The sequence below is a fragment of the uncultured Psychroserpens sp. genome (assembly GCF_947494225.1).
Classification (GTDB): domain Bacteria; phylum Bacteroidota; class Bacteroidia; order Flavobacteriales; family Flavobacteriaceae; genus Psychroserpens.
This window is the reverse complement of the sequence record NZ_CANLUG010000001.1, coordinates 576713-634383: the sequence shown is the minus strand read 5'-3', so window position 1 is coordinate 634383 and position 57671 is coordinate 576713. Positions and strand designations below refer to the sequence as shown.

Annotated in this window: 61 protein-coding genes (2 of these 61 running past the window's edge); 8 read left to right on the top strand and 53 right to left on the bottom strand. The window is 32.8% G+C overall.

Features of this window, described 5'->3' with window-relative positions:
- Positions 1–111, bottom strand: partial view of a DNA-processing protein DprA gene (gene dprA / locus Q0893_RS02865; RefSeq protein WP_299272332.1) — the beginning only. Its footprint begins 993 nt before the window's first position; 111 of the gene's 1104 nt are visible here — the first part of the coding sequence; its start codon is at positions 109–111; its stop codon lies beyond the left edge, outside the window.
- A gap of 100 nt (positions 112–211) precedes the next feature.
- On the opposite strand from dprA, the gene Q0893_RS02860 reads away from it, so the two are divergent.
- The 3 genes from Q0893_RS02860 to Q0893_RS02850 all read left to right on the top strand — a co-directional run bounded on the left by Q0893_RS02860 (position 212) and on the right by Q0893_RS02850 (position 2067).
- A complete protein-coding gene (locus tag Q0893_RS02860) occupies positions 212–1150 on the top strand; it encodes an SPOR domain-containing protein (RefSeq protein ID WP_298901052.1) in 939 nt (312 codons plus the stop codon).
- Between the two features lie 141 nt (positions 1151–1291).
- Positions 1292–1801, top strand: coding sequence for an acyl-CoA thioesterase (locus Q0893_RS02855; protein WP_298901053.1), 510 nt, complete (start codon positions 1292–1294; stop codon positions 1799–1801).
- Between the two features lie 53 nt (positions 1802–1854).
- Positions 1855–2067 (top strand): DUF6515 family protein, encoded by a 213-nt coding sequence (locus tag Q0893_RS02850; RefSeq protein WP_298901054.1) that lies wholly within the window; start codon positions 1855–1857, stop codon positions 2065–2067.
- A gap of 207 nt (positions 2068–2274) precedes the next feature.
- On the opposite strand, the gene Q0893_RS02845 is transcribed toward Q0893_RS02850, so the two are convergent.
- The 24 genes from Q0893_RS02845 to Q0893_RS02730 form a co-directional block, all read right to left on the bottom strand.
- Positions 2275–3492 carry a peptidoglycan DD-metalloendopeptidase family protein gene (locus Q0893_RS02845; protein WP_298901055.1) on the bottom strand — a complete coding sequence of 406 codons (1218 nt, stop codon included), beginning with the start codon at positions 3490–3492 and terminating at the stop codon, positions 2275–2277.
- Positions 3482–4264 carry a DUF4292 domain-containing protein gene (locus Q0893_RS02840; RefSeq protein WP_298901056.1) on the bottom strand — a complete coding sequence of 261 codons (783 nt, stop codon included), beginning with the start codon at positions 4262–4264 and terminating at the stop codon, positions 3482–3484. The genes Q0893_RS02845 and Q0893_RS02840 overlap by 11 nt, the downstream gene beginning before the upstream one ends.
- Before the next feature lie 3 nt (positions 4265–4267).
- Positions 4268–5629: a tetratricopeptide repeat protein gene (locus tag Q0893_RS02835; protein ID WP_298901057.1), complete on the bottom strand. Its 1362-nt coding sequence runs from the start codon at positions 5627–5629 to the stop codon at positions 4268–4270.
- Positions 5630–5668: 39 nt separating this feature from the next.
- The gene (locus Q0893_RS02830; RefSeq protein WP_298901058.1) at positions 5669–6688 is read right to left on the bottom strand and encodes a sugar phosphate nucleotidyltransferase; all 1020 of its coding nucleotides are present in this window, start codon (positions 6686–6688) and stop codon (positions 5669–5671) included.
- A gap of 45 nt (positions 6689–6733) precedes the next feature.
- Positions 6734–7168: a dUTP diphosphatase gene (gene dut / locus Q0893_RS02825; RefSeq protein WP_298901059.1), complete on the bottom strand. Its 435-nt coding sequence runs from the start codon at positions 7166–7168 to the stop codon at positions 6734–6736.
- A gap of 29 nt (positions 7169–7197) precedes the next feature.
- Positions 7198–8628: an oligosaccharide flippase family protein gene (locus tag Q0893_RS02820; protein WP_299272315.1), complete on the bottom strand. Its 1431-nt coding sequence runs from the start codon at positions 8626–8628 to the stop codon at positions 7198–7200.
- Between the two features lie 56 nt (positions 8629–8684).
- Entirely contained in the window at positions 8685–9194 is a 510-nt protein-coding gene (locus tag Q0893_RS02815; RefSeq protein ID WP_299272313.1) for a hypothetical protein, read from the bottom strand.
- A gap of 101 nt (positions 9195–9295) precedes the next feature.
- Positions 9296–9823, bottom strand: coding sequence for a hypothetical protein (locus Q0893_RS02810; protein WP_298901062.1), 528 nt, complete (start codon positions 9821–9823; stop codon positions 9296–9298).
- A 155-nt stretch (positions 9824–9978) separates the two neighbouring features.
- Complete coding sequence (locus Q0893_RS02805; RefSeq protein WP_298901063.1) at positions 9979–10533, bottom strand: hypothetical protein; 555 nt, start codon at positions 10531–10533, stop codon at positions 9979–9981.
- Complete coding sequence (locus Q0893_RS02800) at positions 10520–11017, bottom strand: RNA polymerase sigma factor (protein ID WP_299272310.1); 498 nt, start codon at positions 11015–11017, stop codon at positions 10520–10522. Before Q0893_RS02800 ends, Q0893_RS02805 begins: the two co-directional genes overlap by 14 nt.
- Positions 11018–11020: 3 nt before the next feature.
- Positions 11021–11863 (bottom strand): alpha/beta hydrolase, encoded by an 843-nt coding sequence (locus Q0893_RS02795; protein WP_299272308.1) that lies wholly within the window; start codon positions 11861–11863, stop codon positions 11021–11023.
- Between the two features lie 153 nt (positions 11864–12016).
- Positions 12017–12877 (bottom strand): ATP synthase F1 subunit gamma, encoded by an 861-nt coding sequence (atpG, locus tag Q0893_RS02790; RefSeq protein WP_298901066.1) that lies wholly within the window; start codon positions 12875–12877, stop codon positions 12017–12019.
- Between the two features lie 51 nt (positions 12878–12928).
- Positions 12929–14509 carry a F0F1 ATP synthase subunit alpha gene (gene atpA, locus Q0893_RS02785; RefSeq protein ID WP_298901067.1) on the bottom strand — a complete coding sequence of 527 codons (1581 nt, stop codon included), beginning with the start codon at positions 14507–14509 and terminating at the stop codon, positions 12929–12931.
- A gap of 39 nt (positions 14510–14548) precedes the next feature.
- Positions 14549–15088 carry an ATP synthase F1 subunit delta gene (atpH, locus tag Q0893_RS02780; RefSeq protein WP_298901068.1) on the bottom strand — a complete coding sequence of 180 codons (540 nt, stop codon included), beginning with the start codon at positions 15086–15088 and terminating at the stop codon, positions 14549–14551.
- Positions 15089–15092: 4 nt separating this feature from the next.
- On the bottom strand, positions 15093–15593 hold the full coding sequence (locus tag Q0893_RS02775) for a F0F1 ATP synthase subunit B (RefSeq protein WP_298901523.1): 501 nt from the start codon (positions 15591–15593) through the stop codon (positions 15093–15095).
- Positions 15594–15673: 80 nt separating this feature from the next.
- Complete coding sequence (gene atpE, locus Q0893_RS02770) at positions 15674–15865, bottom strand: ATP synthase F0 subunit C (RefSeq protein ID WP_033959615.1); 192 nt, start codon at positions 15863–15865, stop codon at positions 15674–15676.
- 42 nt (positions 15866–15907) lie between these two features.
- The gene (atpB, locus tag Q0893_RS02765) at positions 15908–17026 is read right to left on the bottom strand and encodes a F0F1 ATP synthase subunit A (RefSeq protein WP_298901071.1); all 1119 of its coding nucleotides are present in this window, start codon (positions 17024–17026) and stop codon (positions 15908–15910) included.
- 116 nt (positions 17027–17142) lie between these two features.
- On the bottom strand, positions 17143–17529 hold the full coding sequence (locus Q0893_RS02760) for a DUF6168 family protein (protein WP_298901072.1): 387 nt from the start codon (positions 17527–17529) through the stop codon (positions 17143–17145).
- On the bottom strand, positions 17530–17709 hold the full coding sequence (locus tag Q0893_RS02755) for an AtpZ/AtpI family protein (RefSeq protein WP_298901073.1): 180 nt from the start codon (positions 17707–17709) through the stop codon (positions 17530–17532).
- 10 nt (positions 17710–17719) lie between these two features.
- Positions 17720–18166 (bottom strand): polymer-forming cytoskeletal protein, encoded by a 447-nt coding sequence (locus Q0893_RS02750; protein WP_298901074.1) that lies wholly within the window; start codon positions 18164–18166, stop codon positions 17720–17722.
- A 10-nt stretch (positions 18167–18176) separates the two neighbouring features.
- Complete coding sequence (locus Q0893_RS02745; RefSeq protein ID WP_298901076.1) at positions 18177–20747, bottom strand: tetratricopeptide repeat protein; 2571 nt, start codon at positions 20745–20747, stop codon at positions 18177–18179.
- A gap of 125 nt (positions 20748–20872) precedes the next feature.
- Positions 20873–21580, bottom strand: coding sequence for an ABC transporter ATP-binding protein (locus Q0893_RS02740; protein ID WP_299272303.1), 708 nt, complete (start codon positions 21578–21580; stop codon positions 20873–20875).
- Between the two features lie 15 nt (positions 21581–21595).
- Positions 21596–23077 carry a DUF5687 family protein gene (locus Q0893_RS02735; RefSeq protein WP_298901078.1) on the bottom strand — a complete coding sequence of 494 codons (1482 nt, stop codon included), beginning with the start codon at positions 23075–23077 and terminating at the stop codon, positions 21596–21598.
- Between the two features lie 25 nt (positions 23078–23102).
- Positions 23103–23507 (bottom strand): DUF2059 domain-containing protein, encoded by a 405-nt coding sequence (locus Q0893_RS02730; RefSeq protein ID WP_298901079.1) that lies wholly within the window; start codon positions 23505–23507, stop codon positions 23103–23105.
- A gap of 112 nt (positions 23508–23619) precedes the next feature.
- On the opposite strand from Q0893_RS02730, the gene Q0893_RS02725 reads away from it, so the two are divergent.
- On the top strand, positions 23620–24675 hold the full coding sequence (locus Q0893_RS02725; RefSeq protein WP_299272300.1) for a ferredoxin--NADP reductase: 1056 nt from the start codon (positions 23620–23622) through the stop codon (positions 24673–24675).
- 189 nt (positions 24676–24864) lie between these two features.
- Here the strand turns inward: Q0893_RS02725 and Q0893_RS02720 are convergent, their stop codons facing one another.
- Entirely contained in the window at positions 24865–25884 is a 1020-nt protein-coding gene (locus Q0893_RS02720; protein ID WP_299272298.1) for a glycosyltransferase family 9 protein, read from the bottom strand.
- A 96-nt stretch (positions 25885–25980) separates the two neighbouring features.
- Positions 25981–26589, bottom strand: a complete 609-nt coding sequence (locus tag Q0893_RS02715) for a DUF4254 domain-containing protein (protein ID WP_298901082.1) — start codon at positions 26587–26589, stop codon at positions 25981–25983.
- Positions 26590–26660: 71 nt separating this feature from the next.
- Here Q0893_RS02715 and upp point away from each other — a divergent pair, with 71 nt between their 5' ends.
- Positions 26661–27320 carry a uracil phosphoribosyltransferase gene (gene upp / locus Q0893_RS02710; protein WP_298901083.1) on the top strand — a complete coding sequence of 220 codons (660 nt, stop codon included), beginning with the start codon at positions 26661–26663 and terminating at the stop codon, positions 27318–27320.
- On the opposite strand, the gene Q0893_RS02705 is transcribed toward upp, so the two are convergent.
- Positions 27309–28232 carry a DUF6427 family protein gene (locus Q0893_RS02705; protein WP_298901084.1) on the bottom strand — a complete coding sequence of 308 codons (924 nt, stop codon included), beginning with the start codon at positions 28230–28232 and terminating at the stop codon, positions 27309–27311. The genes upp and Q0893_RS02705 overlap by 12 nt on opposite strands.
- 97 nt (positions 28233–28329) lie before the next feature.
- Here Q0893_RS02705 and Q0893_RS02700 point away from each other — a divergent pair, with 97 nt between their 5' ends.
- Positions 28330–28557 (top strand): uracil phosphoribosyltransferase, encoded by a 228-nt coding sequence (locus tag Q0893_RS02700; protein ID WP_298901085.1) that lies wholly within the window; start codon positions 28330–28332, stop codon positions 28555–28557.
- Position 28558: 1 nt separating this feature from the next.
- Here the strand turns inward: Q0893_RS02700 and purD are convergent, their stop codons facing one another.
- A complete protein-coding gene (purD, locus tag Q0893_RS02695; RefSeq protein WP_298901086.1) occupies positions 28559–29830 on the bottom strand; it encodes a phosphoribosylamine--glycine ligase in 1272 nt (423 codons plus the stop codon).
- A gap of 103 nt (positions 29831–29933) precedes the next feature.
- Here purD and Q0893_RS02690 point away from each other — a divergent pair, with 103 nt between their 5' ends.
- Both Q0893_RS02690 and Q0893_RS02685 read left to right on the top strand, forming a co-directional pair.
- The gene (locus tag Q0893_RS02690) at positions 29934–31253 is read left to right on the top strand and encodes a phenylacetate--CoA ligase family protein (protein WP_299272294.1); all 1320 of its coding nucleotides are present in this window, start codon (positions 29934–29936) and stop codon (positions 31251–31253) included.
- Complete coding sequence (locus Q0893_RS02685) at positions 31250–32407, top strand: glycosyltransferase family 4 protein (RefSeq protein ID WP_299272292.1); 1158 nt, start codon at positions 31250–31252, stop codon at positions 32405–32407. Before Q0893_RS02690 ends, Q0893_RS02685 begins: the two co-directional genes overlap by 4 nt.
- Here the strand turns inward: Q0893_RS02685 and Q0893_RS02680 are convergent.
- The 24 genes from Q0893_RS02680 to rfbA all read right to left on the bottom strand — a co-directional run.
- Positions 32404–33759, bottom strand: coding sequence for an undecaprenyl-phosphate glucose phosphotransferase (locus tag Q0893_RS02680; RefSeq protein WP_298901089.1), 1356 nt, complete (start codon positions 33757–33759; stop codon positions 32404–32406). The genes Q0893_RS02685 and Q0893_RS02680 overlap by 4 nt on opposite strands.
- A gap of 1 nt (position 33760) precedes the next feature.
- Positions 33761–34747 carry a UDP-glucuronic acid decarboxylase family protein gene (locus tag Q0893_RS02675; protein WP_299272289.1) on the bottom strand — a complete coding sequence of 329 codons (987 nt, stop codon included), beginning with the start codon at positions 34745–34747 and terminating at the stop codon, positions 33761–33763.
- Positions 34747–36057, bottom strand: a complete 1311-nt coding sequence (locus Q0893_RS02670; protein WP_298901091.1) for a UDP-glucose/GDP-mannose dehydrogenase family protein — start codon at positions 36055–36057, stop codon at positions 34747–34749. Before Q0893_RS02670 ends, Q0893_RS02675 begins: the two co-directional genes overlap by 1 nt.
- Before the next feature lie 73 nt (positions 36058–36130).
- The gene (locus tag Q0893_RS02665; RefSeq protein WP_299272287.1) at positions 36131–37345 is read right to left on the bottom strand and encodes a WcaI family glycosyltransferase; all 1215 of its coding nucleotides are present in this window, start codon (positions 37343–37345) and stop codon (positions 36131–36133) included.
- A gap of 1 nt (position 37346) precedes the next feature.
- Positions 37347–37895, bottom strand: coding sequence for a putative colanic acid biosynthesis acetyltransferase (locus tag Q0893_RS02660; protein WP_299272285.1), 549 nt, complete (start codon positions 37893–37895; stop codon positions 37347–37349).
- An 8-nt stretch (positions 37896–37903) separates the two neighbouring features.
- Positions 37904–38995 carry a glycosyltransferase family 4 protein gene (locus Q0893_RS02655; RefSeq protein ID WP_298901094.1) on the bottom strand — a complete coding sequence of 364 codons (1092 nt, stop codon included), beginning with the start codon at positions 38993–38995 and terminating at the stop codon, positions 37904–37906.
- A complete protein-coding gene (locus Q0893_RS02650; RefSeq protein WP_299272283.1) occupies positions 38992–40230 on the bottom strand; it encodes an O-antigen ligase family protein in 1239 nt (412 codons plus the stop codon). Before Q0893_RS02650 ends, Q0893_RS02655 begins: the two co-directional genes overlap by 4 nt.
- Positions 40227–41438: an O-antigen polysaccharide polymerase Wzy gene (gene wzy, locus Q0893_RS02645; RefSeq protein WP_298901096.1), complete on the bottom strand. Its 1212-nt coding sequence runs from the start codon at positions 41436–41438 to the stop codon at positions 40227–40229. Before wzy ends, Q0893_RS02650 begins: the two co-directional genes overlap by 4 nt.
- Positions 41439–41678: 240 nt before the next feature.
- On the bottom strand, positions 41679–42998 hold the full coding sequence (locus Q0893_RS02640) for a polysaccharide biosynthesis C-terminal domain-containing protein (RefSeq protein WP_298901097.1): 1320 nt from the start codon (positions 42996–42998) through the stop codon (positions 41679–41681).
- Between the two features lie 19 nt (positions 42999–43017).
- On the bottom strand, positions 43018–43842 hold the full coding sequence (locus tag Q0893_RS02635) for a sulfotransferase domain-containing protein (protein ID WP_298901098.1): 825 nt from the start codon (positions 43840–43842) through the stop codon (positions 43018–43020).
- 7 nt (positions 43843–43849) lie between these two features.
- The gene (locus Q0893_RS02630) at positions 43850–44764 is read right to left on the bottom strand and encodes a DUF4296 domain-containing protein (protein ID WP_298901099.1); all 915 of its coding nucleotides are present in this window, start codon (positions 44762–44764) and stop codon (positions 43850–43852) included.
- Between the two features lie 23 nt (positions 44765–44787).
- Positions 44788–46041: a sulfate adenylyltransferase subunit CysN gene (gene cysN / locus Q0893_RS02625; protein ID WP_298901100.1), complete on the bottom strand. Its 1254-nt coding sequence runs from the start codon at positions 46039–46041 to the stop codon at positions 44788–44790.
- Between the two features lie 15 nt (positions 46042–46056).
- On the bottom strand, positions 46057–46962 hold the full coding sequence (gene cysD, locus Q0893_RS02620) for a sulfate adenylyltransferase subunit CysD (protein ID WP_298901101.1): 906 nt from the start codon (positions 46960–46962) through the stop codon (positions 46057–46059).
- The gene (cysC, locus tag Q0893_RS02615) at positions 46955–47557 is read right to left on the bottom strand and encodes an adenylyl-sulfate kinase (protein ID WP_298901102.1); all 603 of its coding nucleotides are present in this window, start codon (positions 47555–47557) and stop codon (positions 46955–46957) included. The genes cysD and cysC overlap by 8 nt, the downstream gene beginning before the upstream one ends.
- Position 47558: 1 nt before the next feature.
- Positions 47559–48014 carry a DUF2061 domain-containing protein gene (locus tag Q0893_RS02610; RefSeq protein WP_298901103.1) on the bottom strand — a complete coding sequence of 152 codons (456 nt, stop codon included), beginning with the start codon at positions 48012–48014 and terminating at the stop codon, positions 47559–47561.
- 10 nt (positions 48015–48024) lie between these two features.
- On the bottom strand, positions 48025–48837 hold the full coding sequence (cysQ, locus tag Q0893_RS02605; RefSeq protein ID WP_298901104.1) for a 3'(2'),5'-bisphosphate nucleotidase CysQ: 813 nt from the start codon (positions 48835–48837) through the stop codon (positions 48025–48027).
- Positions 48815–49861 (bottom strand): GDP-L-fucose synthase, encoded by a 1047-nt coding sequence (locus Q0893_RS02600; protein ID WP_298901105.1) that lies wholly within the window; start codon positions 49859–49861, stop codon positions 48815–48817. Before Q0893_RS02600 ends, cysQ begins: the two co-directional genes overlap by 23 nt.
- Positions 49854–51434 carry a hypothetical protein gene (locus Q0893_RS02595; protein WP_298901106.1) on the bottom strand — a complete coding sequence of 527 codons (1581 nt, stop codon included), beginning with the start codon at positions 51432–51434 and terminating at the stop codon, positions 49854–49856. The genes Q0893_RS02600 and Q0893_RS02595 overlap by 8 nt, the downstream gene beginning before the upstream one ends.
- 12 nt (positions 51435–51446) lie before the next feature.
- Positions 51447–52916 (bottom strand): MBOAT family O-acyltransferase, encoded by a 1470-nt coding sequence (locus Q0893_RS02590; RefSeq protein ID WP_299272276.1) that lies wholly within the window; start codon positions 52914–52916, stop codon positions 51447–51449.
- A gap of 2 nt (positions 52917–52918) precedes the next feature.
- Positions 52919–54307: a hypothetical protein gene (locus tag Q0893_RS02585; RefSeq protein WP_299272274.1), complete on the bottom strand. Its 1389-nt coding sequence runs from the start codon at positions 54305–54307 to the stop codon at positions 52919–52921.
- Positions 54308–55426: a GDP-mannose 4,6-dehydratase gene (gene gmd, locus Q0893_RS02580; protein ID WP_298901109.1), complete on the bottom strand. Its 1119-nt coding sequence runs from the start codon at positions 55424–55426 to the stop codon at positions 54308–54310.
- Positions 55427–55526: 100 nt separating this feature from the next.
- Complete coding sequence (rfbD, locus tag Q0893_RS02575) at positions 55527–56387, bottom strand: dTDP-4-dehydrorhamnose reductase (protein ID WP_298901110.1); 861 nt, start codon at positions 56385–56387, stop codon at positions 55527–55529.
- On the bottom strand, positions 56377–56928 hold the full coding sequence (gene rfbC / locus Q0893_RS02570) for a dTDP-4-dehydrorhamnose 3,5-epimerase (protein WP_299272271.1): 552 nt from the start codon (positions 56926–56928) through the stop codon (positions 56377–56379). Before rfbC ends, rfbD begins: the two co-directional genes overlap by 11 nt.
- 5 nt (positions 56929–56933) lie before the next feature.
- Positions 56934–57671 carry the 3' portion of a glucose-1-phosphate thymidylyltransferase RfbA gene (rfbA, locus tag Q0893_RS02565; RefSeq protein WP_298901112.1) on the bottom strand. It continues 117 nt past the right edge of the window, so only the last 738 of its 855 coding nucleotides appear in the window; its start codon lies off the right edge, out of view; it ends in the stop codon at positions 56934–56936.

Here is a 57671-nt window from a genome sequence, read left to right as displayed (position 1 = left end):
TAAAACGGCTTCAGCAGAACCACAATGACTTATCAGTTTTTTGGCAGTTACATCTCCAATTTTAGGAACATGTTGCAAGGCAAGTATATATATCAAATCTTGATTTGTCATGTATAGTATATTTTCTATATGCAAGAAACAAAATTTTACTTGTTAATAAATACTTATTCGGAAGTTTTATTCGCATTTAAAAATTTTTAACTTTGTTTTTATGCAATTAGAGACTTACATCAGCGATTTATTATATAGATATGATTGTGTTATAGTACCACAATTTGGTGCGTTTTTAACACATCGTGTTTCGGCAAAAGTACACGAAACAACCAACGCCTTTTATCCACCTAAAAAAGCATTATCGTTTAACGAACAGTTGCAAAATAACGATGGGCTATTGGCTAATTATATTGCTGAAATTGAAAAGATTCCTTATGCGGTTGCTGTAGAAAAAGTAGTTAAACAGGTAAAAGCAATCAAGTCATATTTAGTTGAGGGAGAAACTATTGCCTTACATAATATTGGAGACCTCGTTTTAAACACTGAAGGAAAAATTAATTTTGAACCTTCACTTCATATTAATTATCTCACTGACGCTTTTGGATTATCTCAATTTACAGCTTCAGACATTACAAGAGAAGTCTATAAAGAGCATGTTGAAGAACTTGAAGAGGCTATACCATTAACCATAACTCCAGAAACTCGTAAAACCAGACCATATCTTAAATATGCTGCAGTAGCGTTAATTGCCTTAACCTTTGGAGGTTTTACGGCTTCCAACTATTATGTAAATCAGATTGATGAACATAACCAAATGGCTCAGGAAGAGGCCAATCAACAGATGGACATTAGAGTACAAGAGGGTACGTTTATCATTGATAGCCCTTTGCCTGCTGCAACACTTAATGTAGAGAAGCCTTCTGGAAACTATCATATTGTTGCTGGAGCGTTTCGGGTTGAAGCCAATTCTGATAAAAAAGTACAGCAACTTAGAGACAAAGGGTTTAAAGCTCGTAAAATTGGGGTAAACCGTTACGGACTTCATGAAGTTGTATATTCTAGTTTTACCGATAGAATTGAAGCCTTAAAAGCCTTGAGAACCATTAAGCGCACGCACAATAGTGATGCGTGGTTATTAGTAAAAGCATTAGACTAATTCACCAATAAAAGCCCATTATAATTGGTTACCTAAACAACGTTTTAGGTAACACTTTTATATTTCCTTATAATTTCATAAAATCACTTAGTTAAGATTTAAATTCATCTTACCTTTGCAGGAAATTAAACGTTTATTTTAATGGAGCCAAGAACAGCTTTTCAGTCTAAAACCATCATGACCGATTTGGTACTTCCAAGTGAAACCAATCCTATAAATAATCTTTTTGGAGGTGAACTTTTAGCACGTATGGATCGTGCTGCTAGTATTGCTGCTCGTCGTCATAGTAGACGTATTGTGGTTACTGCATCTGTAAATCATGTTGCTTTTAACAGGTCTATTCCTTTAGGGAGCGTCGTTACTATTGAAGCTAAGGTCTCTAGAGCATTCACAAGCTCTATGGAAGTGTATCTTGATGTATGGATTGAAGATAGAGAATCTGGTGAATGCATTAAAGCTAATGAAGCTATTTACACTTTTGTAGCTGTTGACGAGACGGGCAGACCAGTAAAAGTACCTCAACTTATTGCCGAAACTAAGCTAGAAAAAGAACGCTATGATGCTGCTTTGCGTCGTAAACAATTAAGTCTAGTGGTTGCCGGAAAAATGAAACCTAGTGATGCTACAGAACTAAAAGCTCTGTTTGTGTAATTAAACCTTTAACTCTTGTATAGGTCTTATAGTAGAATCAAATCTTAAATACTATGAGAACTTTAGTCCTTATTTTTTCGGTTGCCTGCCTTTTAAGTTTATCATCTTGTGCCACACGCGTTGTAGCTAAACCTGCAACAGTAACGGTTGTAAAAACTCCGCCAAAACACTATAAAATAGTAAGAGTTAAAGGAAAACGATACTACTTCTGGAATGGTAAACACTACAAAAAAACGAGAAGAGGTTATGTTATTGTAAGAGTATAAATCGTATTACTGAAACATTAAACACGTTTAGAATGACTTCTAAATTACATTTTGTAAATCCTAAAAGTTATGTTTCAAAATGCGGCTACATTTTGTAAATCCTAAAAGTTATGTTTCAAAATGCGGCTACATTTTGTAAATCCTAAAGTTATGTTTCAAAATGTGACTACATTTTGTAAATCCTAAAAGTTATGTTTCAAAATGCGGCTACATTTTGTAAATCCAATGCGCTGGATTTTGAGGTTTTGAGTCTTTAAAAATGGCAAAACTTAATACTGTTTCTCCTTCAGCATTTGTAAATACTTCTCCTATGACTTGGTTTGTAGTTACCTTTTCTCCCTTCTTAACATATATCTTTGATAGGTTTCTATAAATAGTAATGTAATTACCATGTCTAAGCATAATAATAGGGTTTCCGTTTTTAACCACAATAATTCTTGACACCTCACCATTAAAAACTGCTTTTACTTGAGCATTTCGTCCAGTGGCAATCCTAACACCAGTACTTTTAATTTCTATTGTGGGATCTATGGGAGAGCGTTGTGTTCCATATTTCAAATTCACGACACCTCTTTCTACAGGCCATGGCAATTTCCCTTTGTTTGATGCAAAGTTTTTAGCAATAAGCTTGGCTTCTGGTGTTAAAGCAAATCCTTTTGATGATGATGATTTTCCAGCTTTTCTATTCGACTTAGCGATTTCCTCTCTAATAATGCGGTTAATCTCTCTATCTATTTCATTAATTTCCTGTTGTTTCCTCTTAATTTTAGTGGTATAAGAACTCATGCTTTTGCGAATAGTCGACATAAGTTTTTCCTGTTCTTTTAACTCTTTTTCAAGTTCTTTTTTAGCAAGCCTGTTTTCAGCAACGAGTTGATCTTTATCCTTTTTTTGACGTAATAAATCGGTATTTAATTCTTGTAATTTTTGGGTTTTTGCTTTTATTAGGTCGCCTTGTTCTTTTTGATAATCTGCATATTGTTTTATATACTGTAAACGTTTGTAGGCTTGTCTAAAATTTTCAGAAGACAACAAAAACATCACCCTACTCTGTTCCGATTTGTTTTTGTATGATTTTACAATCATATCGGCATACTCCTTTTTCAATGTTGTTAATTGATCTCTTAAACTAGAAATTTCATTCTGATTGGCATTAATTTCTCGCGTTAATAAATTAGCCTGATCATTAGTAACTTTAATCAAATTTCGTCTAACACTAACTTTATGATTTAAATCTTCAACTAAAGAAATCACAGATTTTTCCTCTTTCTTGTTCGAAAACAATAAAGCATTTAGTTGTTTTAATTCATTCTGAAATTTAACACGTTTAGCTTCTAAGGCTTTTTGCTTGTCACTCTGAGCTGCTACAAAAAAACAATTGAGTAGTAAACAAACAACACATATGTATAATGATTTATTTCGCATTTTCTAATACAATTTCATCAAAACCTGAAGGGATTTTGAATGGAAACCTCACCTCTTCGTTTACCGAAACCGATTTATATTCCATGACGATATTCAATTCTTCAGTATCTTCAACAGCTATTATCTTCATATTTTGAGGCAGGATTTCTTTGTCTACTTCCTGATACCCTAAATAGTCAATTTGCAAAAAACGTTTTTTTGATGGTTGCAATAGTTGTTGAGAATCCATTTTAAAATGAGAGGGGTTAAACAACAAAAACAACTCTAAAAATAGGTCTTGATTTTTTGGCTGTAATATATACGATGCTTCATTGGTAGAGATGATATACTTATCATCATTTAAATCGTACAGTGGTTCTCCTATCAATAAACTTTGAACTTTATCGTAGTTGAGTTCTATACCTAAAAGATTGCTTAACAACTCATAATCTCCATCAAAATATTGATTGTTTATTTTATCATAAAACTTCACATTATTAGGTGTAATCATTGCTCTTGCTAAGCCTAAGGTGGCGCTTATCCAAATGGTTTTATCTTTTTCCATTCTAAGATTCACTGTATAAGAAGACTCTTTAAGGTCTTGAATAATATCAATTTTAACCTTAGCTTGAAGCGTTTTAAATCTAGCGTCACGCTTTCCATTTTCTTTAATAAGTTGTTTTGCAGATAGATTAGAATCTACTTTTCCAGATGCTACAACACTCCGTGTCGATTTACAAGAGGTTCCAAACGTTACAAATAAACAAAGTAAACTGATTTTTAATATCTTCATATATTATTGATCTTTCAATAAGGCTGCAGCCTTTTTAGCAAACGTCTCAGATTGGGTAATATTATTAATCTGTTTATACGCTTCACTTAATTGTTTGTAGAAATCGGCTTCCATTTTTGGGTTTTCTACAACGTAGTCAATTCCCATTTCTAAGCTTTCAATTGCCTTTTCTGGTTTGTTAATTTTGTTATTAGCGACACCATTAATTAAATATAGGACAGGTTGTGCCGGAAATATATCAAGGGCTTCCATGCTTTTTTTTGCGGCTTCGGCATTTTTATTTAAATCCACCTGAAGCAGTAATACATCTCTAATAATTTTAAAATCATTAGGTTCCTGTTTCAATGCTTCTAAGTAATAACCTAGCGCCTTTTCTTTATCGTTAGACTTTAGATAATATGCTCCAAGCTCTAAAAGAGTTTTCACGCTTTTATCTTCGCTTACAAGTGTGGTGATTTCAACCAAATCTGATTCATATTCGGGGTTTTGACCTACAAATTTCACAAAATCGTTAAGCACTTTTGTTTTAGCATCAGCCTTTATATCTGGACTTGTTAAAACAACTTTAATAGAGTTTATAGCGCTAGTAGTATCACCTTCATCTAAGTAGAATTTATATAAGGCTAAGTGCACTAATTGTGATTCAGGATTAATGTTTTGCAAACGTTTTGCTGCATCAAATGCTTTTTTTGTTTCACCCGTTTCGCTATATCTAAAAATGAGTCTTAAGTAATTTGATTCGTCTTCAGGATTACTCTTTACTCGTTCTTCTAAGTTTTCAATCCGATCTTCATCATTTCCTGTGATGTTATAAATTTGATTTCGGAGGTAATCTCTATCTTGACTATAACCCAATTGCTCGTCCATTTCGTCGAGCAATTTTAAAGCATCTTTATATTTTTTAACGCGAATATAGAGTGACGCCAAGTCTTGCTTATAATCTGGATGAAATCTCACTAATTGCTTTACAGTTTTTAAAGCTTTGTTCATTTCATTTTGTTGGATATAAACGTCATATAATTCGTCTAAAAACCATTCGTTATCGGGAGATTTAGACACTGCTTTTTTTAAGGCATCTTCTGCTGCTCCAAAATTCTTAAGGGCTTTGTAGTTTTTTCCTAATTCGAAATATAATACAGGGTCGCTATCTTTAAGTTCGATACATTTAAGAAGAGCATCTGCCGATTTTTGATAGTTCTCAATTCCCTTTTGTTTTAGAGCTTCAAAGAAATATTCTTGAAACTTATCTTCTACATTTCCTAAATCATCGTCAGGACGCTTGTTGAAATCAACTTGCGCAAGTGTAATCCTTGGAAATAGGAACATTCCGAAGACTAGAAGCAGGATATATAATTTAGTTTTCATTTTAAAGGGTATTCGCTATGGTTGACTAGTATTCAACAATTATTCCAAAATAGAATAATCTCCAATACTAATGGCCTTAAAGCCACCATCATAGACAACATGATTTCCAATCATAGCATTGTCTAAATTAGCGTTTTTAATACTAGTATGGTTTTGAATTAAGCTATTTTTAACGCTTGAATCAGAAATCACGCAATTGTTACCAATAGATACATTAGGTCCAACCGTTGCATTATCTAATACTACATTCTCACCAATATAACAAGGCTCAATTATGTTTGAGTTATTATTTTTAACAGAGTTAGCAATCATTTGTTCTTCACCATCGGTCTTTAAAAAGCCTAGCATTTTAGCATTGGTTTCTAGAGTTACCGTCTTATTTCCACAATCCATCCATTCGTCAACGGTTCCTGTTTTAAAAACTCTTCCATCTGCCATCATACGCTTTATACCATCGTTTATTTGGTATTCGCCTCCATTCATAACGTTTTCATCAAGAACTTCTTGTAATTTATCTTTTAAAACTTCAACATCTTTGAAATAGTATATCCCTATAACGGCTTGGTCGCTAACAAAAGTTTCAGGTTTTTCAACGAGTTCAATAATCTCTTCATTGGTATTAAGTTTAACTACCCCATATGCTTCTGGGTTGGCTACTTTTTTAGTCCAAATCACACTATCTGCACTTGGATCTAAGTCAAATTCGGCACGAATAAGTGTATCTGCGTAAGCCACTACTGCAGGACCAGACAGTGATGGTTTTGCACACATAATGGCATGGCCTGTTCCCAAAGGTTGGTCTTGGCGGTAAATAGATGGTCTTGCTCCCAAACTTGTTGCAAGTTCTTTTAAACTATCAACAACATCATCACCAAACCAAGCCGGGTCTCCTAATACAAAAGCAATTTCTTCAATAGGTTGTTTTAGAACTTTCGCAATGTCTTTAACTAAACGATGAACTATTGGCTGACCTGCAACAGGGATAAGTGGTTTTGGTACTGTTAAACTATGTGGTCTTAGTCGAGAGCCTCGACCTGCCATTGGTACTATTATTTTCATATTATTATGCCTTTTTAGGCCATCTATTTTTTAATTGATTGTTTTTTACTTTACTCCAGTGCTTCCAAATCCGCCTTCGCCTCTAGAGGTTTCTGAAAGCTCATCAACTTCTATCCAATCTGCTCTTTCGTGCTTAGCGATTACTAGTTGCGCGATACGTTCTCCATTGTTTATAACAAAATCTTCACTAGATAAATTTACCAAGATTACCCCTATTTCACCTCTATAATCTGCATCAACTGTTCCAGGTGCATTAAGAACAGTTATTCCCTTTTTAGCCGCTAAACCACTTCTAGGTCTTACCTGAGCTTCATAACCAATTGGGAGCTCAATAAATAACCCTGTACCAACGACACTTCGCTCTAAAGGTTTTAATATCCTAGGTTCAGATAGATTGGCGCGCAAGTCCATTCCGGCCGATGCAATAGTTTCGTAATGTGGTAAATCGTGATTAGATTTATTAATAATCTTTATGTGCATGCTTTCAAATATTTCAGATGTAAAAAATTCTAGCTTCTTTTAAGTAATAACTTTAACTCCTTTCTCTCTAAAAAGACGATTAAGGCTAAGTAAAGTAACAAAAATACAGTTCCTAGTAAAATATCTCTATCAAAATAGTAATAAGTTATAAAACTTAATCCAGCACTTATTATGAGGTAAATACCTATGCGGCTAATGTCATATGGAACAGGGTAATACTTTCTACCCAATAGGTAAGATATTAGCATCATCAATCCGTAGGCCATAAGTGTTGCATAAGCACTGGCCATAAAACCAATTTTAGGAATAAATATTAGATTAAATGCTATAGTAATCGCCGCTCCAATCAACGAAATATACATTCCAAAACGGGTTCTATCTGTTAGTTTGTACCAAATGGAAAGGTTGTGATAAATCCCTAAACAAAGGTTTGCGAGTAATACAATGGGCACAATATCTAATGCTAATAAATAGCTTTCTTTTTTTATGAAAATTGGTCGCAATAGGTCGATATACACCACTACAATCATTAAACCAATGGCGCCAACAATAGTAAAATACTTCAATATTGTGGCGTAGGTCTGTTGAGCATTTTCTTTATCCGCATGATTAAAGAAAAAAGGTTCAGCTCCCATTCTAAATGCCTGAATAAAGAGTGTCATAAACACGGCTAGTTTATAACAAGCACTATAAGCCCCATTTATAAATTCTCCTTCTAATTCTGGTAACAACCATTTATCTAAATTTTCGTTGATTACAAATGCTAGACCTGCAACCATTATTGGCCAACCATAATTGAGCAATTGTTTTAATATACTAGTGTCAAATTGAAACTTTGTTTTAAAGAAATAAGGCGATACTAAAATTAAAACTACAGCACTAGCAATAAGGTTTGCAATAAAAATATATTCTACATCATTATTTACATTAAATACGTTTTTTAGACCTTTTAATCCGAAAGATTTGGATAGTAAAAGCACATTTAGTGCTACAATTATAAGCACGTTAATTAACTTAATTAAGGCAAACCTAATTGGTCTACCAGTAACTCTCAAGTAAGCAAACGGAATCACAATTAAGGTGTCAATGAGTGTAATTCCAACAAGTAAAGTATAAAAATCAGTATTGATTCTTAAGGTTTCTGAAATTGGTATTCGAAACAAAAACAAGAGGATTCCAAAAAACAAAGTACTCAAGACAATCGTAATCATTGCCGTTGATAACACTTTGTTTTTATCCTTGTTCCTACTAAAAAATCTAAAAAAAGAAGTTTCCATGCCGTAGGTTAGAATGACATTGAAAAAAGCAGCAACTACATAAAACTCTGTGTTTTCAGAATAGTCTTCATTAGGCAATACGTCTGTATGTAATCGTACTAATAAGAAGTTAATGAGTCGTGGCAACACAATTGCCAAACCATAGATAACAGTATCTTTTAAAAAAGTTTTTAGTACGTTCAAAAGTTTTAATTTGTTCTGCTAAAAATACGTTTTTAGCAAACGTGAACCAAGGATAGTTATTGCTCGTTTGGTGGAGCGCTAGGAAAATTTATTGGTGCTTTTTGTTTAATATTTGAAATTTTATAGTATTGCGTTTTATTTCTTTTTTGATAACTCACAACACATTCATCATCATTTAAATCGAAAGAAATAGACGTCTTATTCATTGGCATTTTATTAGCGTATTCTTCTTTTGAGTCACTACTTAAAATAACATCTTCAACCTGGTTTGCATGTGTTCTAAATAAGCCTATATATAGTTGTTTATTTCCTGATGATAATTCAAGTTTAGTCATTTTACCCTTAAAATATACACTATCTAAAGCAATAGAGGTATCGGTAACAGGAATATAAATATTTACGCCCGAACCTCCATCTTTAATCCCTGCTGCCCAATATTGGTAATACACTTGCCCAAATTCTGTAGGCGGTTTGTTTTGTAATTTCTGAGAAGAAGAGCATTGAGAAAAACTTGCCATAAGTATAAACATTACTAGTAAAAATGACGCTTGTTTTATAACTTTCATTTTAAAATAATTAACTATTATAAATATACAATTTCAAAATTAGTGCCATAAAAAAAGTCTTGCTTGAATAAGCAAGACTTTAAAGTTATTATAATGCGATATTAATTCTCATCGTCATCAAGAGTTGCCATTCCAGATGAAGCTGTTTCTAAATATAAAGATGGTGGGCCATTTTCATAATATGTTCCTGCCACTTCATTTAATTGGCTAGTTTTATAATACTTTACAACTCCATTTTCAATATAGCTGATTACGCACTCATAATCTAATAGTTCAAATGGGTAATCATCTGGGCGTTCGGTCTTTTTAAACGTGTATCCTTTAAAGGCGTTCTCAAGAACTGCAACGTACTTTCCTTCTTTCTTAACTAGTTTACCTTTTAAGTTTCTAAAATAAATACTATCAATAGTTACATTCTGATTTACGTTAGTCAAAGGAAGGAAAACATTCAGACCTGTTGTTCCAACTTTAATTCCTGCATACCATTCTTGAAAGTAAACAGGTTTGAGTTTAAATGGAGCTTGATTTTCAAATTGTGTCGTGGCAATTTTGGGGCTTGCACATTGAAAAGTAGTCGAAATAATGGCTACCAGAGCAATGGCAAAAGTCAACTTCTTAAATAATTTCATGTCAATTTCGGTTAAGATTTGGAGGGTTAATATAATTAATATATTGAGTTTAATCGATTAAATATTCTTTTAATCGATTATCTGTAATTATTTGTAAGATTTTAGCACTTTCTTAAAACTTAATAAGACCTACCCTTAACGTTGATTTAACCGTATTAATTACTCAATCCTTTTAATATTATAAGTTCTTTTTTGATTTGTTTTCTAATAAAAAGTACCATTAACAATAAGACAACTATGGCTGAAGATTTAATATAAATATAAAACCCACTTGATAAATTATCCTTAAAAGAAGGTAATAACATAATAAAACCCGCGCAATAGAGTATTATAATTATTGGTGTTACAATGTAATGTGTTCTTATTCTCTTTTTATAATAGCTTATCATATTTGAACTGAAAACAGATGAGTTTTCAGTGATATCAATTTCTTTTAGCTTTTTAATACTAAAAAACTCAATAATAACTCTAATTAATAAAGCGCTTATCATTAGTAATAAAGCAAGGGTAACAGTTGCATTATTATGAGCTTCTATATAGAAGAAAAAGCCTATCAAAACTAGTACTGTAGTTAACAAAACAAAATTTGCAATTCCTTGTTTTCTTTTGAGAATATTCATCTTCTGAACTATTAATTCAGGTCCATCTTTAGGTGTATTTTGTTCTGGTTGTTTCTCCCATTGGGATTTTAGATCCTTAAATGTTGTCATTTTTAACGCATTTAGTTAATTCATTTTTAATTCTATGGATTCGTACTCTAATGGCCTCGTGAGATAAACCTGTTATTTCTGCAATCTCTTTTTGAGGTAATCCTTCAAGTTCTAGTAGAATTATACTCTTGCTCTCTGGTTTTAAACAACCTATACATGAATACAGCTGTTTCAACTTAATGTCCATATTAGCAGAAGTATTTTCTAAAGGTTGCTCTAAGTGATTCAGGTGATCTGATATTCCTATCGTTTTTTTCTTCCTTAATTCTAAAAGACATGTATTTACGGCAATTCTATAAATCCATGTAGATATACTAGATTCCTGTCTAAACGATTCTAGGTTTTGCCAAACTTTTATAAAGACCTCCTGTGTCAAATCTTTTGATAACATCGTGTCTCCACTAGTATACCCTAAGCACAACCGAAGAACTTTATTATAGTTGGCTTCATAAAGGTGTTTAAATTGGTGGTCTAACGATTTCATTTACTATTGTAGTTCTTCATTAATAGTCTTTAAAAGCCATTTGGGTTGATCGAACATAATGAAATGAGCCGATTCTTTAGCATATTTAATCGAGTATTTCTCTAGGTTCTTATACTGTTCTTTATAGGTTTTCTTTACATTATCTTCTCCATAAGGTTGTGTAGCGGCAAGAATTGTTATAGGAATTCTAATTTTGGCTATAGGTTCTCTTAAGTCTAATTTAAGCAAATCGGTATAGCCATAAACATATGTTTTTCTATCTGCTTTTAATATCCATGCTTTGATTACATCATGTTTTTCTTTATTTAAGCACATCCCTGTTGCCATTTGTGTTGCCATAATCTCAAAGTTATTGGCATCCATATCTAGTAATCTTTGATTATAAGGGTTATCATAAACAATGGTATCACTATTAAAGTTCGGAATCATTAAGGCGCCCGCTGAAGGAAGTGCATCTACAACAATAATTTTATTATATCTGGCATTCTCATCTATAGCTAACCATAAACCTAAAGTTCCTCCTAGGCTATGACCAATTATAGTTGCATTCTCTAGTTTGTTTTCTGTAATATATTGGTCTATCCCTTCTCTAATTTTAGAAAGCCATGGTTTCTCTATGGCTGGTACATCTCCAAATCCAGCAAAAGTGAACACATGACATTCATTTGTTTTAGATAATTCTGTTACAATCTCCTTCCAAACATCTCCTGTACATGTAAATCCAGGAAACAGTAGTATAGGTTTACCTTTTCCTTGAACTTTTACATCAAAGGTTTTAGTTTGAGCTTGAAGCCCGATGCTAAGTGTACAAATTATGAGTAATAAGATATTCTTAAATGTTTTCATATTGTTTTGTTTTAAATTGATTTTTCTCTTTAGATACAAAACCATGAAAATGTTACAGATTAAATTTAAAACATAAAAAACCCAACTCGTACGAGTTGGGTTTTTTATGTTTGTGCGTACCAAAACTATATCAGTACGACAACTTAATAAGTATTAGTTGTTTAGCGCTTCTGCTCCACCAACAATCTCTAAGATTTCATTAGTAATCGCTGCTTGACGAGCCTTATTATAAGTTAATTTCAATTGATCTCTCAATTCTGTAGCGTTATCTGTTGCTTTATGCATAGCAGTCATACGCGCACCATGTTCTGAAGCAAAACTATCTCTAACAGACTTATACAATTGTGTTTTTAATGACTTAGGAATAAGTTGTTCTACGATCTCAACCTTTGAAGGTTCAAAAATATAATCTGTATTCGTGTTAGTTTCTCCTTCCATTGGTACAATAGGTAAAAACTGCTCTGTCATTACAATCTGCGTTGCTGCATTTTTAAATTTATTGTAAACGATTTCAATCTTATCGAAATCACCTTCAACAAATTTATCCATTAACATTTCAGCAATTTCAGCTACATTATCAAAAGTTAACTCATCAAAAACTTCGCTCTTGTTAGCGATAACACGATCTGTTTTCTTGAAAGCATCGTTAGCTTTTTTACCAATAGCTAAATACGACACCTCTTGATTTGCATAAGTGTCATTTGTTAGATTTGTAACCTCTTTAATAATGTTTGAATTAAAAGCACCTGCAAGACCTCTATTAGAAGTAATTGCTACTATAAGTACTTTTTTAACTTCACGCTGTGTCGCAAACTTACTTCCAGAATCTCCATCTAAAGTAGCACTCAAACTCTGTAAAAGTTCTGTCAATTTATCTGAATAAGGACGCATTGCCGTAATAGCATCTTGAGCTTTCTTCAATTTTGCAGCAGATACCATTTTCATAGCACTTGTAATCTGCATCGTTGAAGATACTGATGATATTCTATTACGTATTTCTTTTAGATTAGCCATATTTTGAAATATGAAAATATCCTGTGTTCAAATTGAGCACAGGATTATTAATTATGCTCTATATTTAGCTGATAAGTCGCTCGCTACAGTTGTTAATGTATCTGTAACCTCATCAGTTAATTTTCCTGCTTTTAAAGTGCTTAAAACATCTGAATGCTTAGCCTTTAAGAATTCAATGAAATCTCTTTCGAATTCTTTTACCTTGTTCACAGGAACGTCTTTTAATAAGTTTTTAGATCCTGCATAAATAATTGCAACCTGATCTTCAACTGTAAACGGATCGTTTTGTGCTTGCTTTAAGATTTCAACGTTACGTTTACCTTTTTCAATTACGTTTAAAGTAACAGCATCTAAATCAGAACCAAACTTAGCAAATGCTTCAAGTTCACGGAACTGAGCCTGATCTAATTTTAATGTTCCTGATACTTTTTTCATTGATTTAATTTGTGCATTACCACCAACACGAGATACCGAAATACCTACATTAATTGCTGGACGTACACCAGAGTTAAATAAATCTCCATCTAAGAAGATTTGTCCATCTGTAATAGAAATTACGTTAGTTGGAATATATGCAGAAACGTCACCTGCTTGAGTTTCAATGATTGGTAAAGCCGTTAAAGAACCACCACCTTTTACCATTGGTTTTAATGCCTCAGGAAGATCATTCATTTCTTTTGCAATCGCATCGTCATTGATGATTTTTGCAGAACGCTCTAATAATCTTGAGTGAAGGTAGAAAACATCACCAGGATACGCCTCACGTCCTGGTGGGCGACGTAGTAATAAAGATATCTCACGATATGCAACGGCTTGCTTTGACAAATCATCAAAAACAATTAATGCTGGACGACCAGTATCTCTAAAATATTCTCCAATAGAAGCTCCTGTCATTGGTGCATAAACTTGCATTGCAGCAGGATCTGATGCATTTGCAGCCACTATTGTCGTATATGCTAAAGCTCCTTTTTCTTCTAAAGTCTTAGCAATGTTTGCTACAGTTGAAGCTTTTTGTCCAACTGCAACATATATACAATATACAGGATTACCTGCATCATAAAATTCTTTTTGATTTAAGATCGCATCGATACAAACAGTAGTTTTACCTGTTTGACGGTCACCAATTACCAACTCACGTTGACCTCTACCCACTGGAATCATAGCATCAATCGCTTTAATTCCTGTTTGTAACGGCTCTGTTACTGGTTCTCTGTAAATAACACCTGGTGCTTTACGCTCTAAAGGCATTTGGTAAGTTTCGCCAGCAATTGGTCCTTTACCATCAATAGGGTTACCTAAAGTGTCTACAACACGACCAACAATACCTTCACCTACGTTTACAGAGGCGATACGTTCAGTACGTTTTACTGTAGATCCTTCTCTTACTCCTACTGAAGCACCTAATAATACAATACCTACGTTATCTTCTTCAAGGTTAAGAACGATACCTTCTAATCCACCATCGAATTCTACTAATTCTCCGTATTGAGCGTTAGCTAATCCGTAAGCACGCACAATACCGTCACCTACAGTTAATACTGTTCCAACTTCGTCTAATGAAGCACTCGCTTCAAAACCTGAAAGTTGTTGTTTTAAGATTGCTGATATCTCAGCTGGTTTTACTTCTGCCATCTTATTCTATTTTGACCCCTCGTTTTGCTTAGGGCAAGTTTAATTTAATGTAAATTCTCTTTTTAATGTATTCAATTGATTAGCAATACTTGCATTATACTGGACATCGCCCACACGCAAAATGAAACCACCTAAGATGCTTTCATCTACTGTATTTTTAATCTCAATTTTATCAGCACTTGTCAATTCTTTTACCTTGGCAAGTACTTTGCTTTTTAAATCATCTGTTAAAGGCACAGCTGTAGTAACATTTGCTACTTCAATATTCTGAGACTTTTCATATAATTCAACATATTTAGAAGCAACATCTCCTAAAATGTTCATACGTTTATTTTTAACCAAAACATCTAACAAGCCAGAAAACATTGGGTTTGCTTTAGGAAACACTTTTAATAAAGCATTTTTCTTATCAGTAGACTTAATTACAGCACTTTGAATCATGTCGTTTAAGTCTTTGTTGTCTGCAACAGATTTAGCGATTAGCACCATATCCTCATTAACGGCTTTCGCTGTATTTTGAGTTTGAGCTAAGTCTAAAACTGCTTTCGCATAACGAATTGCTGCTCTTGTTCCTGCCATGGCTTTAGTTTAATTTTGCTTCACCTAACATTGTCTCAACCAATTTTAATTGCTTGTCTTTGTTAGATAATTCATCTTTTACAACTTTTTCTGCGATCTCTACAGATAAGTTAGCTACTTGTGCTTTAAGATCTGAAATTGCGGCTTGCTTTTCACTTGCAATTGCAGCTTGAGCTTGCTCAATAATTTTGCTAGCTTGTGCTGAAGCTTCACCTTTAGCATCTTCAATCATCTTATTTTTAAGCTCTCTCGCTTCTTTAAGCATTGCTTCACGTTCTAAACGTGCTTCTTGTAATAACTTTTCGTTATCTGCTTGAAGGTTTTCCATTTCTCTCTTAGCATTTTCAGCAGAGTCTAATGCATTTTTAATCCCTTCTTCTCTTTCATTTACTGCATTTAAAATTGGCTTCCAAGCATATTTTTTAAGCAATAATAAAAGGAGTACAAACAATAATGTTTGCCAGAAAAATAGTCCTAAAGAAAAATCTTCTAATAACTTCATAATATATAATTGTTATATCAATTTAATTTTCAATAAAAGCAACCTTGCAACCAACCGTTACAAGGTTACTTTTTGGTTTTTAATTATACCGCAAATAATGCAGCAAATCCAATACCTTCAATTAAGGCTGCTGCGATAAGCATAGCTGTTTGGATCTTTCCGTAAGATTCTGGTTGACGAGCGATTGCTTCCATAGCAGAACCACCAATTTTACCAATACCAATACCAACTCCAATTACAACTAAACCTGCACCTACCATTACTGGGATTTCCATAATAAATATATTTAAAAATTAAACATTCAATATTTAGTATTCTTACAAGTGCTGTATCTCACCTTCATGTTCTTCGGCATGCTCGTGAGTTTCAGCAGCAAAACCAAAGTAAAGTGCCGATAACATTGTAAAAATATATGCTTGTAGCAATGCTACTAATATTTCAATAAGTGAAATTGCAAAGGCCAATCCAAATGATAATGGGCTTCCAATAACGCTTTTGAAAATAAACATTAAACCAATTAAACTCATTAATACAATATGTCCTGCTTGCATATTTGCATATAAACGTATTAATAATGAGAATGGCTTAATAAAGATTCCTAAAACTTCAATAGGAATTAATATAATGTACAGAACTACTTTAGCGTACCAAGGCATAGAGTTCCCTAATGGATCAAAAATATGCTTCCAGTAATCTTTCGTTCCTGTAAAATTCGTTAATAAAAAAGTTAATATCGCTAACGATGCTGTTACGGCAAGATTTCCAGTAACATTAACCCCTAATGGCGTTAAACCAAAAATATTTAAGAACCATATAAAGAAAAATACGGTTAGTAAAAACGGCATATATTTCATGTATTTTTTCTCACCAATATTTGGAATAGCAATGTCATCTCTAATATAAAGTACAATAGGCTCAAAGAAACGACCAACACCCTTTGCAATACCTCCATTTTTACCGTATGAACGCCCTAAACTTCTAAATAAGAAAAACATTAACAAGCCCGTAAGGATAATCATCACAACACTTTTTGTTATTGACATATCAAATGGTTTTGCATTTGTAGGCTTATGGTCTTCATCATAATTGATGGTTCCGTTAGCATCTGTTTTATAAATGTGATTGTGATATAGTTTATAGAAGTTTCCATCAACCTCAGCTAATTCTTCTCCATGATGGAATTTTGATGACGAAAAGACTTTTAATCCTCCATCCCAAAGAATAACTGGAAGCGGAAAACCAATATATTTATGTTCGCCTTCGTCGGTTGTATATGAGAACAAACTAAAGTCATAAGAATCTTTCAAGTGGTGTTGAATATACTCTTTGATTTCAGATTTTTTATCTCCTTTCCCTTCACCTTCACTTGCAAACGAAGTAAAGGATACTAAAAGTAATAATAAGGTAATTGTCTTAACAGTTATTTTTCTATGCATATCACTTAAATAATAGTGGCTTAAAAATCGCTGCAAAGGTATGGTTTTATATCAAAAACAAAAACTATTTTGAACTTTATTTCTTAGGGTGTTTTTGTTTGTTAAAAAAGGCGGTTCTATTCTAATTTATTTAACCATTTTGCCAAGCTAGATGTTTCAATAATTAAACTCAAAAGGTAAGGTATAAAAAAGGCGGCAAACTCTAATTTAGATATGGTCCCATCTGCTTTATAGGCACCATAAAATAAAATAAAAAACACAGCAAATTTTACTAAACTTCCGGCAATAAACAAAAAGCCTAGTTGTTCTTTGTATTTGTCTTTCATTTTTTGCAAGAATGCAAAGATTAAAATAGCTAAAATGCCATTTACAATGTAAGCAAGTACAATTTTATTGTCAAATAATGGATATTCTAAATACTTAAGTGTTAGTACATGAAGTCCAAATACAACGACAAGAATTAGTATAATCTTTAAGGAAAATTTTAGTAGCGATTGATTCATTTATTTATGAATTCGATTAAGTTGTTTAACAACAATAAAAAGTGAGATGGCAACACCTGCAAGTGTACAAAATATAATGAACATTTTTTCGCCATCATTGTATGTTGCATCAAGCCATTTACCCAGCATGACAAAGCCATAAATAATAGCTCCCATTTCTAGACCTATGCCTGTTAGCATTAAAGCTTGTTTAAGCGGTTTGTCCTTTTTCTGTTGGTCTTGTTGGTGGTTTGATTGTGGTTTGTTGTCCGGTTGCTCCATGACTTGTTTCTTTTAGGCTGCCTTTCATAGAACATGTGGCGTTAAAAGTGGCTCCTGGTTCTACTGCTAATTTACCAACGATCACTTCACCTTCAACATGCGCTGAAGATTTTAATGATAGTGTATCTGAAAGCAATAATTTGCCCATAAATTTTCCTTCAATATCGGCATTTGCGCTTTTTAATGTTCCATTAATGATTCCTGTTTTACCAATAACCACTTTTCCCGGTGTTTTGATATTTCCTTGAATTGAGCCTTCAATTCTGAAATCGCCTTCGCTAATAATATCTCCTGTAATAACAGTGCCTTTAGCAATTGTGTTCTGTTGTGAAATTGTTTCTGAAGCCATACGTCCTGTTTTTTTGTCTGAAAACATAGGTCTAAGTTTATTGAGATTCTAGGTATTCGTTTAAGTTTTTATGTCGTTGTACAATTTCGTAGTTAGGCGAAGAAATTGAATAGAAATTTCGGTCAATTTTGTTTTTGCTCTCTTCTAGGATCTCGGCAAAACCTGCTGCTCCTTGAATACTGGTTAATCCATGAACTACCACAAAGACTGTATTGGCGTCATAGATGTCTATAGACGTAGATAGTTCGAAATAGTTAACTTTAGAGATCGCATCGTTTAGTTGTTCTACAAAGTCTTTTATTTGGTCTTTCTCATCGTTATTGAAAGGGTATAATACATTAAAATGTTTTGTGGCATCATTACTCACAAATTCCTTTTTCGCTAAAATAGGAATCACAGATTTCATAATCTCCTGAGCCTGCTTTCCTTCATCGGAGTTTGGATAGGTTAGGGCAATAAAGTTTACGCCGTTCTTATAGGCTTCGAAACCATGTAATCTTCCATTAGCGGATGCCTTTAAAATTTCAAATTTTGGCACCATAGGATCCCCTTCAAACTCTGTAATATATTTTTCGGATTGCGAAATAACTTCTGCATATTCCTGATCACCAAACTTCTTAAATAAGCCTTCATATAGACTCTCTGGGCTATTTTCATCTTTGGCAAATTCTGAACGCGGGTTTAATAGTATTTTTGCATATCGCGAATCTGGGTAATTACTAACGATATCTGATTTCATAGCATTAGCTTTACTGCTTAGGCCCAATTCAGTATATATCTTTTGTAAATTGTATTTAGAAGGTAATATAAGTCGATCTTCTGGGTTATTTTGTAAAAGTGTTTCGAGCTTATTCATAGCTAACTCATACTCTTTGAATTTCTCTTTGTAAATCACACCTAATTGATAGTAGGCATAATTTCGGTCTTTGGCTAAGCTATCAATAACCTTTTGATCTGTAGGAATCTTAGAAATATAAAATTCTGGGTCAAATTTTTCATTTTCAGAAGCGCTTGCTACAATATCATTAGTGCCTGCAGCAGCTCCTCCAGGTCGAGATTTAGAATCTGAAAGTCTCCAGTTGTCTTTTAGCGCTCTATCTCCCCAAATTTTTACAAACTCATTTTTTCCAAAAGCAACTGTTGTTGAATTGTAAAAATAAAACTCTTGCTTTTGTCCTTTACTGGCCGTTGGGTCTACTCTTACAGATTTTCCTGATTTATTGACACTATTATTATTTGTTGCCAATCCTGAATTTGCCGATTTAAGACGTTCGGCTATTTCAGCCTTTTCTTTTTCAGCTTCAGCAATGGCTTTTTGTTTGTTCGTATAATCTGTAAAATAGGCCAATCGCTCATCATCAGACATATTAACCAATCTTAGAATGCTATCATTAGCCTGTGCAATATCCTCATAGTAGATAACATCTTCTAAGTTCTCTCGCTTTCGCTTAATTATGCGATAAGGTCTTGAATTAAGTTTCATATTGGTCATAGTACTGTCGTAATAAGCACCTGCCCTTTTGTATTTAGCTTCATCGAAGCTCATATCACCCAACGTTGCATAATCTCTAGACATCAATTCTTTATCTCCAAGATTTGTACGCAATGATTTATTGTAATAAGCGACTGCCAATGAATCACTTTTATTAGCTCTGTGAAACTCTGCAATTCGGTAATAAATTTTATCTAAAAACGGACGATTCTCTCGGTCTTCTTCGAGGTCTGTTAAATAGTCTAAAAACTCAGTTTGGTTGCCAGTTTCCATATCAAAATTATACGATTTGGCTAAATGCGCATTAATATAATATGGTCTAGGAATTTTACGATGCATGTCTATCACTTTATCAAAAGCGATATTGGCACTGTCTTTTTCACCAAACTCGTTATACAATTGCCCGATGATATAATTGAATCGTGCTTTTTCCTTATTCTTTTTGGTAAATTCTGCTGCTGTAGCTAATTCAACTAAAGCACTATCTTTAGACTTTATATTAATATAGGCTTGAGCTAGCATTGAAGTGGCATCGGCTAAATCTTGATCTTCAAGTTCTTCTTGATCTAGAAGGCGTTTTAGGTTTTTTATAGCCAACTGATTATTTTCTAATCTAATATTAGCCTTTTCCCTCCAAACTTTTGCGGTGTTAATTTTATCACTAGCTGGGTATTTGTATAAAATATAGTTGAACGCTTCCAATGCAGGAACAAATCGCTGGTCAAAATAACGTGCCTGACCCAGTAAAAGATAAGCTTCGTCAATTTGAGGGTTATACTCTTTCCCTTTTATATTCATTCCATGCTTTTGTACCGCCTTAATAGCCTTTTCTTCCGCACGCTCGAAATCTTGATTTTTAGATTGACCTGGCAATACGATTTCTTCTGAAAGTTGCATGCGTTCTATTGGTAAGAGTTCCCAATAGTTATCAGTTGCCGCATTATCAACAGTTTCTCTTCCTTTTTCTAACGCAATATTTCCGTTATAAAGAATGTTATATTTCGTGCCTAAAGCATGAAAATTTCTATTGATAAACGTGTCTTTTTTACGCGAACAACTTGTAACAATAAGCGTCACGCAAAACAGTGATATAAAGAATTTTAAAGATGTATTCAAGTGGTTTAGTTTTTTGTAAATACTATAACTAAAATCGCTTGCATATATTATGCAATGCTGTAAAAATAAGCATCTTTTTGAATTATCACCGAAAAATGGCCTGTTTTTAGATGTATTGTAAACTCTTAAACGACCTCTGAACCTGAAAAATGCGCCTCTAATTCTTTAAGAGTCGCCTCATTAGTTTCTAAGTCTTTTACAACCTCTCCTTTTTCCAAAACGACTATACGTTCGCAGACATCTGTAACGTGTAATAAATCATGGCTTGATACCAAAACTGTTACACCTTGTTTTTCTGCGAGGTTCTTAATAATTCCTTTCAAACGTATTTGTGTTGTAGGGTCTAAGTTTGCAAAAGGCTCATCTAGGATGATTACGTCAGGATTTCCTATAAGAGCGGCAACAATTCCTGCTTTTTTCTGGTTTCCTTTACTAAGATCTCTAAGATATTTTTTTTGCCCTAATATTTCGTCGTGAAAAAAGTCTTCAAACTGTGACACCAAACTGTCCACATCTGCCCTATTCTGCCCTCTCAATTCACCTATAAAGTAAAAATATTCTTCTGGAGTTAAATAACCAATAAGGAAACTTTCATCGATAAATGCTGATGTAAAGGGTTTCCAATCTTCACTTTTATCAACAACTACACTATTATTTGTAATGTTTCCTGTGGTTGGTTTTATGAGGTCTAATAGCAAGCTAAAGTAAGTTGTTTTACCTGCACCATTATTTCCTACAAGTCCGAAACTTTGTCCTTTTGGAATTCCTAGTTCATCTATTTTTAAAACTTGCTTTCCACTATATGCTTTTGAAAGGTCTTTTGTATAAATCATAATATTTTTGTCTTTTTAACTATCTTGACTAAACGCGTCAATCATTTTATATTTTGAATTGAGATATTTTTGAGTGATGAATTTCATTATTTTTTTATGAAATACAATTCCTAAAATACCCAATATTAGGAGAACTGCAATTGCGGCTTCAAACCCAGCCAACCAATTGGTAATACCAAACAAGCCCATTGGAAGCACCATTAAAGGAATACCTATTAACCACTGCACAGCTCCTGTCCCTTGGTAATTAAATGCAGCTCTTTTATCTAAGTCTATTTTTTTTCTGTTGAAAGAGCCTCCTAATAAAATCACATGAGAATTCACACCAATGTTATAGACCGCTGCGGCAAAATGCGCAATTAGAATTTTCCAACCAAAATATACATATGGAATACCTAGTACAAATAAAATCACCACACTCATAATCATAAGAATAAATTTAGAGCGAAGGTATTGCTCGTATTTAATGTTTTGACTCATAAGCATTTTATAGTATCCACTATCCCAAGCTGGAATAAATTGACCGAAATTAATAAGAAAAAATCCAGTAGAAAACACACCAATAAATGCATACATAAATACCATGTTTCTATATATAGGCTGTGGATAAAAGAACAATCCATATAGTAATCCAATCGCTAAAAGCATAACCATAGATTTAGTTCGTTTATTTCTCCATATCAACTTTAAATCTAATTGCATAAAAGGTGCAATATCCCCAAAACGCCTAGTCCAATCCATATTAGAAGCGTTGACAACAGTAGTCTTTGTTTTTAATGAACTATCAAGGAAAAGTTTAGACCTCAACTGTTTAAAATTAATCACATATAAAGCCACCAGTATAGCTATTGGTACCAGAACGAATACTGGATTATCGTAAATAGCTGTATAGCCTTGCGCTACGATATCTGCAAATGATATAACATTAAAATGATTTAAAGCAAATAATCCTCCTACGAGTACAATTACAGGTAGAAAAGACAGTTCTCTTTCTGAAGAAAAACTCTCTAAAATAAAATTCAAAAAATTAATGATAAGGGTCACTGCAATCGCTGTTAATAACCATGCAAGTACTGAAGCTGTAGGATATCCTTTAGTTAACAGTGTGATGCTAAATGGTATAAACGCAAACAGCGGTAAAAAATTAAAAAATGAAAATGCCGATTTCCGCAAAACATAATTAACCACTTTGCTGCGTTTTACAGGTAATGTAAGTAAAGGTTTTACCGACATCACAGGTAATTTCTGAAAAAAGAAACGCATGGCAATATCTGCAATAATATAGTAAAACATGAACGCGTTTAACGTTGACAGAGGGTCTTGATCTGGATTTATTTTTCCTAAAAGTTTATGTAAAAAGATACCTAGGAATAGAAAAATTCCAACAAAGTACAGCGCAAAAAAGATCATCAAGATATTAATCGCAATACTTTTACCAAAACTTGCCGAACGAAAAAACTGCTTCCATTCTAAGTTTAAAAAATGCTTAAGTTTCATATGTTTTTGGTTAGTTAATCACTAATTAGTTAGTGTATTTTTGAGCTATTTGAGATAATTCCATTCCCCAAGATTGGCCGATAGACATTCCTGCTTGAGTTAGCTCTGTTTGCTTTGATGCCAATTTTTTTCCTAAATCCGAATTATAAAAAGCTACCAAACCTTGAATCTCCTCTTTTGAGAATTCTTTCATATATACATCTGCTAATTTACTATATAAACCATCTAAGGTGCCATTGGCTTCTTTAGTATAGGCCTCTTTTTTGTCGGTAGGTACCATTGCTCCAATTTGCGAAATAGCGTTATTAAACATATCTGTAGTTCCCGTAAGTTTTATAAACTCAATGGTTTGCGTTTTAAACTCTGAATGATCTTGAGCCTGGATTGAAAACGTGCAAACAAATGCAATAAGGTAAATTAATTTTTTCATGGTTTGTGTCAATGTTTGATTATTATGAAATGTTAGTGTCGCTAAATTTGATTTTGTTACAACTAAAATACGATTCCTAGTTCGATTTGTTATTTTTACAAAAAAAATATTCATGTCACAATTTCACAATCTCACTATAAAGGAAATAACCAAAGAAACGGAAAAAGCTGTAACTATTAGCTTTGATGTCCCTCCAGAACTTAAAGATACCTTCCAGTTTAAGGCTGGACAATATATTACCTTAAAAACAACCATTAATGGCAATGAAGTTAGACGCGATTATTCACTTTGTACATCTCCTAAAAGCGGAACACTTAAGGTTGCAGTAAAAGAAGTAGAAGATGGCACATTTTCGGCATATGCAAATCACGAACTTAAATCTGGTGCTATTTTAGAAGTCGCTCCACCAAAAGGTCGTTTTGTCTTTGAACCTAACGATTCTAAAACAAAAAATATTACCCTTTTTGCTGCTGGAAGTGGGATTACACCAGTATTGAGTATTATTAAATGTGCTTTAGAAGAAGAAGTGCAGAGCAAGGTGATATTGGTTTATGGTAATAAATCTACAAAAGACACCATGTTCTTAAAAGAACTTTTAGAGTTGCAACATCAATACAGTTCTCGTTTTTCAATTCAGTTTGTATTTAGTCAGGCCGATGAAGATGATGCTATTTTTGGTAGAATTGAAAAAAGCACAGTTAACTATGTCATGAAAAACAGGTATAAACATGTGGAAGTTGATGCGTATTATCTTTGTGGTCCTGAAGGAATGATACATACAGTTAAGGATGTTTTAACTGATCATGATATCGACGAAAACCGCATACACTTTGAGTTATTTAAAGCGGCCAAACCTGCTGAAATTAACAACACATCGGTTCCTGATGGTAGAACAAAAGTCACTGTGCTTCTAGATGATGAAACCTTAACTTTTGAAATGTCACAGAAACAATCTGTTCTGGAGGCTGCTTTAGATGAAGATATTGATGCGCCATACTCTTGTCAAGGGGGTATCTGTAGCAGTTGTATTGCCAAAATTACAGAAGGCAAAGCAACCATGAGGCAAAATAATATTTTAACAGATGGTGAATTGGCAGATGGACTTATTTTAACCTGCCAAGCTCACCCAACAACGCCAACACTTTTTGTGGATTATGACGATGTGTAAAATACACGTCATCTGCTAAAATTGGTTTTAGTCGTAATAATCAGCACTTTATCGAAAAAATCGAAGATATTCCTACAAATTCTTGACGGCTAATTTTAATCAAAATAACTTAGCCCACGATTAGAATTTAATCATAGGGATTATCTAAAAATTCTAAATCTTACCTCGTTCTTCTGGAGCGAGGTTTTTTTATTTTAAAGTCTCGTAAATTTTAGAAAAGATGTCCTCTGGAGAAATAGACCTCATCACATCTTCATAACCTTGAGGTAAGACATTCCCATAGATAGATGTAGGTATTTTTGGATATTGTGTTCTATTTACTAGAACTGTAGAATCTTCATTTTGATTATAAGGTAAAAAACCAGCAAAAGGATGTGTAACGCCCCAAACTGTAACAACCTTTATACCTAGCATAGCAGCTATGTGCGCATTTCCAGAATCCATAGCGAGCATAAGGTCTAAATTGGATATGATATCCAATTCTTCGTCCAAGGAAAATTGACCTGCTAAGTTTATTACGTTTTCAAATTTATTCGCTATACCTTCTAATACTTGAGCTTCACTGTTTCCTGCTCCAAAGAGCAAAATCTTATATGTTTTAGCAAGCTCCTCAACTACGGTTGTCATTAAATCGATAGGATACATCTTCCCTTTAAAAGCAGCAAATGGGGCAATGCCAATCCATCGTTTTGTATCATTGCCTATAACATCTAGATATTTAGAACTAAGACTTGTCTTTTCTGAAAACATCGGTTTAGACATATCTAAAGGAAAGCCTAGTTTTTCAAAAACATCTACGTAGCGTTGTTGTGTGGTTTTAAGTTGTTTAAAATTTTTGCCAGATGTAAGCGCTCTTTTTTCTTGACGTCCTTTATCTATTTGTACTATCCTTTTTCCTAAGAAAAACAGTTTCAATATTTTGCTACGCAAAACATTGTGTAAATCGGCAACCACATCAAATTGTAATTGACGAAGTTCACGTGAAAGTTTCCATAACCCATAGATCCCTTTATGCTTACCTCTAATCTGAGCGCCAACAACATCTATATTAGGTATATCTCTAAAAAAAGGTCTAAAGAAAGGTTTTGTTAGAACGGTAAGTTTAATATCGGGGTATTGAGAAGAAAATGCACGTAATACCGGTACACTCATAGCAACATCGCCCATAGCTGATAGACGGATGACAAGAATGTGTTTAGGTTTTGGCATGCTCTAGCTCTCTTATCACACTTAACTCTGTTAAGCATCTTGTAGATTATATTGCTAAGAATGATTTAAAATCAAAATTAGGCTGCTATAATTATGTTATTTCTGGCTTCTCAAAACAGGATTAAGTTCGTCGTCGTTATACATTTTCATTTGCTTATAAACTTTCATGTACTTATCTCCTTTATTTATATCATCTAAAAGCGTATCAATGGCTGTTGATAAATCAACACGTTGCTCTAATAAAATATCTAATTTTTTCTTACATGCATCTCTATGTGAATCTGAGGCATCTGTTCTGGTAGCTTCTTCATTCATATGATAGATTTTAAGTGCTAAAATCGACAATCTGTCAACTCCCCATGCAGGGCTTTCTGTATTAATCGTAGCGTCTTCCTTGGCAACAACATCGTCATATTTTTCTAAAAAATAACTATCAATGTACTCTACCATATCTGTTCTGTCTTGATTTGAAGCATCAATTTGACGTTTCAATTTTAAAGCAGCAACGGGATCTATCTGTGGGTCGCGAATAATGTCTTCATAATGCCATTGTACGGTATCTATCCAACATTTTCTATAAAGTAGATGTTCTAATAGGTTAGAGTTTTTATCATACACATTAGTAAATGGTTGATCTACAGTATTTATAACATGATATTTCTCAATAACATCCTGAAATATTTTATTTGCGTTTTCTGAAAACATAATCTCTTATTTTAAAGTGCAAATATATAGGTATTTATTAACTTTATCATTCTTAAATTTAACTTCAAAACATGCACATTCATAATCTATCGAAAGAAAATTCTATTTTAAATTCTTTTATATCTGAAATTAGAGATAATCGTATTCAAACCGATCGTATGCGATTTAGGCGAAATATTGAACGCATTGGTGAGGTTTTATGTTATGAAATGAGTAAAACTTTAGATTATAAATCAAAAACAATTACCACCCCTTTAGGAAAAAGTGATACGCAACTGTACAATGACGATATCGTGTTGTGTTCTATCTTAAGGGCAGGTGTACCATTACACAGTGGGCTTCTGAATTATTTTGACGACGCAGAGAATGCCTTTATTTCTGCCTATAGACATCATAAAGACAATCCTGAAACTTTTGAAATTATTGTAGAGTATTTGGCTTGTCCTAGTCTTGAAGGAAAAACGCTTGTTTTAGCAGATCCAATGCTTGCCACAGGTCAATCTATGGTTGCTACTTTTGAAGCATTAAAACCTTTTGGAACTCCAAAAAACATTCATTTAGTAAGTGTCATTGGAGCCCAAGATGGTGTTGATTTTGTAAATAATCATTTCGGAAAAGACACTCATTTATGGATTGCCGCCATAGACCAAACCCTTAGTGATAAAGGTTATATTATACCTGGTTTAGGAGATGCTGGAGATTTAGCCTTTGGAAAAAAGTTACAGCAATAAAAGAGCAATAGGTGTTATAATAATAACCCAGAGTAGTGTTTCTTTAAACCACTTTTCTGAAATCACCTCTAGATAATTTGTCATAATAATTGATAGTGGCGCAAATAAGAATAGAAACTCGCTTCCATTTTTAGAAGGAGCTACAGCAACAATGACTAGACCTAATACCGCTGTTAAAATAATAAGTTTAAATGATGGTCTATAGCTCTTCATTTGAGACCTAATATTCTTAATATAATAGAATAAAGCCCATAGCCCAAAAGACAATAATATGGTTGATCCCACTATAATTTGTCTTGAATTTAATGCGCTAAAATCTAAACTAAAGTCAAATAATCCATTAGCAAAGCTTAAAATGTCTGTGTTGTTTAAAATAAGATATGAGCTTGTAATAACTGCCACTGTTGCTATGCCCATAAGTGGTATGATGTAGTTTTTTAAATCTAAAATTGCATATACTAGCAATGCTGCGAAAATGAGAATAAAAAACACTGAGGACCAGAAGTAAAACAGACTCGCAATAGCAATCCAAAATGAGGCATCAAATAACTTTTTCTTAATTGCTTTTTGAGACCTTAAACTTATTAATCGGCGTAATGCCAAGAGTACAAAAAAATTAGCTACTAATATTTGAGAGTTTAGAATTGTTGGCGGTAGTACTGCAAAAAACAACACATACAAAACAATGTTGTAGCTGTTCTTTTTTGTTAAGCCATTTCTGGTTACTAAAAAGTCGAATACAAAAACAGACATTAGGCATATTAGAAACAAACCTACTTGCTTTGCGACTGCAATGGCATCGAAATTTTCGGTTAATATTTTAAATTTAACTAGCACAAAAACAACCAACAGCATAATGCTAACTACGATGTAGTGAATTGGTTTTGATTTACTAAAAAAATTTGAAATCATTGGTTTAGTTTAAAATGAAAAAAATATGTAATTTTGCACTGTAAATATATGATTATACCCTTGAAGCTCGTTAAGAGATTCTAAAAATATCAACATAATGAAAGACTTTTTTTACGCAATACAAGATTTATTTGTTAACTTTTTATTCAAACCTTTTGATTGGTTAGCATCGTTGGAATTAGAAAACTGGTGGACAGCCAACACTGTTTCTTGGATTTTCATCATCATTGGTATTGTTGCCATGGCTTACTGGATGAAAGAGCTTAAAAAATATAATGACAACAATGAAGAAGATAAGAGTATCTCTTCTCATTCTTATCTATAAGTTATAAATCGAAACCGATATCTTTACGATAATTCATCTTATCAAAATGTAGTTTATCTATATTTTGATAAGATTTTTTTATGGCTTCTTTATACGTGTTTCCGTAAGATGTTATTGCCATAACACGACCTCCAGACGTTACAATTTTCTCCCCTTTTTCGATTGCTCCTGCATGAAATACAATAGAGTTCTCTACGTGTTCTAACCCAGAGATTTCTTTTCCTTTTTCATAAGATTCGGGATACCCTCCAGACACAAGCATCACTGTTGTGGCCGCTCTTTCATCAATCTCGATATTAATCTCATTTAAACGCTCCTCTGCTATAGCTTTAAACACCTCAACAATATCTGTTTTTAATCTTGGTAAAACAACTTCTGTTTCTGGGTCTCCCATTCTTACGTTATACTCAATAACTTTTGGGTCATCGCCCACCTTAATTAGACCTATAAAAATAAATCCTTTATAGGGCAAGTTGTCTTTAGCCAAACCTGTTACTGTAGGTTTCACGATTTGTTCTTCAATTTTAGTCAAGAACTCTTTAGTTGCAAAAGGAACTGGAGATACGGCTCCCATGCCTCCAGTATTTAAACCTGTATCACCTTCTCCAATACGCTTATAGTCTTTAGCCGTAGGCAAAATTTTATAGTGTTTCCCATCAGTTAACACGAAGCAACTAAGCTCAATCCCATCTAAAAATTCTTCTATAACAACTTTTGAACTGGCATCACCAAACTTGGCATCTACAAGCATATTCTTAAGTTCGGCTTTTGCTTCATTTAAATCATCAAGAATCAAAACACCTTTTCCAGCAGCCAATCCATCGGCTTTTAATACATAAGGAGGATTTAAAGTTTCTAGAAATTTATAACCATCTTCAACATTAGAGGGATTAAAACTTTGATACGCAGCTGTTGGGATATTATGCCTAAATAAAAACTCTTTAGCAAACTCCTTGCTACCTTCTAATTCGGCAGCCGCCTTTTGAGGTCCAATAACCGCTACGTGCTTTAGCCTTTCGTCATTTAGAAAGAAATCATGCACACCTTGAACTAAAGGATCTTCTGGACCCACAACTACCATATCAATATGATGCTTTAAAACTAAATCTTTAATGGCGTCAAAATCGGTAACGCTAATATTTACATTAGTAGCTATTTGAGCTGTTCCAGAGTTTCCAGGAGCGACAAAAAGTTTGTCACATAAAGGGCTTTGAGCTGTTTTCCAAGCAAATGTATGTTCTCTACCTCCAGAACCAAGAATTAAAATCGTCATATTGTCAATTTGTTTGTGCAAAAATAATTGTTTTTAGCGTCTTTCGAAGTTTACAGACAAGACTTTTTTTCTTTACTTTACAAGAAATACAAACACACTTTTTTTGAACCTTTTCGATTTTTCTTTAAAACTTAATGGCTATCCTTTGAAGGAAGCAAAAACAGAATTGGCTTCTATTCAAAAAAAAACCGATAAAGACTTTAAGCAATATATAGGCCAAAAACGTTATGACATTGTTGCGTATCATTTAAGTCAAAATTTGTTTTATAAATCTCTAGCTCCTAATCTCAATTTAGACAACTGGAGTTCAGTTCCAGTGATGACAAAAAAAGATTTGCAACAACCGCTCAAAGAGCGTTTATCAACAGGGTTTACAGCTAAAAATGTTTACATTAACAAGACCTCTGGTTCTTCTGGTGACCCTTTTATTTTTGCGAAGGATAAATTTTCACATGCCATGACCTGGGCAATTATTCAAGATAGATTTGGTTGGTATAATTTAGATTTTAACACCTCTCGTCAGGCTCGTTTTTATGGTATTCCGTTAGATAAAAAAGGATATTATAAAGAACGTTTTAAGGACAGTTTGAGTAAACGTTTTAGATTTTCAGTGTTTGACCTAAGTGATGATGCTTTTGCGAAACACATAAAGAAATTTAAGTCGACAGCATTTGAATATATAAATGGATATACAAGTTCTATTGTTCAGTTTGCAAAGTTTTTGGAACGACAAGAGCTCATTTTAAGATCTATCTGCCCAACATTAAAAGCATGTGTAGTGACTTCGGAAATGTTATTTGACGACGACAAACGGCTTATGGAAAATCAATTTGGCGTTCCTGTGATTAACGAATATGGAGCTTCGGAACTGGATTTAATAGCATTTCAGAATCATAATAATGACTGGCAACTTAATAGTGAAACCTTGTTTGTTGAAATTTTAGATGATGATGATAACACACTTCCTGTTGGAAAAGAAGGACGTGTTGTTATTACCTCTCTCTACAATAAAGCACACCCTTTTATTAGATATGATATTGGAGATATTGGAGCCTTATCTGAAAAAAGCACACCTCGCATTCCCATTTTGAAAACATTAATTGGAAGAACAAATGATATCGCCATCTTACCAAGTGGAAAACGAGCCGCTGGATTAACCTTTTATTATATCACGAAGAGTATTATTGAAGATGACGGCAATGTTAAGGAATTTGTTATTGAGCAATTAGAAAAACATCGTTTTAAAATTATATATGTAAGCGCTAAACTACTTTCGGAAGAAAAAAAACAAACCATTATTAAAGCAATGGAAAATTACTTAGAAAAAGGGCTCACAATCACCTTTGAAAGACAAGATCAATTAAAACGATCTAAAAGTGGTAAATTAAAACAGTTCACTTCTTTTGTAACCTCAACGCAATGAAAAAAGACGTTTTAGTCATTACAAGCTATTTTCCTCCAGAAATTGGAGCAGCATCCAATCGGATTTTCCAGTTGGCAACAGGTTTACATTATAGCGATTTTAATGTTAGTGTATTAACGCCTTTACCTAATTATCCAACAGGCAAAATATTTGAGGGATATCGAGGAAAGTTTAAACAAGTCTCTGTTGAGAACAATGTAACAATCCATCGTCTTTGGGTTTATGCTAGCAACTCAAAAAATAAGCTGTTACGCCTAATGGCCATGTTATCATATAGCTTTAGTCTCGTCTGGTTTTTTGCATGGAATAAAATTCCTAAGACTGTTATTGTACAATCTCCTCCATTAATAGTGGCGTTTACTTGCATGCTCTTTTTGCGAAAAAAAAATAGAAACCTCATTTTAAATGTTAGTGATCTTTGGCCTATTGCTGGCTTAGAATTAGGCGCATTTAAAAAAAATTTCAGTTATAGGGTTTTAGAAAAAATTGAGCATTATAACTACAAAAAAGCCAGCCTGATATTGGGGCAAAGTGAAGAGATCTTAACTCATATAAATGCAATGTTCCCGGAAAAGACAACGTTTTTATATCGAAATTTTCCCGACTTTAATGTCCCAGAAATAGTATCGCCCGAAAGCCAAGGGAAACTTAAAATTGTCTATGCTGGGTTATTGGGTATTGCCCAAGGAATTTATAAATTATGTAATGAACTTAAATACGATACTATTGAATTCCATATTTATGGTTCTGGAGCAGAACAACATAAAATAGAAACATTCGTAGCAGAACATCCTGAGTTACCCGTTTTTTATCATGGTCATGTCACTAGAGATGTGCTCCATACTGTTTTAATGCAGTACGATGTTGCTATTATTCCACTACTTAATCGGATTTATGGTAGTGTGCCTTCGAAAATATTTGAATATGCGCGTTTGGGTTTACCAATGCTTTATTTTGGTGGTGGTGAAGGTGAATTTCTTATTGAAAACCACAAATTAGGCTGGGTTGCAAAATCTGGCGACTATAATCATTTAAATAGTATTATTTCAACTATTAGTCCTTTTTCAGAAGCACAGAAAAGAACTATTCATAAAGAGGCCATAACTCATTTTGATTTTAATAGTCAATTAGAACGCTTAAAAGTTTTAATTTAATACGCCTTGTCTTCACCTCTTACGGCATTTAGAAAAGTTTGGGTGATGATTTTTAAATCTAATAGAAGCGACCAGTTTTCGATATAGAATATATCATATTTTACACGACCAATGATGTCTTTATCTGTTTCTATTTCGCCTCTAAAACCACTAATTTGAGCTAGACCAGTAATGCCAGGCTTTACAAAATGACGTACCATAAATTTGTCGATTTTTTTTGCATACATATTGGTGTGGCTTACCATATGTGGTCTTGGGCCAACAACAGACATATCTCCAAAAAGAACATTAAAAAACTGTGGTAGCTCATCAATACTTGTCTTTCTAATAAATTTTCCAATTTTAGTGATGCGCTGGTCTCCTCGTGTGGCTTGATATAAATGAGCATCCTTATTAGGCATCATAGATCTAAATTTGTAGCAATCAAATTCTTTGTAATTAAATCCATTTCTGGATTGTTTAAAAAACACTGGACCTTTCGATTCTATTTTTATTAAGATGGCTATGATAGGCGTAAGCCACGACAAAATAAAAATAACCACTAAACTTGAGAAAATGATATCAAAAATTCTCTTAATCACCATGTTAAATGAGTCCTCTAAAGGTATATTCCTAAGTGATAAAATAGGTATATAATCATAGTACTCATATTTTAATTTTTTAGAATAAATCTCTTTATTGTCGGGTAAGAATTTCAAGATTTTTAAATTATTATCTACAAAATCTGCTATGTCGCTTATTTGCCTGTTAGATAATTCTGAAATGGAACAATAAATTTCATCGATATCTTCTTCTTTAATATAATCAAAGTAATTATCGAGATTCTCATTCTTGTCTTTAATGCTGAATGTGTTCACATGAACATAGCCATATTCTGGATTCTTATTAAAGAAGGTTTCGAGTGCTTGAGTTTTTTTGTTAGCTCCAAAAATTACAGTTCTTCTAAAATTACCTCCAAAAGAGATACGGTATTTTTGAAGTAAATAATAAATAGTGAACTTAAAAAAAGTTACCCCTAAAAAAACGAAGAAGATATATTTAAAAATGGTAATTGGATAGATATTTAAATCGTGATAATACCCAGAGAACGCAAATACTATCAACGTAAACAGCACCATTTGAGTGAGAATTAAAGAAAAAATCTTTACCTCTCTTGTGTATCTATAAACTTGATAGAATTTAGAGTAAACCGACAAGGTCACCCAAGATATTGATGTAAATAGTATAAAAATAAATGGATCAATATTTTTAAAAAAATATAAAATGGCTAGACCATTAACCATACTTAAATCAATTAAATATGAAATTGGTCTTAAATAACCCGAATATCGTCCTTGTTTAAATAAGCTCAAATTATGGTTTTATATGTTTAGAAAAATCTCTGTGTTCTCTTTTAAATAAATCTTCTTTAGACAGGCTTTTAAAATACGCGTATGTTTTTTTCATGCCTTCTTCACGACTCACTTTTGGTTCCCAATTTAACAACTTTTTCGCTAAGGAAATATCGGGTTGTCTTTGCATTGGATCATCTACAGGTAAATCTTTATAAACGACCTTTTGTGATGTATTAGTAAGCTTTATTATTTCTTCAGCAAAATCACTTATAGATATTTCGTGAGGGTTTCCAATATTTACTGGATACACATAATCACTAAGTAATAATCTATAAATCCCTTCAACTTGATCATCAATATAACAAAACGATCGGGTTTGTGAACCATCCCCAAAAACAGTTAAGTCTTCTCCTCTAAGCGCTTGACCCATAAAGGCCGGTATTACTCTTCCGTCATTTAATCTCATTCTTGGTCCGTAAGTATTAAAAATACGAACAATTCTTGTTTCCAATCCATGAAATCTATGATATGCCATAGTAATAGACTCCTGAAAACGCTTCGCTTCATCATAAACGCCTCTAGGTCCAATGGTGTTTACATTTCCGTAGTAGGCTTCGTTTTGAGGATGTACCAAAGGATCTCCGTACACCTCAGAGGTTGATGCGATTAAAAGTCTTGCTCTTTTTGCTTTCGCTAAGCCTAATAAGTTATGCGTTCCTAACGAGCCTACTTTTAAGGTTTGGATTGGGATTTTCAAATAATCTATTGGGCTGGCAGGAGATGCAAAATGTAATATATAATCTAAGGGTTTTTCAATAGTGATATGTTTCGTTACATCGTGCTCAATAAATTCAAAATTTGGATTTGATTGTAAGTGCTCTAAATTACGGATATCACCTGTGATGAAATTATCCATACCAATAACATAAAACCCTTCTTTTATGAAGCGATCACATAAGTGTGAGCCTAAAAACCCGGCGGCTCCAGTTATAAGTACCTTTTTCATTAACTCTCTGTATTTCGCCCTATAGATGCGTAATAAAACCCTTCACTCTGTACGTCACTAACATCATATAGATTTCGTCCGTCAAAAATAATAGGGTGTTTCATTTTTGATTTTAATTTATTAAAATCTGGTGTTCTAAATATACTCCATTCTGTACAGATAATCAAAGCATCAATATCTTCTAAAACATCGTACATATTGTCTGCATAATACAGTTTATTTCCGAGTTTTCTTTTTACGTTTGGCATGGCTTCTGGATCAAAAACCCGAAGTGAAACTCCTTGTTTTAATAACTCATCAATCATATATAAAGAGGGAGCTTCTCTAATATCATCTGTTTCGGGTTTAAATGCTAATCCCCATATACCAAATGTTTTACCTTTCAAAGTATTATCAAAATGAGAAGTGATTTTTGGCATCAGAATTTTTTTCTGAATGTCATTTACTTTTATTACAGATTTCAAGATATCAAACTCATAGCCATGATCTTGACCCGATTTAAATAGGGCTTTCACATCTTTAGGAAAACACGACCCGCCATAACCTATTCCAGGAAATAAAAAACGTTTACCTATTCTAGAATCTGTTCCCATTCCAACTCTAACCTTATCTACATCTGCACCCACTTTTTCACAAAAATTAGCAATCTCATTCATAAAAGTGATTTTAGTTGCTAAAAAGGAATTGGCGGCATATTTTGTAAGCTCTGCCGAACGTTCGTCCATAATTATAATTGGGTTACCTGAACGCACAAAAGGTTTATAGAGCTTTTGCATTAATTTTGTTGCTCTTTCAGAACTTGACCCAACCACAATTCTTTCAGGTTTTAAAAAGTCGTCAACGGCGAAGCCTTCTCTTAAAAATTCTGGATTAGAAACGACATCAAAAGGGACATTTGTTTCTTTGTCAATAGTTTCTTTTACGCGATCTGAGGTGCCTACAGGTACAGTGCTTTTATCAACAATAACTTTATAACTTTTTATGTTTTTTCCGATTTCCTTGGCAACACCTAAAACATATGATAAATCTGCTGATCCGTCTTCATCTTCTGGAGTTGGAAGTGCTAAAAAGATAATATCTCCATGTTCTAAACCTTCGGATAGATCGGTAGAAAACTTAAGTCTGTTCGCCTTAATATTTCGTTCAAATAGAACATCTAAATGAGGTTCGTATATTGGAACAACGCCACTTTGCATTTGTTCAACTTTACTCTGGTCAATATCTATACAAAGCACTTCGTTACCTGTTTCTGCCAAACAAGTACCTGTTACTAAGCCTACATAACCAGTACCAATTACTGATATCTTCATTAATTATATTATTTAAAACAAAAATAGAAAAATAAAGGTGGTAGATTATAATAATTTAATCTAAAAACAAGGATTACTTTTCTAGTGCGAGAATAAAACGGTCTAGGATGTTTTCTTTAGAATAATTTTTCACAACATAGGTTGCTGCATTCTTTCCTAATTTGATGCAGAGGTCTTTATCATTTTTCAATGTTTCAATACAATCCACGACTTGGTTTTCAGAATTATCACTGAAATAAAACCCTCCTTGTGAATCCTCGTATACGGTAGCAACCTCTGAATCCTTATTACCTGTAACTATAGAGGGTTTAGAGCTTGCCATCATCCCTAATAGCTTGGAAGGCATAACAGTATCTATGACATCACTTTTTTGAAAAAGGATATGTACATCTGCACTTGATAAAAGTACTGGTAATTCTTCATAAGGAACTAAGTTAAAATGTTTAACAAAGTCGTGTTTTTTAATGGCTTCTACTACTTTTGATTTCTCGGCGCCTTCTCCCACAACTATAACTTCTATATTATCTATTGACTCAAGTTTATCTAGTACTTTAAAGAAAAAACTCCAATCCTGTTTGGCTCCAATATTTCCTGAATACAGGATTTTAAATTTTTCGGAATTTAAATGTGGGTGTTTTTTATCTATTTTAATTCTAAATTTAGAAGTGTCTAACCAATTCGTTAGATAATAGGTTGGCTTGTTTTTAACTTTCGAGTTTAGTTTGCTAAGCATTCCGTTGCTTATAGTACTTATGGTATTGGCTTTTTTAAATAGGCTTCTCTCAATCCAAAGAAGGAGCTTAATAAATACCGATTTATTACTACTTAAAAGACCAGAATCTATCGCAGCATCAAACTCAAAATCTTGAATATGAATCCATAATTTTGATCTATATCTAAGTTTTAAAAACCACCCAAGTAATATTGATGATGTAAACGGAACAATACAGATGACATGATCTGGTTTAGCGATTTTAAACAAATTAATAACATTTCCGAAGGTAAAACTAAGTAGATGTATAATTCGTTTTACGAAAGAAGGATTGGATGGTACATATTGCTTATATCTATAGACTGATACGTCGTTAATGGTTTCTTTATACCACCTTTTTTTGTTCTTATAATCTGATCGTATTTTCCATTGCGGATAATAAGGAAAACCCGTTACGACTGATACGTTATAACCTTTAGAAACTAAATATTCGGCTTTTTGGGTTGTATATAATCCAATGGCACTATCTTCTGGATAATAGTTAACACCAATAATTGTAATGTTTTTTTTACTCAAGCTACCTTTTCTTTAAAAATTTTGCAGGAGACCCAACATATACAGAAAACCCATCTAAATCATCAATAACCGAGCTTCTTGCACCAACTACAGTACCATCTCCAATAGAAATTCCGGGGGCAACAAAAACATCTGTGGCTAGCCAGCATTGGTTTCCGATGGTGATTTTTTTAGCATAGATTGGAAAATCTATTTTGTCATAATTATGAGAACCTGTACAAATATACCCTTTTTGAGACACGACTGTATTACTACCAATTTCTATTTCGCCTAGAGAATACAAGACAACATCATCACCAATCCAACTATTATCGCCAATAGAAACTTTCCATGGATAAGTCATTTTTACACTTGGTCTAAGCAATACATTTTTACCAATTTTAGCTCCAAAAATCTTCGCTAAAAAACGTCGCCATCCATACAAAAATTGTGGTGACAAGGCAAACAAAGTTCCTTGTACAACCCACCATAATTGCACTACAATTGCCGACTTGCCTCTAAAACCTTTTGGGGTTTTGTACAAGTTTAAATCTTGTATAGAATGACTCATTTTTTTATTTAGGCTCTAAAGATACTAACTGCATTGTCAATAAAGCTTTTTACTTTATACTTTTCTTTAGCTTCATTAAAATTATGTTCTTGTATCTTATTAGAACTTTCATGGTTATCTGATAAGGTTTTCACCATATTTACGATACTATTAGGGTCATTTTTATTGACATAAAACCCATTTATAGATGCTTTGAAGATGTCTGGAATTCCAGCATGGTTTGTTGTTAAAACAACATTAGCAGTGGCCATCGCTTCCAAAATAGAGATAGGTTGGCCTTCCATGGTATACCATGTAGGTAAGATAAAAGTATTCGCCCAAATCAATAGGTCTTTTTTCTCTTGACCTCTCACGACACCACAATATGTAGTGTGTTTTAAATCATCAAAATACGCTGTCACTTTATCCTTGTTAGATGCATCTATATGCCCTGCTATTTTAGCCTCATAATCAACACCTTCATTTTCTAAAATTTTTAATGCTTCCAATAATGCGAAAATTCCTTTTTCTTCCATTAAATTACTCAAAAAAACAATTTTAGGTTTTTTGAAGGACTGTACCTTTTCTTTGACTTCATTTGATGTTGGGAACAAGTAATTTTCAACAAAATTATAGAGCACAAATATATTATCCTTGGGTATAAAAGGAGACATATTTCCTGTGAGGCTTTCAGATAGCACAATACCTTTAGAGGTTTTGCTCAAAAGTATTTTGAAAATCTGTTTTTTTAAACCCTTTAATAAGCCGTATTCTTTTCCAACATAATTCCCATGAATATGAGTAATCAACTCTTTACCGGCTAATTTAGAGAGGGCTATAAACAAGGTGTATTTTACTACCCCAAAAAAGGTTTGTCCGGGTGTTATATAAATTATATTGGCCTTAAATATTTTATAAGCAAAGAAGTTTAGTTTTAGATAGAACAAAAACTTAGATAGCGAAAAAGCACCTAAATTTTCATCAAATTTATTGTAAGAGGTGTTGATGGTATCAACACTAAAACCATCATGCTCAATAAGATTGTCAGCAACAACTTTATTTGCAAGAGAAACTCCCGTTGTAGGCTCTGGTATTGGACCTATAATTAATATTTTTTTCATTTGACCTCTTTAGGGTTTTCCTTCAGACTTGTAAATGCAAATAAATTAATAAAAAATGAAAAAAGCAGTACCCCGTTTTGTCTTTCTAATATATTTTCGGTTAATAAAGTCACTAAGAACAAAATTAAAACAGAAAAATATATAAAATTTGTTCTTTGGATTGCTCGTTTAAAATTAAAGAAAAGCGTATATATTAATGCTATTAATCCAAATACTCCTGAAGCTAGCCAAACACTTAAAAATTGATTATGCGAATTAAAATACAAGCCATTAAAAATAGCAGCTTTTTCTTCGTAACAACTTGTAAGTACAGCTTTGGTGTCTCCTACTCCATATCCAAATAAAGGACTTTCAAATATCTTACCAATAGAACATTCATAAATATTTAGTCTATAAGATGTAGAGCCTAAGAAAGACGTTTCTGGGCTAAAAAAAGCATTTACAAATTCTAAATATCTATTTCTAATTGGCTCAATGAGGTAAGAAAAAGCAAACAAGATTAAAACCAGTAAGAAAAATATAATAATGCTTCTTTTTCTTTTAGTTCTTAGAAAATAATAGGTGAATAATAAACTTAAAACAACTATAACGCCTTTTCTGGCCAAAACCACTAATATAATTACTAGGAAAAGTATTGAAATATAGAGAAGTACTTTTTTAAATTTAGAAGCAATTAGACGCGGTAATTGAGTAGAAATTATAAGTGCAATAGAGATATACAGTGACGCATAAATAGGATGCATTGAGTATTTTCCATATTTAGAATTTATTCTCTCACTATAGTCTCTAAATATAAATTCATTGATGTGATCATTAAATATATTTTGAATGAAAACACCAATAAAAAAAAGCACAGTAGCTATGTAAAAAACGAAGTAGAATTTTTCTAAAGTCTTTTTATGGTCTATATCATATCTACTATTCACAAGATAAAACCCTATAGAGAATATTGGAAATGCTGCCATAACCATGAGGCGTTTAAACCCTAAGTCTAGATCTTTGGTGTAACTAAGTGATAGGGCTAAAACAAAAAATAAAGACGCATTAATAAATAATGGTTTTAATGCATCGGTTCTGCTGTGAGGTTTTTGAAATATTAAAACAATTGATAATGCTAAAAATAAAAACAGGTTAATATTTCTAATGTTTTCTGGTAATAAGATTGAAATTCCAAAAAAGCACAGTATAAATAAATACAGGTTTGTTATTTTACTCTTAGAAAACGGCTTAATCATTTATTGCTTTTTTTAAATGAAATTCTAAGGGCATAATCAATTGCTTTAGGGATCACCATTATGCCTATTAATGTTCCTATGAAATAAGAAAATCCGTTAGTAAAATCACCTCTTAAAAGAAATATAAGGTGCACCGCAAAATAGAACGCCATTATCCTTTTAAAAGGATCGTCGCTCTTTAACCAATACATGAATTTAACGATAAAAAAGGCTAAGAAAAAACTAAGTAATATAACTCCGAAAAAACCGAAATTTATATAACCTTCGGCTACAACAGGATTTGATAGATTACTATATTCGAAACCATAATCTTCAATAACATAATCACCTATGAGTTCTCCAGTAGAATATGGTTTAGATGCCCATAAACTTCTTGGAACAAAGAAGAGCAGGCCACTTAATAATTGATAACCAAATGAAAATCCATGCTTAACGGTATAATCTACAGTTGCCATGACATTTGCAAAGGCGTCATAATGTAAGGAGTTAAATGTTTTGGTAATGCTTTCTCGATTATATCTCTCAACGATTAGACCAGGATTTGCAAAAATTTCGTCTACCGAAGCATCTAGGTGAGTTAAGCCAGAAATTAATGGAAATAAAATAACTAAAGAGAAAAACAGGAAAACAAACGACTTAATATTGGTATTCAAAAGTTTAGGCATGAATAAAAATATAAGTGTAATGTATATTGGACCTATTGCATTTCTCTTTTCAGTAAGGGGGTTTTTGAAGAATATTAATAGAAATAAAAAACTTAGAAATATTACAAAAATTATTATTGTATTTGAAGTGATTTTATCTCTCTTTTTAAGATAAGTATACGCTAATACAATCGCTCCAAAAGGAATCATATAAAGCACTTTTTTTAATATGAGTTGCCCAGATACAGACATTTCATAAATCTTAGCACTTTTCCACTGGGACTCTGTTAAAAGTGTAAATAAATAATCATAGCTCATGATCAAGGTAATCACTCCAATAACTAGCATAATTAATAAATTGAGAGGAACATACCTGCTCATTTTATAAATAGACGTTTTAACCTTTGCTTTCCGCTGTCTTTTTTTAATATATACATAGCTTAAAAAAAACACGACATGCGATACTAATATGACTAAATTGGTATAGAACACTCCACTTTCAGTATAAGGGAAATAGTTTGGAAACGTATTTTCTGTAGCCGTAAATGCTTTTATCTGTACCATTGGGGCCAGTAAAAAAAACAAGAAATTAAACGTGATATAAGCCGATAAAAAAGGGGAATAATCTTTTTCTATTTTTAGATGATAGAGAAAAATTGCGGTTAAGAATACCCAATTTATAAAGAATGAAGCCCAAACAAATAAGTTAACAAAAAAAGAAACGAACAACAGTGCGCTAACAAATAAATATAAGATTATGACAATGTTGCTTAATTTCATTTTTAAAGCTTCTCTTTTTTCAGATTAAATGTTGAAAGATTTAAATATAGACAAATTAATTTTATCTTTTTTCCAGATATAAATCAATCCAATAATATTCCAAAAAGTAAAAGAAAACGCTGTACTTATCGCTGCTCCAATCATTTCATATTTTGGTATTAAAATGAGATTCATTACCACATTTATAACAAGAGCTACTAATAATACACGTTGAAAAAAAACTTGTCTTCCCGTCATGTTCAAATACAACCCAACGGGTCCACATAAGGTGTTAATTATTTGACCAAAAAGAATAACGTATAGCGCTTGTTTTGCCATAACGTAGTTTTCACCGAAAAAAGATAAGATTAAATTAGAACACATTATAATTCCAATTATCAAAGGTATTGATAGCGCTACATTTAATGTTGTGGCCTTGGTGATTACTTTCCTTAAATCTGGTTTATTATCTTCATAAAACAGTTTTGATATTTGAGGCGCTATTGTAGCGTTAATAGATGTAAGTATAATACCCACCACAGCCGATATCTTAATTGCTATACCATAATACGCTACAATTGTAAATGAAAAGTACATTTCCAAAACATAAACATCAAAACTTTGCATTATAAGTAATGAGATAAGGCTAAAAGACATTGGGAACGATACTTTTATAATCTCTTTATAGCTTATATTAAGGGCGTTTTTAATAACAGTTACTTCTTTTATTTTAAGTAAAATTAACACTGATGAAAACACTGCTAAAATTAAAAAAGACACTATAAAAGCATCAAATAGCAAGCCTATATTATCCACATAAATAATAATTAATACTAGCAGTAAGAGTAAACCAAAACGACCTACATTTCTTAACGTTTCTGATGTATACAGTAAGTCTAGAGCTCTTAATACCTCTAAATTAAGTAACGTAATTGCGAACGGCAGTAGTACAATAAATACCTTATTGAGTACATAAACGACCTCTGGGTCTTGGAAATAAGTAATTGAAAATAATCTGGACGTAATTAAAAACCCACATAGTAAAACAAGATACATGATTACTAAGAGCGTTATCTTTTTCTTATATAACGATACGATTTTCCCAAATTCACCTAAAGCATCTAGTTTTCCAGAAAACTGAAGAAATGAACTATTCATACCAAGTAATGTAAGTGCACTTAATACAATAATGGTAGAATTAAAGTAATTGTATTGTCCTACTAGTTCTTCACTAGCATTATTGGTTATGAGTAGTAAAACTAATATTTGTAAAGCCGCTCCAGAAGCTCTTAAAACTAAAACATAAAGACTCTTTTTAACTACAGAGTCTTTAAGTGTATTAAAAAGCTTTTTTAGTGGTCCCATATTTAAGTTTAGCTAATATTTACCAATTTAAGTCTTCTTCATAACCTAAATCTACGAGCATTTCTCCTGCATATTTTTTAAAGACCTTTTTTGCGTCTTCTGTAAAGTAGTTTTTCCAATCTCCTGAAATTCCTTTTCTTAAAAAGCTCGTGGTATTTTCCTCTCCAGGTTTACGTTTGGTTTGATTTTCAAATGAATATCTATTAACTGTTGCTCGAATATGCTCTTTATCATGGTTTGCTTTATTTGAGAAAAAGCACATAAGTTTTTCGGTTTCCGAAAAGGTGTCTTTCAGCATGTCTTCATATCTAATTAGGTATATATTATCTAATTTTTTTGAAGCATCTAGCCATTTTTGATTATAGTCTTTCCAATTTCCAGGATAATTAAAAAAGAGGAACTTAGACGGTTTATCTGTAAACAAAAACTCAATATAGGTAGCAAGGTTTGTTTTTATATCAGAATAATCTTCAAACTTCAACTTACTTCTATAGTAGTTTACTAGTTTAGGGTCTTTTTTGTTTTTATCATTCCATACCAAATGGTGAAAATAAGATGAGACCATAATATCTCGACCATCTCTTAGTAGCCAAACAATATGTTTGTTTTTATCAATTAAGTATTTAGGTTGGTAATGGCTGTGATATACTGCTTTTTTAAGTATAGGATATTGGTTTCTAGGAAAGGGTAGCTTTAAGCATCCTGACAGCAATTGAGCTAACCATGTGCCTCCAGATTTTGGATATTCGACAACTAAAACAGAAGTATTTATTAAGGTAACAGAATTAATATATAATAACCTAGTAGCATGTTCAAACTTGTTTAGTATCTGTTTTATTTTCATAGTTAAATTAATCTTTTTCTACCATAGGAAGTGTAACGTATACATTTGATAGCACGTCAGACTTTCCTTCCCAGCCTTCTATAGGTTTATCAATATCTGTTGGTCCAAAAATAATTTTTACTTTATCGGTTTTGGTTTTGGTTTTTATTTTACATTCAAACCAGTCTTTATCAACCTGTTCTATTGTGGCACCTCCATTTTCAAAGTAGCCTGTAGATTTAATCCCTTTTAGTTGACCTTGGGTTAAATCAAATATCGCATCAACCCTATTAGGATATACATCAGAAATTCTTAGTCCGAAGGCACTTACATTTTGGGTCTTTTTAACAAAAACAGATATTTCTATGTCTTTTTGGGCATCAATTTCAACATCATTTATAACAACGTACGCTGCTCTAACGATAGAGTTTCTAGTAACCTTAATAACATCTTTACCTTTAAATTTAAGATCGGTTTTCTCAACGCTAGTACCAATGATATTAACACTATAGCCATCACTTAGGTCACTTAAATTTTTATTATTTAAAAGGGTTCTAGATCTATTTGCAATTTGGTCGTCTTTTGTGGTATTTTCCTTTTTTTCGGTTGCTCCACCAATGCTCTCTTGCTTTGCTAGAATCTTGTTCTCAACTCGTGTATAAATAGAATTGTATAATTCTGGATCATCAGCGTAGTAGTTGAGGCTAGCCACAAATTGTAGGCTATCTATATTGTGTTTAGAATAAATAAATGTTTCAGGTAAAATACCCTTGTCTTCAATAAGTTTTTTGTTCACCCCTTTGGCAGCGGCTAAAATTGAAACATCATAAATGATATCAACCATTTTCCCTTCAGAAATAAGATTATCTGGTTTAGGGACTTTATTAGAGCAGGAAAATAAAAGCAATCCTATAATGAGAAACCCTGTTATTGAAACTTTCATTTATATACGTTTTCTTTGGTAAATTAAACAATCATTCCGGCGGCAACAGTTTCATTAGTTGTGTCGTCTATAAGTATAATGCTACCTGTAGTTCTGTTTTCTCTATAAGAGTCAATCATTAATGGTTTTGTTGTTCTTATTTTCACCTTAGAAATATCATTCATTTTAAGGTCTTTATCGTCAACATTACGATCTAAAGTTTCGATGTTTATTTTATAGACAATGTCTTTAATCATTGCCTTTTGTTCGTTACTTGTATGACGAATACTGTATTTTGCTCTTGGTTTTGCTGGGTTATTGTGCAACCAACAAAGCATTACTTCTATATCTTGAACAGGTTCTGGTTTGTTATTAGATCTTACAATCATATCACCTCTAGAAATATCTATATCATCTTCTAGAGTAATTGAAACAGACATAGGTGCATAAGCCTCCTCTAAGCTGTCTTTTAATGTGTCGATTGTTTTTATTTTTGAAGTAAAGCCAGAAGGCATTATAGTGACCTCATCACCTACTCTAAAAATCCCACTAGCAACTCTACCAGCATAACCTCTGTAGTCTCTATGGCTTTCACTCTGTGGTCTCAAAACTGTTTGAACAGGAAATCGTGCATCTACCTTATTAATATCACTACTAATATGCATTGTTTCTAAGGTATGTAATAAAGGAGCTCCTTGATACCATTTCATCGTTTCAGATCTATTAACCACGTTATCTCCGTTTAAGGCGCTTATTGGAATAAAACGAATATCGTGAACCAATAATTTAGATGAAAATTCTTCAAATTGATTAATCACCTTGTTATAAGCCTCTTCAGAATAATCTACTAAATCCATTTTATTGATACATACAATAATATGAGGTATTTGAAGTAAAGAAGCAATGAAGGAATGGCGTTTAGTTTGTTCAATTACACCGTGTCTTGCATCTACCAATATAATTGCGGCGTTAGCAGTTGACGCTCCTGTGACCATATTTCTTGTATATTGAATATGTCCTGGTGTATCGGCAATTATAAATTTGCGTTTAGGAGTTGTAAAATATCTATAGGCTACATCTATTGTAATTCCTTGCTCTCGTTCGTCTTTTAATCCGTCTGTAAATAAGGCTAAATCAACACCATCATGGCCTTTCTTTTTACTTGTATTCTCAATAGCTTGTAATTGATCTTCAAAAATAGATTTTGAATCGTACAGCAAACGACCGATTAATGTACTTTTTCCGTCGTCTACACTTCCTGCAGTTGTAAAACGTAATAATTGATTATTATCTAACATTAGCTTAATTTCTTTTTAAAAGTATCCTTGACGTTTTCTATCTTCCATTGCCGATTCAGAACGCTTATCATCACTTCTATTTCCTCTTTCGGTTTGACGCATTCCAGAAACTTCATCTGCTATTTTTTCTAGGGTATCGGCATCAGATTCTATCCCACCTGTGATGGTAATATCGCCTAAGGTTCTAAATCTTATCTTTTTAGTTACAATCTCTTCGTTGTCTTCAAGAACTAAAAACTCTGAGTTTGGTATCCAGCTATCTTGTCTCCAAACCACTTCTCTTTCGTGTGCAAAATACAATGACGGAATAGCAATGTTTTCTCTTTTAATATAGTTCCAAACATCCATTTCTGTCCAGTTACTAATTGGAAACGCTCTAAAATGTTCACCTTCAAAATGTTTTCCATTAAAAATATTCCACAATTCTGGTCGTTGGTTTTTTGGATCCCATTGTCCAAAATCATCTCTATGCGAGAAAAAGCGCTCTTTTGCTCTTGCTTTTTCTTCATCACGTCGTCCACCTCCAATAGCACAATCGATTTTATTGTATTCTATAGCATCAAGTAAGGTTGTGATTTGAAGCGCATTTCTAGTAGCGTTTTTTCCTTTTTCTTCGGCAACTCTACCTTCATCAATAGATTCCTGTACAGAACCAACAATAAGTTCTACACCTAAATCTTTAATAATATCATCTCTAAACTGAATCGTTTCAGGAAAATTATGACCTGTATCGACGTGCATTAATGGAAAAGGAATTTTAGCAGGATAAAATGCTTTTTTAGCCAAATGTGTTACTAAAATAGAATCTTTCCCTCCTGAAAATAAAATTACTGGATTGTCAAACTGAGCCCATACTTCTCGTAAAATATAAATGGCCTCACTTTCTAATTCGTCTAAATAATTTAAATAATACTTACTCATTGTTGAGTTGTAATTTTGTTGTTATTAAATCTACTATTCTTTTTACAGAATCTTCTATAGATTCATCCTCAGTTTTTATCTCAATATCTGGAGTTTCTGGAGCTTCATAAGGCGCCGAAATCCCAGTCATATTCTTTATTTCTCCTGCCCTTGCTTTTTTATAAAGCCCCTTAACATCTCGTCGCTCACATTCTTCAATACTTGTGTTTATATAAACTTCGACAAAGTTAACATCTTTAACGATAGTTCTGATGTTCTCTCTGTCTTTTTTATATGGAGAAACGAATGCTGCTAAAACAACTAGTCCTGCATCAATCATTAAGTTGGCTATTTCGGCTATACGTCTAATATTTTCTTTTCTGTCTTCTGGAGAAAATGATAGGTCTTTATTAATACCTTTTCTAATATTATCTCCATCAAGAGCATATGTTTTTACACCATTTTCAAAAAGTTTTTTTTCAACTAAGTTAGCAATGGTGGACTTTCCAGAACCAGAAAGGCCTGTAAACCAAATTAAAAAAGAGCCGTGTTTATTAGCTGCTATTCTGTCGTTTTTAGAAACCTGATAGCTATGGGGAATAATGTGTTTTGACATGTTATCTTTTTTTACCGAAAAAAAAATGTCTAATTCTGCCTAAAGGGAGTTTTAGCCAAAGTCTCTCGTGTAAGTAATACAATGCGAATTTCGTAAATAATTCTGTAAGTGCAATATATAATGCTATTTCATCAAAAGCATCTAAGACAGACCCTGAAATTACAAAGGTCATTGAAGTGGCAATAATGCGCCACGAAATTGTTTTTTGTAGTGTTTGTTTTTGTTTTACAGTTTTATGCACCAACACTCTTTGCCATATTCTCTCATGAACATAATACACTAAAAATTTAATAAGAAATTCTATAGAACCTATCTTGATAGCGTTCTCAATACTACAATGTCCTGTAATACAAGTAATGAGCAGAACAACTAAAATAGTATCTGTAGTTGCTACAATTCTCCATGAAATCCCTTTTAAGAGACTTCTAATATGCGACTCTTTCTTGTAAGTAGTCATAGTTAAGATATTAACTCTTAGAAACTATAAACCATGGGTTTAATAAGTTTTCTTTATTGTAAAGTAATGATGCATTTGTTTCTTTCGAAATAACCTCAACTCCTACAGCCTCACAAATGGCTTGTCCGGCTGCTGTGTCCCATTCCATTGTTGGTGCAAATCTTGGATACACATCTGCACTGCCTTCGGCCACTAAGCAAAATTTAAGTGAACTTCCTTTAGATACAATTTCAACATCATAGTCTTTTTCCTTTAAATCATTAACATAATCTAAAGTTTCTTGGCTCATATGAGATCTGCTTCCTACAACTTGAACTAATTGAGATGTATTGGTTTTAGGTTGAAGCGGGATAGCATTTTCACTAATTGAAGCTAACGATGTATCATGTTCCTTCAATTCGCATTTGTATGCTTTATTTTGTTCTACATTAGCAAAGTACAATGTTTTCACAACAGGAACGTAAATAACTCCTAATATAGGTTTTCCTTCTCTAACCAATGCGATATTAACTGTAAATTCGCCGTTACGCTTTATAAATTCTTTGGTGCCATCTACGGGGTCTACAACCCAGCAAGTAGACCATGTCTTTCTAATCGTAAAATCGGTTTGCTTATTCTCTTCACTAATAATAGGAATAGATGTAGGTTCTAAATATGAGTTAATAACATCGTTTGCTTTCTTATCGGCTTCAGTTAAAGGAGATTTGTCATCTTTAAGTTCAACATCAAACGCCGTATCATAAACTTGCATAATAACATCTCCTGCTTTAAGTGATGCTTCTATGGCAGTTTGTAAGTTTTTATTTATTTCTATACCAATCATATATGTGTTTTATTCCGTTCTCTAATTTCATTTTATGCGTCCACCCTAAAGCATGTAACTTAGATACGTCGGTTAGTTTTCTAAGTGTACCATCTGGTTTATCTGTATTAAACACAAGCGAGCCATTGTAACCTATAACATTTTTTATGGTTTCGGCCAGTTCTTTAATTGAAATATCTTCTCCTGTACCAATATTGATGTGCGTGTTTCTTATTTCTTTTTCGCCTTCTAAAAAGGTGTCTTTAAAACCTCTATGTTCCATAATAAACACACAAGCATCAGCCATGTCTTTAGACCATAAAAATTCGCGCTTTGGTTTACCTGTTCCCCATATCTCAACCGTGTTTTCTGATACCCCAAAGGACGACAAATATGTTTTTGCCTCTTCAATAGTTGATAGTCCTGTATCTTTCAATATCTCGTCAAATGCTGATTCACTTAATAGTTTTGAAAGGTGGATTTTTCTTATTAAGGCTGGAAGTACATGTGATTTTTCTAAATCAAAATTATCATTAGGACCATACAAATTGGTAGGCATTACCGAAATAAAATCTGTGCCATACTGCAAGTTGTAACTTTCACACATTTTGATACCAGCAATTTTCGCAATCGCATAAGGTTCATTTGTATACTCCAAAACGTCTGTAAGAAGATAATCTTCTTTCATTGGTTGGGGTGCATTTTTAGGATAGATACATGTGCTTCCTAAAAACAGCAGCTTCTTAACATTATTAATGTAGCTATGATGAATTACATTGTTTTGAATCATCATATTGGCGTATATAAAATCTGCCCTATAGACATTATTTGCTATTATGCCTCCAACTTTTGCGGCTGCTAAAAACACATATTCTGGTGTTTCTGTTTTAAAAAACTCGGCAACAGCAACTTGATTAGTTAGGTCTAGTTCTTTATGGGTTCTTGTAACAATATTGGTATATCCTTTTTGTTGAAGGTTTTCTAATAATGCACTCCCAACAAGACCTCTATGGCCAGCAACATAAATTTTTGAGTTCTTATTCATTTTCAAAAGATGGTTTCATAAATTCTATACTATTAGGTACGAGATAAACATCATTGGTGCTTTTAGTGCCTCCTTCCCAAGTTGGTACTTGTCTGTCTTTATCTGTTGGACCAAATATAACATGTAAGTTGGTGGTATTTGCGTTTCCGGATAACGAACATATATACCAGCCATCTCCTAATGATTTGATACTTGCGTTTTCATTTTTAAAATCTCCTGCCGCCGCTACACCTTTTACTACACCTTTCTCCAGATCAAAAATAGCATCTACTCTATTTGGATATACTCCTGATATTCTTAAACCAAAATAACTTCCTAAATCTCCTTTTTTTACTGTAAAACTAACCCCGTAATCTGCATCCTCTTTTGATCCTATTCCTTTAACTCTCACATAGGCATTTTTAGAATCTTCGTGCCTTGAAATATGGCTTATGCTATCTTTAGAATTATAAATTAAATCAGTGTTTTTAATTAGAGTATTTACACGACTCCAACCTTTAATGTTATCACTCGTGATATTTTTAGTGGTTTCAGGTTGTACTTCTTTTTCCGAAGTGTTTTTTTCTGAAACATCATTTTTAACTCCCCTTTTAATATCAAACGATGTGGTGATCGAATCTAGCAGAATGGGCGCAAGTTTTCTGTTTCCATACTTGTTTAGGTGAGATAAATCACTAAAATCATTTGCCGTTAAATTGATTTGATTAAAAATTCGGTTAAAATTAAAATGTGTTGCATTATGAGATTTTAAGAATGTTTCAATGTACTTCATTTTTCCATATTCATTCTTTTCGTAGATCATGTTTAAAGCAGGAGCTGTAACAAAAAGTAATTTTATGTTCTTTTCTTTACATTTTTCTATAATCCCCAAAATCAAGTCTTCACTTTCAGCATCTAATTTAATTTCTGAAGCGTTATCAACCAGAGTGCTATACTCGGATGCTACTTGTTTATAATCCTTTTTCTTGTTCTTTAACTCTTCTTTTAAGATGTGTGATTCATTAAGTTCAAAACCGTCAATGTTAGCTTTGCTTAAGTAGTCTGTTCTGTTTCTGGTTTCAATAAGCTCTTTTGATAGATTATCGTGAAATCTAATCGTAGGACTCATAGCTCTAGGGTACTCGGTAGGCTCGTAAAACTTTCCTATTAGCGATAGGTATTCTTTAGAGAATTTTAATTCATCTAAAGCTGCCATTTGAAGAAATTTTAATCGCTCGGTTTCATATTTTTTAAATTGCCATGGCGATATTTCAATAACCAACACTTGTTTTGGGTGCAGTTTTTCATTTTCAATAAAGTGATCAAATATTGCCTTGGTGATAGCAAAGTGTTGTGCAGAACTGCCAATGTTAACACTTTTAGTGTGAAGTATACTATCTACATACCTTGTATTATATGTTCTTTGAGATAGTGAATTCCCCATATACACAAAATCATAGTCGTTATCCTCATTTAAAAAATTATTATATGTGGTATGAAAAAACTCATCTTGGATACAATAGCGATCAATAACTTTAACCAGTATTACGGTAATGATTAAGAATATGATTGATTTTATATATAGTTTACTCATTACACTTTAGATTTAAAATTGAAAATAAATAAATTGTGAAGTGTCGTCATCTCCATAAACACCATAAAGCATAATTGTAAACACGATAATAATATAAAAAAGCCACCTAAAGATAATGGATTGCTTATTAAAAAAAGACGAGACATTTTTACGACTATGGATAATTTCAAAAACTAATAATAATACAATAAACACAAAAAGCGGAATCATATGTGTTTTTTCTAGTCCTAAGTTGTAAATAGAATCTGAAACGACAGATACATAATTATTTACAAAAATATTTTTGATTAAAAGTTTAGCATTAATAAACGTGTCTGCTCTAAAAAATATCCATGCGAAGCAAACAATGATAAAGGTTACAATTGAAAAAAAGAGGTTGTTAGAAAACTGCTTTTTATCTAGACCTAGTTTGGCGTATACTTTTTTTCTGTTTTTATATGTTGCTTTTTCTAATACTATTATTAGTCCGTGAACCGCTCCCCAAATCACAAAATTTATAGCTGCGCCATGCCATAAACCACTTAGCAAAAACACCAAGAACAGGTTAAAATATGTCTTGTATTTACCTTTTCGGCTACCTCCTAACGGAATATAGACATAATCTCTAAACCAAGTAGAGAGTGAAATGTGCCAGCGGCGCCAAAATTCTGTAATGGACTTTGAAAAATAAGGGCTATCAAAGTTTTTCATTAAATCAAACCCCATAGTTCTGGCTGTTCCTATCGCTATATCTGAATAACCTGAAAAATCACAATAAATTTGAAAAGCAAAAAGAACGGTTGCCAACACGACGTCAATGCCTTGATAGGCTTCAGGATTATTATACACCTGATTAACGACTACGGCAGCTCTATCTGCTATTACCATCTTTTTAAACAACCCAAATGCTATTAAAAGCAAACCAGATTTTACCCTTTCATAATTAAACTTATAGATTTTAAAAAATTGAGGTAATAAATGTGAAGCTCTCTCGATTGGACCTGCTACTAATTGAGGGAAAAAGGAGACAAAAGCAAAAAAGGCTAAAGCATTTTTTGTAGGCTCAAGTTGTTTTCTATAAATATCTATAGTATAACTTAGGGTTTGAAATGTATAAAAACTAATCCCAACAGGAAGAATAATATTTAGAGTTGAGATTTCCATCTCTCTTCCAAATAATGTAAATGCATCAACAAAAGTTTCAATAAAAAAATTGGTGTACTTGAAGTAAACAAGGAAGCCTAAGTTAACAAACAAGCTCACAAATAAGAGTCGCTTTCTAGTTTTGGAATTATCGGTCTTATGCATTTTAAGGCCTACCGAATAATCTACTAAGGAGCTAATTGCTATTAAAATAAGAAATCGCCAATCCCACCAACCATAGAAAAAATAACTTGACACAAGGATCAAAACATTTCTAGAAACTAAGTTTTTGGAAACAACCCAGTAGAGTGTTAAAACTACTGGTAAAAATATTGCAAAATCTATAGAATTAAATAACATGGTTAGTCTGTTATATAAGGCGTTGAAATCATTAAATGCTTAATATTAGGTTGATCCCCAACAACATTTATCTTTAACTTGTGGGCTTGATGTTGAGCGCTATTAGATCTAAATAATTTGTACTTGTTTACATCTGGCTCTAGCTTAATTGTGTCTTTTATGATTTGATTAACTCTAAATTTAATTTTAAAGTTTTCTGGTGTTTCGTTTTTTAAAATTTTTTCTATTCTGAATAGATTGAAATCAGCTCCATTGATACGTATTCTTTTAGAGTTGGATAAAAACTTTTCAGTATTGTTTCCTTCACCATCAAATCCTGTTTTCTCTCCTTCTAGTTTAAATTTAAATGTTTGATGTTCTCTATCCATATCAAAAATAGTTATCGTCCATTCTTCTTCAATAGGAAATGGTTTACCAAGAGTAACACGGCTTATGCCTGGCATCCAGCTTTCAAACCCTTTTGAAGGTCTTTCTATATGATAAGAGCTTCGAAACTCGGATGGTTTTTTATCATCTATAAATACCTCAACATAACACGTATCAACTTTTCTTATTGAACGTTCTAAAACAAGTTCTACATTAGTAGTAGTTGAAGGTATTTCGATATCCTTATCTAACTGATTAGGCTGGATTATTATTCTTAAGTCTTCTTCCTTAATGTTATAATCTATAGCATCAGATTTCGGGAATTTTGAAAGCACTATTTGCCTCAATAATCTATTACCTTTTTCATTTGGGTGTACATTAGGATCTATTGTATTCCCCATTAATTGGTTTGGTGATATTGTATTTTCTTCTAAATGTGTTTTCCATTGCTCCCTTACATTAACAAAACCGCAATTGTATTTTTTCGCTATGGTTTGAATAGCCTTAGAATCAAAATCGTGAGACTTATTTATAGACTCTAGTCGATCACTTGGTGTATCCCAAACATAGTGATGGTCCAATAATAAAATATCGGCAGGAGTTTGTTTTCTTATATTTTTAATAAAGGCATCATAAAGACTGTCTTCTATACCATCATAGGCATGGAAAATGATAAGATCTGGATTTTCTTGATATACATCATGTTGAACCGTTTTGGTTAAATCTGGTATGGTAAATCCTCCTATAGGTTTGTGTTTATATGTAATCTTTGCATAAGGAAAACGTGCCTTAAGAGAGTCTACTAATAAACTGGTTTTCATACCACCAATTATAGACTGCCCATAAAACAAAATCTCTACTTGGTTTGGTTGTTCTTTAGTGCTGTTATTAAGTAGATATAATGTTCTGTCTATGCCTGTATGTTTTATATCTTCTTGCTGAGCAGAAGAGTCGGCACAACAAAAACATGTCACAGTAATGATCGCAAAGAAAAGAACTAAAAAACCTGACTTATTGTATTTCATTTACTCAAAGTAGTTTTTAATTCTATAACCACCATCTTTTAAGTATTGTTGTTTTTGCATTAACTTAATATCGCTAGACATCATATCTTCAACTAATGCTGGTAGGTCATACTTAGGTATCCATCCAAGCTTTTCTCTTGCTTTTGTTGCATCTCCTATAAGTAAATCAACTTCAGTTGGTCTATAATATTTTTCGTCAACAGCCACCACTTCTTTTCCTATTTCTACCTGGTAGTCTGGATTACTACAAGATTTGATATAGCCTTTTTCATTTGAGCCTTTGCCTTTAAATTCTAGTTCAATTCCAACATGATCAAAGCTCATTCTAACAAAATCTCTTACTGATGTTGTTTTACCTGTAGCAATAACCCAATCTTCAGGAGTATCAGCTTGTAAGATCATCCACATCATTCGAATATAATCCTTTGCATGTCCCCAATCTCTTTGGGCATCTAGGTTTCCTAGATATATTTTATCTTGAAGACCTAAAGCTATTCTAGATGTTGCTCTAGTTATTTTTCTAGTAACAAAAGTTTCTCCTCTAATAGGTGATTCATGATTGAATAAGATTCCATTACAGGCATAGATTCCGTAGGCTTCTCTATAATTTACTGTAATCCAATAGGCGTACATTTTAGCAACTGCATATGGACTTCTTGGGTAAAAAGGAGTGGTTTCTGTTTGAGGTACTTCTTGAACTTTCCCATACAACTCTGACGTTGATGCTTGGTATATTCTTGTAGACTTCTCTAATCCAAGAATTCTAACCGCTTCTAAAAGTCTTAATGTTCCAACACCATCTGCATTGGCTGTATACTCAGGTGTTTCAAAAGACACATGTACATGACTCATGGCTGCCAAGTTGTAAATTTCGTCAGGTTTTACATCTTGGATAATTCTAATTAGGTTAGTACTATCTGTTAAATCTCCATAGTGTAATATGAAATTTTGATCTTCTTCATGTGGATCTTGATATAAGTGATCTATTCTTGCTGTATTAAACAATGATGACCTTCTCTTAACTCCGTGAACTATGTATCCTTTTTTTAATAAGAACTCACTTAAATAAGCTCCATCTTGACCAGTTACGCCTGTAATTAATGCTATTTTTTGTTGCATTTTTTCAATTTAAAACATTAAAATAATCCTAATGTGGATCTATTTATTAATCTGCAAATGTATGATTTTTGTCGCTATTTATCACACAATAAAGCGAAGCTTAATGCTGTGATAAACTCTTAAGAACTTCATCTACACTTTCTTCCCAATTTTTAAGAGGCTTATTAGTAAGCGTCTCTACTTTTTGGTTATCCAAAACACTATACTGTGGACGCTTAGCCTTTGAAGGATAATCTTCTATTGGTGAAACATTTGTTGTTTTGTTTAGGTAAGCCGATATGTGAGCCCCTAGGCCATACCAAGTCGTATTTCCTCTAGCTGAAAAGTGATAGACACCATAATTTTTAATCGTATTTTTAATCAAGAAAACAATGAAGTTTGATAAGTCTAAACAACTGGTTGGTGTGCCTTGCTGTGACGTAATTATGGTGAGCTTCTCATCGGTTTTCAATTTGTTGAAAATCGTTTTTACAAAATTCTTATTGAATTTAGAGTATAACCATGAGGTTCTGATAATAAAATAATCTTCTAGGTTTTCTTTAATGTATTGTTCGCCTAAAAGTTTGGTTTCACCGTACTGATTTATTGGGTTGGTAGTGTCGTCTTCTTTATATGGTCTCGTGTTAGTCCCATCAAAAACATAGTCTGTAGAGATATGAATTAAAGTAACATCATAGGTTTTGGAACTAAGTGCTAAATGTTTCACAGCGTTAGCATTAGCATCTAATGCTATTTCTATTTCAGTCTCGGCTAAATCCACATTGGTATAGGCTGCACAATTGATGCAGTAATCAAAATCATTTAATTTAAAAAAGCGGTCGACCTCATCCTTTTTAGTAATATCTAATTCTGACTTTTCAACGAAAACAAAAGTAATAGATTCAATATAATTACTAGAAATCTCTTTTATTGTTTTCCCTAATTGACCATTGGCTCCAGTGACTAAAACTTTACTTTTCATTTAAATAATCTGACAGTGTTGGTAATTTTATGTCTTTTTCAGAAAGTATGGCATCGCCTTCAGAAATTCCCCAATTTATATTTAAATCTTTATCGTTAAATATAATTCCTCTTTCCGACAGTTTATGGTAAAAATTATCGCATTTATAGTTAATAATCGTGTCGTCTTTTAACACCACAAAACCATGTGCAAAGCCTTTTGGAACAAATAATTGTTTTTTATTGTCTTCGTTAAGCTCTATTGAGAATGATTGTTTAAATGTTGGTGAATCTTTTCTTAGATCAACGCATACATCTATAACGGCTCCTTTGACAACTCTAACAAGCTTTGATTGTTCATAATCACCAATTTGAAAATGCAGTCCTCTTAAGACATTTTTACTGGATTTAGATTCATTATCTTGAACAAAATCGATAGTTAAACCTGTTATTTTTTGAAATTTATCTGCATTAAAACTTTCAAAAAAATAGCCTCTATTGTCTTTAAACACCTGAGGGTTTATAACGTAACAATCTTTGAGGTGTGTTTCTTCTACAGTCATAGCAACTATAAGTTTTGTAAGTATGCTCCGTAACCACTTTTAAGTAAGGGTTCTGCTAACTTTGTAAGTTGATCTCTATCAATAAACCCCATTTTATAGGCGGTCTCTTCAATACAGCCTATTTTTAGTCCTTGTCGTTCTTCTATAACCTGAACAAACTGCGAGGCTTGCATAAGGGAGTTAAAGGTCCCTGTGTCTAGCCACGCTGTTCCTTTGTCTAAAATTTGAACTTTCAAATCTCCTTGTTCTAGATACGTTTTATTTACATCTGTAATCTCTAGTTCCCCTCTAGCACTTGGTTTTATGTTTTTAGCTATTTCGATGACTGAATTATCATAAAAGTAAATTCCTGGTACCGCGTAGTTTGATTTTGGGTTTGTTGGTTTCTCTTCTATTGAAAGTGCTTTGTTATTTTCATCAAAATCTACTACACCATATCGTTGCGGGTCTTGAACATGATATGCGAAAATAATTCCTCCATCGATATCGTTCAATTGTCTAAGTTTTTCTTCTAAACCTGAGCCATAAAATATGTTGTCTCCTAAAATTAGTGCGACTTTATCATCACCTACAAAAGACTCACCAATTATAAATGCTTCTGCTAGACCGTTTGGATTTTCCTGAACTTCATATTCAAAAACACATCCGTAATCCTCTCCATTACCGAGTAATTCTTTAAATCTCGGAGTATCTTTTGACGTTGAGATAATTAAAATCTCTCTAATTCCCGCAGACATTAACGT

What these genes read in the sequence shown, in the direction of transcription:
- Q0893_RS02860 (WP_298901052.1), top strand. Translation starts at nt 212, where the DNA reads ATGCAATTAGAGACTTACATCAGCGATTTATTATATAGATATGATTGT.
- Q0893_RS02855 (WP_298901053.1), top strand. Translation starts at nt 1,292, where the DNA reads ATGGAGCCAAGAACAGCTTTTCAGTCTAAAACCATCATGACCGATTTG.
- Q0893_RS02850 (WP_298901054.1), top strand. Translation starts at nt 1,855, where the DNA reads ATGAGAACTTTAGTCCTTATTTTTTCGGTTGCCTGCCTTTTAAGTTTA.
- Q0893_RS02845 (WP_298901055.1), bottom strand. Translation starts at nt 3,492, where the DNA reads ATGCGAAATAAATCATTATACATATGTGTTGTTTGTTTACTACTCAAT.
- Q0893_RS02840 (WP_298901056.1), bottom strand. Translation starts at nt 4,264, where the DNA reads ATGAAGATATTAAAAATCAGTTTACTTTGTTTATTTGTAACGTTTGGA.
- Q0893_RS02835 (WP_298901057.1), bottom strand. Translation starts at nt 5,629, where the DNA reads ATGAAAACTAAATTATATATCCTGCTTCTAGTCTTCGGAATGTTCCTA.
- Q0893_RS02830 (WP_298901058.1), bottom strand. Translation starts at nt 6,688, where the DNA reads ATGAAAATAATAGTACCAATGGCAGGTCGAGGCTCTCGACTAAGACCA.
- dut (WP_298901059.1), bottom strand. Translation starts at nt 7,168, where the DNA reads ATGCACATAAAGATTATTAATAAATCTAATCACGATTTACCACATTAC.
- Q0893_RS02815 (WP_299272313.1), bottom strand. Translation starts at nt 9,194, where the DNA reads ATGAAAGTTATAAAACAAGCGTCATTTTTACTAGTAATGTTTATACTT.
- Q0893_RS02810 (WP_298901062.1), bottom strand. Translation starts at nt 9,823, where the DNA reads ATGAAATTATTTAAGAAGTTGACTTTTGCCATTGCTCTGGTAGCCATT.
- Q0893_RS02805 (WP_298901063.1), bottom strand. Translation starts at nt 10,533, where the DNA reads ATGACAACATTTAAGGATCTAAAATCCCAATGGGAGAAACAACCAGAA.
- Q0893_RS02800 (WP_299272310.1), bottom strand. Translation starts at nt 11,017, where the DNA reads ATGAAATCGTTAGACCACCAATTTAAACACCTTTATGAAGCCAACTAT.
- Q0893_RS02795 (WP_299272308.1), bottom strand. Translation starts at nt 11,863, where the DNA reads ATGAAAACATTTAAGAATATCTTATTACTCATAATTTGTACACTTAGC.
- atpG (WP_298901066.1), bottom strand. Translation starts at nt 12,877, where the DNA reads ATGGCTAATCTAAAAGAAATACGTAATAGAATATCATCAGTATCTTCA.
- atpA (WP_298901067.1), bottom strand. Translation starts at nt 14,509, where the DNA reads ATGGCAGAAGTAAAACCAGCTGAGATATCAGCAATCTTAAAACAACAA.
- atpH (WP_298901068.1), bottom strand. Translation starts at nt 15,088, where the DNA reads ATGGCAGGAACAAGAGCAGCAATTCGTTATGCGAAAGCAGTTTTAGAC.
- atpE (WP_033959615.1), bottom strand. Translation starts at nt 15,865, where the DNA reads ATGGAAATCCCAGTAATGGTAGGTGCAGGTTTAGTTGTAATTGGAGTT.
- atpB (WP_298901071.1), bottom strand. Translation starts at nt 17,026, where the DNA reads ATGCATAGAAAAATAACTGTTAAGACAATTACCTTATTATTACTTTTA.
- Q0893_RS02760 (WP_298901072.1), bottom strand. Translation starts at nt 17,529, where the DNA reads ATGAATCAATCGCTACTAAAATTTTCCTTAAAGATTATACTAATTCTT.
- Q0893_RS02755 (WP_298901073.1), bottom strand. Translation starts at nt 17,709, where the DNA reads ATGCTAACAGGCATAGGTCTAGAAATGGGAGCTATTATTTATGGCTTT.
- Q0893_RS02750 (WP_298901074.1), bottom strand. Translation starts at nt 18,166, where the DNA reads ATGTTTTCAGACAAAAAAACAGGACGTATGGCTTCAGAAACAATTTCA.
- Q0893_RS02740 (WP_299272303.1), bottom strand. Translation starts at nt 21,580, where the DNA reads ATGATTTATACAAAAGACCTTTCAAAAGCATATAGTGGAAAGCAAGTT.
- Q0893_RS02735 (WP_298901078.1), bottom strand. Translation starts at nt 23,077, where the DNA reads ATGAAACTTAAGCATTTTTTAAACTTAGAATGGAAGCAGTTTTTTCGT.
- Q0893_RS02730 (WP_298901079.1), bottom strand. Translation starts at nt 23,507, where the DNA reads ATGAAAAAATTAATTTACCTTATTGCATTTGTTTGCACGTTTTCAATC.
- Q0893_RS02725 (WP_299272300.1), top strand. Translation starts at nt 23,620, where the DNA reads ATGTCACAATTTCACAATCTCACTATAAAGGAAATAACCAAAGAAACG.
- Q0893_RS02720 (WP_299272298.1), bottom strand. Translation starts at nt 25,884, where the DNA reads ATGCCAAAACCTAAACACATTCTTGTCATCCGTCTATCAGCTATGGGC.
- Q0893_RS02715 (WP_298901082.1), bottom strand. Translation starts at nt 26,589, where the DNA reads ATGTTTTCAGAAAACGCAAATAAAATATTTCAGGATGTTATTGAGAAA.
- upp (WP_298901083.1), top strand. Translation starts at nt 26,661, where the DNA reads ATGCACATTCATAATCTATCGAAAGAAAATTCTATTTTAAATTCTTTT.
- Q0893_RS02705 (WP_298901084.1), bottom strand. Translation starts at nt 28,232, where the DNA reads ATGATTTCAAATTTTTTTAGTAAATCAAAACCAATTCACTACATCGTA.
- Q0893_RS02700 (WP_298901085.1), top strand. Translation starts at nt 28,330, where the DNA reads ATGAAAGACTTTTTTTACGCAATACAAGATTTATTTGTTAACTTTTTA.
- purD (WP_298901086.1), bottom strand. Translation starts at nt 29,830, where the DNA reads ATGACGATTTTAATTCTTGGTTCTGGAGGTAGAGAACATACATTTGCT.
- Q0893_RS02685 (WP_299272292.1), top strand. Translation starts at nt 31,250, where the DNA reads ATGAAAAAAGACGTTTTAGTCATTACAAGCTATTTTCCTCCAGAAATT.
- Q0893_RS02675 (WP_299272289.1), bottom strand. Translation starts at nt 34,747, where the DNA reads ATGAAAAAGGTACTTATAACTGGAGCCGCCGGGTTTTTAGGCTCACAC.
- Q0893_RS02670 (WP_298901091.1), bottom strand. Translation starts at nt 36,057, where the DNA reads ATGAAGATATCAGTAATTGGTACTGGTTATGTAGGCTTAGTAACAGGT.
- Q0893_RS02660 (WP_299272285.1), bottom strand. Translation starts at nt 37,895, where the DNA reads ATGAGTCATTCTATACAAGATTTAAACTTGTACAAAACCCCAAAAGGT.
- Q0893_RS02655 (WP_298901094.1), bottom strand. Translation starts at nt 38,995, where the DNA reads ATGAAAAAAATATTAATTATAGGTCCAATACCAGAGCCTACAACGGGA.
- Q0893_RS02650 (WP_299272283.1), bottom strand. Translation starts at nt 40,230, where the DNA reads ATGATTAAGCCGTTTTCTAAGAGTAAAATAACAAACCTGTATTTATTT.
- wzy (WP_298901096.1), bottom strand. Translation starts at nt 41,438, where the DNA reads ATGGTACAGATAAAAGCATTTACGGCTACAGAAAATACGTTTCCAAAC.
- Q0893_RS02640 (WP_298901097.1), bottom strand. Translation starts at nt 42,998, where the DNA reads ATGGGACCACTAAAAAAGCTTTTTAATACACTTAAAGACTCTGTAGTT.
- Q0893_RS02635 (WP_298901098.1), bottom strand. Translation starts at nt 43,842, where the DNA reads ATGAAAATAAAACAGATACTAAACAAGTTTGAACATGCTACTAGGTTA.
- Q0893_RS02630 (WP_298901099.1), bottom strand. Translation starts at nt 44,764, where the DNA reads ATGAAAGTTTCAATAACAGGGTTTCTCATTATAGGATTGCTTTTATTT.
- cysN (WP_298901100.1), bottom strand. Translation starts at nt 46,041, where the DNA reads ATGTTAGATAATAATCAATTATTACGTTTTACAACTGCAGGAAGTGTA.
- cysD (WP_298901101.1), bottom strand. Translation starts at nt 46,962, where the DNA reads ATGAGTAAGTATTATTTAAATTATTTAGACGAATTAGAAAGTGAGGCC.
- cysC (WP_298901102.1), bottom strand. Translation starts at nt 47,557, where the DNA reads ATGTCAAAACACATTATTCCCCATAGCTATCAGGTTTCTAAAAACGAC.
- Q0893_RS02610 (WP_298901103.1), bottom strand. Translation starts at nt 48,014, where the DNA reads ATGACTACTTACAAGAAAGAGTCGCATATTAGAAGTCTCTTAAAAGGG.
- cysQ (WP_298901104.1), bottom strand. Translation starts at nt 48,837, where the DNA reads ATGATTGGTATAGAAATAAATAAAAACTTACAAACTGCCATAGAAGCA.
- Q0893_RS02600 (WP_298901105.1), bottom strand. Translation starts at nt 49,861, where the DNA reads ATGAATAAGAACTCAAAAATTTATGTTGCTGGCCATAGAGGTCTTGTT.
- Q0893_RS02595 (WP_298901106.1), bottom strand. Translation starts at nt 51,434, where the DNA reads ATGAGTAAACTATATATAAAATCAATCATATTCTTAATCATTACCGTA.
- Q0893_RS02590 (WP_299272276.1), bottom strand. Translation starts at nt 52,916, where the DNA reads ATGTTATTTAATTCTATAGATTTTGCAATATTTTTACCAGTAGTTTTA.
- Q0893_RS02585 (WP_299272274.1), bottom strand. Translation starts at nt 54,307, where the DNA reads ATGAAATACAATAAGTCAGGTTTTTTAGTTCTTTTCTTTGCGATCATT.
- gmd (WP_298901109.1), bottom strand. Translation starts at nt 55,426, where the DNA reads ATGCAACAAAAAATAGCATTAATTACAGGCGTAACTGGTCAAGATGGA.
- rfbD (WP_298901110.1), bottom strand. Translation starts at nt 56,387, where the DNA reads ATGAAAAGTAAAGTTTTAGTCACTGGAGCCAATGGTCAATTAGGGAAA.
- rfbC (WP_299272271.1), bottom strand. Translation starts at nt 56,928, where the DNA reads ATGACTGTAGAAGAAACACACCTCAAAGATTGTTACGTTATAAACCCT.